This window comes from Polynucleobacter sp. JS-Safj-400b-B2 (assembly GCF_018881975.1).
Classification (GTDB): Bacteria; Pseudomonadota; Gammaproteobacteria; order Burkholderiales; family Burkholderiaceae; genus Polynucleobacter.
The window spans coordinates 170,605-227,455 of the sequence record NZ_JACVPJ010000001.1; the positions used below are offsets into that span (position 1 = coordinate 170,605).

The following is a 56,851-nucleotide window of genomic DNA, read 5'->3' on the forward strand; positions in this document are numbered from 1 at the left end:
TTGTTTACTTACCATGCTAAAAATAAAACCGAATGGGTCTTAGCATCGATTCCTTTGGGTGGCTATGTTAAGTTGCTCGACGGTCGAGACCCTCAGCAAGTGATTGCTCCGGCCGAGGAGTCCCAAGCCTTTGATCGGAAACCACTATGGCAGCGTTCTTTGATTGTGGCTGCCGGCCCCTTCGCTAATTTTTTTCTAGCAATTATCTTTTTTGCCTTGATTTATGTATCCGGCGCCCCCCAATTGCCGGCGGTTTTGCAGAGCCCTCCTGAGCATTCTGTTGCTGCCAAGCTTGGATTGACTGGAGGAGATCGGGTGATTGGCTGGCAGGATTTAGGTTCTGAACAGGATGGCGTGCCCCTTTTTGGTGATTTTTCTCCTGTTCCAAGTTGGAATGCCTTGCGCTGGAGTTTGATGGACGCGCTTACTGGAGAGAATGGATTCGCACTAAAGTTAGAAACTCCTAGTGGCGGCAGCTTAGTAAAGTCCTTTTATGCCAAGGATTTACCCAAAATCACCCCCGACAAGGATCCAATGCTGGCGCTTGGTATCTTGCCAGCACTAACGCCCTTGGCAGAGTGGCAAGACCTCAAATTAGGCCCAATAGATGCACTTCTATTTGCATCCAAAAGGGTCTGGGTAATTTCCAAGGTTTCTGCAAGACTAATGGCTGGATTATTTACCGGAAACACCTCCCTAAAACAGTTGGGAGGTCCCATCAGCATTGCTGACATGGCGGGCAAATCCGCCCAGGTAGGCTGGCAGCCATTTTTGGCTTTTTTAGCACTTATGAGTATTAGCATTGGTTTGCTCAATTTGCTTCCTTTTCCGATGCTAGATGGGGGTCAGCTACTGTATGATGCATGGGAGTTGGTAGCCGGTAAGCGGATTTCGACATCGATGCAGGGGCAACTCCAAAAAGTGGGCTTCTTTCTGCTGATTTCTATGTCATTGCTGGCCTTGTTTAACGATTTACAACGCTATATTTCGCCTTGAATTCTCTGACACTTTCTTTACGTTTTTTTGCCCGCTGCATTACCCAAATCTTGGTAGTTTTTGTGCTTGGGTTTAGTCTGAACGCATCTGCAGCAGACTCATTTGTGGTGAAAGACATTCGTGTTGAAGGTTTGCAGCGTGTAGAGCCTGGAACAGTATTTAGCTATCTGCCTGTTCAGGTGGGCGAAACCTTTACTGACGAAAAGGGTGCCGAGGCAATTAAGGCCCTCTATAGCACTGGCTTTTTTAGAGACGTTCAGATTCAAGCGCAGGGTAGTGTGCTTATTGTGATCGTTGAAGAGCGTCCAACCATCTCTCGTATTGAATTTACGGGAATGAAAGAGTTTGATCCCGAGATTATTCGTAAATCATTAAAAACAGTCGGCGTAGCTGAAGCGCGTTTCTACGACAAAGCCTTAATTGATAAAGCAGAGCAAGAACTCAAGCGTCAATACGTTGGTAAAGGCATGTATGCAGCTGAAGTAGTTGCAACAGTAACCCCTGTTGAGCGTAACCAAGTAGCCGTTTATTTCAACGTTGACGAAGGTCCTATAGCCAAAATTCAAGAGATTAATTTCATTGGAACGGAGGCTTTTAGTGAGAGTACTTTAAAGAGCGAGATGCAGCTCAAAACGGGCGGCTGGCTTTCTTGGTACAGCAAAGACAATCTTTACTCCAAGCAAAAATTAACTGCCGACTTAGAGTCGATTCGTTCGTACTACCTTAATCGTGGTTATCTAGAATTTGTAATTGAATCTACACAAGTTTCGATTACTCCCGATAAAAAGGGCGTCTACCTCACAATCAGTATTAGCGAAGGTAAAAAATTCACCGTGAAGGATGTGCGTTTAGCCGGTGAAACTCTTGGTAAAGAGGCGGAGTTGATGCAGTTGGTTGTTTTGAAGCCGGGAGATACTTTCTCATCAGCCCAACTAACAGAGAGCACCAAAGCAATTGCCGAGATCTTGGGGAGCTATGGTTATGCATTTGCAACCATTAACCCGCAACCTGATATTCGCCGCGATCTAGCTGAAGTAGATCTTACCTTGGTGATCGATCCTGGGCGCCGTATCTATGTTCGTCAAGTGGCCATTTCTGGCAACGCTAAAACTCGTGACATGGTGATTCGTCGCGAGATGCGTCAGTTTGAAAGTTCATGGTTTGATAGTGACAAGATTGAATTATCTAAAAAGCGTTTAGGCCGCTTAGGCTATTTCACGGAAACCGATATCACCACCGAAGATGTTCCTGGATCTCCTGATCAGGTTGACGTCAATGTCAAGGTTACTGAGAAGCCGACGGGCGCGATTACTGTTGGTGCCGGATTCTCCTCAACCGAGAAATTGATTTTATCTGCCGGTATCAATCAAGATAATGCGTTCGGCACTGGTACTGCGATTGGCTTAAATGCATCGCTAGGTAAGATCAATCAGAATTTAACCCTATCTAATTACGATCCATACTTTACGGAAGATGGTATTAGTCGATACACCGATCTGTACTATCGATCATCCAAGCCTTTGTACTACGTTGGCGACACTGAATACCAAATTAAATCTGTGGGCTCCAATATTAAATTCGGCGTTCCTTATACCGAGGTTGATAGAGTCTTTTTTGGAACTGGAGTTGAAGCATTTCAAATTCAGACTTCTAGTAATACCCCGCAGCCTTACTTAAATTATGCCCAAAGCTATGGGGTTGCTGCGCCTGGTTATCCCGCTACCCTGACTACCTATAACGTGCCATTGACTGTTGGGTGGTCGCGCGATGGTCGAGACAGTACGCTCATTCCATCCTCTGGTTCCTTACAGCAATTGTCAGCGGAGGTGGGAACGCCTGTCGGTAATATGACTTTTTATCGCTTATATGGCCAGTACCAGAAATACCACTCGTTCTCAAAGGGTAATATCCTGTCCTTTAATGGCGAGGTTGGTTACGGTCAGGCTTATGGTAATAATCCATTCCCGATTACCAAAAACTACTATGTAGGTGGTATTGGTTCTGTTCGCGGCTATGCGCCTGGTTCCTTGGGGCCCCAGTACTACAACACCGTGATTGGTCAATATCAGCCAACAGGCGGGCAGTCTAAGATCGTTACAAACGTGGAATATACCTTCCCTGTTCCTGGCTCTGGCGTCGATAAAACCCTGCGCCTATTTACCTTCGTAGACGGCGGTAATGCTTTTGGGGAAAACATGAATTTAGTTCTGAGATACTCTTATGGATTGGGTTTATCATGGATATCACCGTTAGGACCTTTAAAATTCAGCTATGGTATGCCGTATAAGCCCTATCCAAATGCCAATGTTCAGCGTTTACAGTTCCAAGTGGGTACAGCGTTTTAATTGTTTAAGGAAAGTTTTATGAAGCTTTATCAATCTTCTAAATGGATTCAAATTAGCTTAATTGCTGCTGTGACAACAATTGCCGCCACGCCATCATTCGCTCAAGATGCGGGAACGCGCGTTGCCGTTGTGAATTCGGAGAAAGTGTTTAACGAATCCAATCTGGCAAAAGCAATGCAAACTCGTTTGCAAAATGAATTTACCAAGCGTCAGAACGATTTGCGCGATAGTGCCCAAAAAATTAAATCTGCAGCTGAAAAACTCGATCGTGACGCCGCGGTGATGAATGAAGCCGAGCGCTTACGTCGTCAACGTGAATTGGCTGATCAAGATCGTGAATTGCAACGCAAACAACGTGAATTTACTGAAGATCTCAATCAGCGCACGTTTGAAGAGCGCGCTAAGATTGCAGAAAAAGCAAATGCAGTGTTAAAGCAAATTGCAGAGCAAAGAAAAATTGACATCATTGTTCAAGAAGCGGCTTATGTAAGCCCTAAGGCAGACGTAACCGATGATGTTATCAAGGCTTTAAATAGCCAGAAGTAAGCTTTATGCCTACCGCCATTGAGCTGGCCGAACAGTTTCAAGCAAGCTTAGTGGGGGAGGCTTCCCACAGTTTTACAGGCCTCGCTCCATTAGAGCGGGGGCAACCTGATCAGATATCCTTTCTCTCCAATCCATTGTATAGACAGCAGGCTAGTGATAGCGCTGCAGGCGCATTGATTGTTAGTCAGTCTGATTTAGAGTTTCTGCAGGCTAACCCCAGTGTCAATTCAGCCAAGCGGGTGTACTTTGTCTCAAAAAACCCGTATGCCACTTTTGCCAGAATGGCTCAGCACTTTGCAAAAGTAAGTACTCCAACTTATCCAGCCGGAATTCATCCAAGTGCAGTAATTGATTCCACTGCGATTGTTCCAGTCTCATGCCATATTGGTCCGTTTGTGCAAATTGGAGCTGGGGTAAAGTTGGGTGAGCGTGTTGTGATTTTAGGCAATTCAAGTATTGCAAGAGATTGTGTGATTGCAAGCGATAGCTTGATCTACCCGTCAACCTCTATTTACTACAGTACGCAAATTGGCGAGCGTTGCATTATTCATAGTGGCGCAGTGATTGGTGCAGATGGTTTTGGTTTTGCCTCCGACTTTTCTGGTGCCGGTGGTGAGTGGGTGAAGATTCCTCAGACCGGTCGCGTAGTCATTGGAAATGATGTGGAAGTTGGCGCTTCCACTACGATTGATCGTGGAGCAATGAGTGACACCGTCATCGGTGCGGGAACCAAGATAGATAATCAAGTCCAAATTGCGCACAATGTTGTTATTGGTAGTTGTTGCGTTGTGGCTGGATGTGCTGCAATTTCTGGTAGCACCAAGATTGGTAATTTCTGCATCATTGGTGGAGCATCAAATTTTGCGGGCCATCTCACAATTGCTGACAGGACAACGGTTTCTGGTAACACCTCTATTATTCGCTCTATCACTGAGCCAGGTCAGCATTTCACAGGGGTTTATCCATCCATGCCCCACAGTGCATGGGAGAAAAATGCCGCTATTTTGCGTGGCCTAGATAAAATACGTCAGCGCTTGCGTTTACTGGATAAAAACAAAACTACAGAGTCATAAGATTCTGTAATCTAAATCAAATACTTACTTTTAGCAGGTCATTTATGAGCACACCAATCGCAATCGATATCAATAAGATTCTGAAATTGCTACCGCATCGTTACCCATTCCTCTTGGTGGATCGTGTTCTAGAAATCACACCACGTGAGAGTATTACTGCGTTAAAAAATGTCACTATGAATGAGCCGTTCTTTCAGGGTCATTTCCCAGATTTTCCTGTAATGCCTGGTGTGTTAATTATTGAGGCATTGGCACAAACGGCAGCCTTGCTTACTTTCTCTGAAGAGCGTGCGGAAGACGCGATTTATTACTTTGCTGGTATTGATGGGGCGCGCTTTAAAAAGCCGGTGTTGCCTGGCGACCAGCTCATCATGACTGCCATACTAGAGCGTGGTCGTGCTGGGATTTATAAGTTTGCTGTTAAGGCAACTGTGGATGGTGAGATTGCGGCAGAGGCGAATATTACTTGTGCGGTTCGTACGAAAGGCGCGTAATGACTCGGATTCATGCATCTGCTGTAGTAGACAGTAAGGCTGAACTGGCCAGTGATGTTGAAGTTGGCCCATATTCTGTTATTGGCCCTAACGTCAAAATTGGCGCTGGCACCAAAGTAGGCTCTCATACCGTTATTGAAGGCTACACCACCATTGGCAAAGAAAATACCTTTGCCCATTTTGCTGCTATTGGCGGCCCTCCACAGGATATGAAATACCGTGGAGAGCCAACTCAATTAATCATTGGTGACCGTAACACTATTCGCGAGTTCACGACGATTCATACTGGTACCTCGCAAGACGAAGGTATCACTCGCATTGGTAATGACAACTGGATCATGGCTTATGTTCATATTGCTCATGACTGTCAGGTTGGCAATCACACTATCTTCTCAAGTAATGCGCAAATTGCTGGGCATGTACAAGTGGAAGACTGGGCAATCATGGGTGGTATGTCTGGAGTGCATCAATTTGTTCGTATCGGACAGCACGCTATGCTAGGTGGCGCCTCTGCCTTAGTACAAGATATCCCGCCGTTTGTGATTGCTGCTGGAGATAAGGCGTCTCCGCACGGTATTAATGTTGAGGGATTAAAGCGTCGCGGTTTCTCAAGCGAAACAATTTCTGCTTTACGTCAAGCTTACAAAGTACTTTATAAAGATGGCCTGAGTTTTGAAGAAGCTAAAGTAGAAATTCAAAAGATGGTGCTTGCATCATCCGCTGATGCCGCTACTACTGAAAAGCTAGCGCAGTTCCATGATTTCATTGCCGCTTCTACCCGCGGCATTATTCGGTAACGGAATTACTTTGCCAAAGTTAGCTTGTGTAGCTGGCGAACCTTCTGGTGATCTATTGGCGGCGCCAGTTCTTAGTGCGCTGAACCAAATACCAGACATGTCTGGCCTTGACGTCTATGGCATTGGCGGTCCCCGCATGCAGGCCGAGGGCATGCGCTCTGATTGGCCTATGGAAACCTTGAGTGTGCGAGGTTACGTTGAGGCTATCAAGCAACTTCCAGCGATTCTGAAGCTTCGTAAAGAACTCATTCAAAACCTCCTCAATGAAGACAGGCCCGACGTCTATCTTGGAATTGATGCGCCTGACTTTAACTTAGGCGTTGAGTTGGAGTTGCGTAAGGCAGGTATTCCAACTTTACATTTCGTATCCCCCTCAATCTGGGCTTGGCGGGCAGGGCGCATTAAGAAGATATCCCAAGCGGTAGAGCGCATGCTCTGCATCTTCCCCTTTGAAACAGAAATCTATGACAAAGCTGGCGTTACGTCTACATATGTGGGGCACCCATTGGCCAGCGAGATTCCACTTGAGCCAAATATTGAGCAAGCGCGAGAAAAATTAACTCAACACCTCCAAATTCCCGCCGCCTCACTTGAGGGTTTGGTAATTGCTGTCTTACCTGGAAGTCGTGGTTCTGAGATTGAATTGATTGCCCCAGTCTTTTTTGAAACTATGCTGTTATTGAGTAATAGACTAAAAGGCCAAAAGCTTAATTTCTTAATTCCTGTAGCTACTCCAAGACTGCGTGAGCCCCTTGTGCAGCTTTTGCTTAAAGCAAAAAATAGCAATCCAGATATTCAGATTCATCTACTGGATGGGATGGCTGATGAAGTGCTGGAAGCTTCCGACGTAGTATTAATCGCAAGCGGCACAGCTACCTTACAAGCCGCTTTGTGGAAAAAACCGATGGTGATTTCTTATAAGGTGCCTTGGTTGACGGCTCAGATTATGAAGCGCCAAGGTTATCTTCCATATGTAGGTTTGCCAAATATTCTTTGCGGCGAGTTTGTTGTACCAGAGCTTTTACAGCATGATGCTACGCCTGAAAAATTAGCCAATGCCGTACAAGAGTGGATAGAGCATCCAACTAAAGTTACCAAACTCAAAGAACGTTTCGCACAAATGCACGAAACTTTGCGTCGTCCTACGGGTTTGTTGGTTGCGCAAGCGATAGCTCAGACGATCGCCAATAATCGCAAAAAGCAAGTAAGCGCATGAGCCTCATTTGGGTTTGCGGTGTAGATGAAGCCGGGCGTGGACCATTGGTTGGTGCAGTAGTTGCTGGTGCCGTAGTGCTTGATCCCAATAATCCAATTGAAGGTTTAAAAGATTCTAAGAAGTTAACTGCTGCTCGCCGTGAATATCTCTATGAACAAATCATGGAAAAGGCAAAAGCTTGGGGTGTTGGTGAAGCCAGCCCAGTTGAAATCGATGAGATTAATATTTTGCAGGCTACGATGCTGGCAATGCGTAGGGCAATCGAAGATCTCACCACTCGCTTAGGCACTTGGCCTGATAAAGCATTGATTGATGGCAATCGCTGTCCAGAATTGCCGATTGCTGCAGAAGCGATTGTGAAGGGTGACTCTAAAGAGCCTGCAATTTCAGCTGCTTCGATCGTAGCTAAAGTAACGCGTGACCGACAGATGCAAATATTGCATGAGCGCCACCCAGAATATGGATTTGCACAACATATGGGTTATCCAACGGAAGCCCATTTTGCAGCCCTGAAACAATTTGGCGCATGTGATCAACATAGAAGAAGTTTTTCGCCGGTGCGAAAAGTTCTAGAAAACCAAAGCCACTAAGCCATGGACTTTGATCTCATTACCTCCAAAGAGAATCCTCTGTTTAAAGAGATTCGTAATCTACAGGCTACTGGCTCTAAAGGGCAGAAGGCTAGGCTAGCGAGTGGCCAAGCTTTGTTGGAAGGTATTCATCTGGTTCAGACTTGGGTGGGTGATCCAGCTTTAAGAATCCTTCTAACCTCTGAAGTGGGTTTGAAGAACATGGAAATCTCTCAAGCGGTTTATGAGCACCTAGAAATTTGTCCTGAGACTAAAGTATTTCAGTTGGATAGTGATCTGTGGGATTTACTGAGTGACTTAGTAAATGCGCCGCATATTGCTGGGCTCTTAGATCTTCCTAAATCAACGATTACTCCACCACAATCGATTTCGACACTTGCTGGTGATGTGGTGATATTAGATCGAGTACAAGATGCCGGTAACGTAGGTTCAATTCTGCGAACCGCAGCTGCCGCTGGCTTTACTCAAGTGATTGCTTTATCTGGTTGTGCGCATTTATGGTCCACCAAGGTATTGCGCGCAGGTATGGGCGCCCACAAACTGCTAGATTTATATGAGGGTTGGTCTAACCAACAAGTATTGAGTGCAGTCACTGCACCCTTATTGGCAACTACCGCAGATGCAGAACAAGACCTTTATTCCCTAAAAAAAGAGCTGCTGCATCCAGTTGCTTGGGTAATGGGTAGTGAGGGGCAGGGCGTATCAGAGGATTTACTTGCGCAAGCCAAAGGTATCTCTATCCCAATTGATCCAAGAGTGGAATCGCTTAATGTCTCAACGGCAGCGGCAGTATGTCTATTTGAGACTGTGCGTGTTAGGCGTACTTAATCCACAGACCTAAAACTTAGCCTAGTATCGTTTTATCTGACTTAATAGCCTGCAGTACGGTGGTGGCAATTTCTTCAATGGACTTGCTAGTGGTGAGCACCCAAGGAATAGATTGTTTTTTCATCATCGCTGTTGCTTCATTAATTTCATAACGGCAATTTTCTAGCTTGGCGTAATTACTGCCTGGTCTGCGTTCATTCCGTATTTCTGAGAGTCGCTCAGCATCAATCATCAGACCAAAGATCTTCTGGCGATAGGGCATCAAATCTTTAGGTAGCTGCCCGCGTTCAAAGTCTTCGGGAATCAGGGGGTAGTTTGCCGCTTTTAATCCGTACTGCATTGCAAGGTAAAGGCTGGTTGGCGTTTTACCTACTCGGGAGATGCCAAGCAGAATGACGTCGGCTTCAGCCAGGTTTTGGTTGGATTGACCATCGTCATGGGCTAAGGAATAGTTAATCGCCTCAATACGGTTCTTATAGGCCTCGGTATCTGCATTGTGGTGGAGGCGGTTCATGGCGTGGGTAGATTTCATGCCCAAAGCGGCTTCTAATGGGGCCACAAAAGTCTGGAACATGTCCAGGATCAGGCCATTTGCCTTGCCAACAATGGCATTGAGCTCAGAGTTCACCAAAGTGGTGAAAACAATCGGCTGGATACCATATTTGTTGGCCGCCTGGTTAATGCTGCTAACGGCGTCATGGGCCTTATCGGTACTATCCACAAAAGGCACCCTAATGTGCTTAAAAGTGGCCTCAAATTGAGCCAAAATCGACTGGCTGAAGTTATCGGCGGTAATGCCGGTGCCGTCAGAGACAATAAAAACAATGCGGGTTTCGTTAGACATGGATTTGGCTTAAAAGTCAGGGTCAGCACTACAATAGAATCATATTAAAGCATGCCCCGTTTAGGGTGGCCGCTATACCAGTTTCCTTATCTTTTGAGAGTATTTTATGTCCAACCAACAGCAACAAAATAGCAGTATGACTGATGCCTATGTTTTGCCTTTTGAGCAACTTCGCATGACTGATGTTGAATCAGTCGGCGGTAAGAATGCTTCCTTAGGAGAGATGATTTCTCAATTAGCGTCTAATGGGGTTCGTGTTCCAACAGGTTTTGCAACTACTGCATTAGCATTCCGTGATTTTCTAAGTCACAACAATTTGACTGAGCGTATTCAACAGCGTTTAGAAGGTTTAAATATTGATGATGTGCGTGCCTTAGCGCAAGCTGGTGCAGAAATTCGTAACTGGATAGAGACAGCGCCCTTTCAGCCAAAGTTAGACGAAGAGATTCGTAAAGCATTCGCAGTTCTAGATGATTCTGGCAAAGGTTCATTTGCCGTTCGATCTTCAGCAACCGCAGAGGACTTACCAGATGCTTCATTTGCAGGGCAACAAGAAACTTTCTTGAACGTCGAAGGTATTGATGATGTTCTGAAGAAGATTCGTGAAGTATTTGCTTCTCTGTATAACGATCGCGCTATCTCCTACCGTGTTCACAAGGGCTTTGCCCACGCTGAAGTGGCTTTATCCGCTGGTATTCAGCGCATGGTGCGTTCAGACTTAGGTGCTGCTGGAGTGATGTTCACGCTGGATACCGAGTCTGGATTTGAGGATGTGGTTTTCATTACCTCTAGCTATGGCTTGGGTGAGACTGTGGTACAGGGTGCAGTAAACCCAGACGAGTTTTATGTATTTAAAACTACCTTAGCGCAGGATAAGAAAGCAATCATTCGCCGCTCCTTAGGTTCTAAGTTAATTCAGATGCAGTTCGCTCCTAAGGGCTCTGCAGAAAAAGTGCAAACTGTTGATGTCACTCCAGAAAAGCGCAATCGTTTTTCTTTAGAAGATGCAGATATCACTGAGTTAGCTAAATATGCTGTGATTATTGAGAAACACTACGGTCGTCCAATGGACATCGAGTGGGGTAAAGATGGTCAAGACGGTCGCATCTATATTCTCCAAGCTCGCCCTGAGACTGTAAAGAGTCAGGCTGCTGGCCAAGTAGAGATGCGCTATAAATTAAAAGGCAGCTCAAAGGTATTGGCAAAAGGTCGCGCAATCGGTCAAAAGATCGGTGCAGGCCCTGTGCGTATTATTCGTGACCCAAGTGAGATGGATCGCGTTCAGCCAGGTGACGTATTGGTTGCTGATATGACTGATCCTAATTGGGAGCCAGTAATGAAGCGTGCTTCTGCGATTGTGACCAATCGTGGTGGACGTACTTGCCATGCAGCGATTATTGCCCGTGAATTAGGCGTACCTGCGGTTGTTGGTTGCGGTGATGCAACCGAGCATTTACAAGATGGCATGATGGTAACGGTTTCTTGCGCCGAAGGTGATGAAGGTCATATTTATGATGGCTTGATTGAAACCGAAGTCACTGAAGTATCTCGCGGTGTATTGCCTGAGATTCCAGTGAAGATCACCATGAATATTGGTAATCCTCAATTAGCATTTGATTTCTGCCAAATTCCAAATGCAGGTGTTGGCTTAGCCCGTCTTGAGTTCATCATCAATAACTACATCGGTGTACATCCACGCGCAGTATTAGAATATCCAAATATTGATCCTGATCTGAAGCGTGCAGTTGAGAGCGTGGCCCGAGGTTACGCTAGTCCACGTCAGTTCTACGAAGATAAATTGGTCGAAGGTGTTGCAACGATTGCCGCAGCATTCTATCCAAAGCCAGTGATCGTTCGTTTGTCAGATTTCAAATCCAATGAATATAAGAAGCTCATTGGTGGATCACGTTACGAGCCAGATGAAGAGAATCCAATGTTAGGATTCCGCGGTGCATCACGTTACGTTTCTGAAGACTTTGGTGAAGCCTTTGCTCTCGAGTGCGCAGCTATGAAGCGCGTGCGTGAAGACATGGGCTTAGACAATGTAGAAATCATGGTTCCGTTTGTACGCACTATCAATCAGGCAAAGCGTGTGATCGATATGATGGAGAAGTTTGGTCTCAAGCGTGGTGTTAATGGTTTGCGCCTCATCATGATGTGTGAGATTCCATCTAATGCTATTTTGGCTGATCAGTTCCTTGAATACTTTGATGGTTTCTCAATCGGTTCAAACGACATGACTCAATTAACCCTGGGCCTAGATCGTGACTCCGGTATGGAATTGTTAGCTATCGACTTTGATGAACGTGATCCAGCGGTAGAGTTCATGATTGCTCGTTCAATTGATGCCTGCCGTAAACAAAATAAATATGTTGGTATTTGCGGTCAAGGCCCTTCAGATCACCCAGACTTTGCTCGTTGGTTAGTTGAGAAAGGCATTACCTCAATCTCATTAAATCCTGATAGCGTAGTGGCTACTTGGGAGATGTTAGGTAAGAATTTAAAAGCCTAAACCAAAACGGATAGCGTCAAAGCAAAAGGCCTAGATTTTTTCTAGGCCTTTTTGTTTATAAATGCAGCTAGCGCTTCATCATTATTGGAGACTTACTTTTTCTTTACAGCTACCTTCCTCGGCACCACTTTCTTTACTGCCTTCTTTACGGGAGTGGCCTTAGTTGTTCTTGTAGCCTTTTGAGCTCTCGCCTTAGATGGCGGATGATTTATTGGAACAATCCCCATTTTTTTAGCGGGAGTAGAGATGTCACTCGACTTATTGGCGCCGCTCCAACTTGGTTCCGCTATGGAGTTAAAAGCCTCGCGTAGCTTATCGCCCCATGCTTGATGAATCATTGCGAAATAAGGGTTTGCATCATCTAGAGTAACGAGCTTAGTGGCTTTTAGAGAATTTTTTTCGTAAACCAGCATATCCAAAGGCAGCCCAACTGAAATATTACTTTTCAGAGTCGAATCCATGGAGATTAGGGCGCACTTGGTTGCTAGGTTAAGTGGTGTATTGAAATTGAGTACTCGGTCTAAGATGGGCTTTCCATATTTGGATTCGCCAATCTGGAAATAGCAAGTCTCGGGTGTAGCTTCAATAAAGTTTCCTGCTGAGTAAATATTAAATAAGCGCGGTTTCTCTCCTTTCACTTGGCCACCAAAAATCATATTGCAATTAAATTCGAGTCCTGCTTTTTCAAGGGCTATATGATCTCGTTCATAAACTTGTTTGATGGCATCACCCACAACAACTGCAGCTTCATATGAGTTTTTGGCTGTCCATAGGTTCTTGCCCTTAAAAAGCTGTCCTTGAAGCAGAATTTCCTTAACAGACTGGGTAATAGCAAGGTTGCCAGCACTCAATAGGGTAAAGAAGCGATCCTTGTTTTGAAACAAAGACATCTTTCTAAAGGAGCCAATTTGGTCTACGCCAGCATTTGTCCTGGTGTCGGATAAGAAAACAAGACCATCTTTTAGGCAAAGCCCAACGCAATACGTCATACACAGACCCTCTTCATTATTTCTTGGAATTATCTCTTAAATAACCCAGAGGGTTGCTATGGCAACTGTTGAATAGAAATGTTGGCGCTGAGTTCTTCTCCCCCGCCGCCAGAGCGCACCCCTTTAACAGGAGCGGCAGAATAATAGTCTCTACCAATGGCAAGGCGAATATGACGTGAGTCAACTAGGCAGGCATGGGTGATATCTACGCCAGTCCAGATGCCTTTATCTATATCGCTGCAAAAGTCGATCCAAGCATGGCTAGCAAGATTTGGAGACTCCTCTGCAAAGAAATAACCGCTGACATATCGCGCCGGAATTCCAGAGGCGCGGCATAGACTCAACATAATGTGCGCATGATCTTGGCAAACACCAGATTTCATGGCAAAGGATTGGGCTGCAGTCGTGGCAAAGTTCGTTTGGCCAGGAGAGTACACAATCAAGCCTTGAACTGCCTCAGCAAGTTTTAGCACTTGATCAACAGAATTTTTCTTTGGAATGCCATACGAGAAATATTCCAACATTTCATCTGTAGATTCAGTAAGATTTGTTTGCTGCAAAAGATAGTAAGGCGAAACTGCTTTAGCATCATCGACAAACTCAAATGCATCTTGTGTATGCACTTCACCTTCAGCCTCAATCATCATTGAGGTATAAGGACTTTCCTGCACAAATACACTGCAAAGATTGCCAAAAGTATCTATAGAGCTGGATGCTTTAATTGGCGTGCTAACTCTCCATTTATCTACCTGTTGACCCGCTAGAGTGGGAGGCGTCAAGCGCAATTCTTGTATTGAATAACGCACCGGTGTTTCATAGCGATATTCTGTGCGATGGCGAATTTTAAGATGCATATAGTCTTTGTAATTTCTTAGGCAACAGCAAGTGGAATGAGATAAGCATTGCTAAACTCATCGGCTATGTAGTTAATGCGCTCTAAGAAAGCCTCAATAAATTCTTCCAGGCCTTGCTCAAATACCTCATCAATATCAGAGTAATCCAAGCTTGCCTTGAGCTTTCCAAGCAAACGCTCAATTTCTTTGGATTGCTGATTCTTGACTTCGGAAATGAGGGGGATTAACTCATTGACGCAGGATACCAAGGAGCGAGGCATCTGTTTATTGAAGATGAGTAGTTGTGCAACTTGTTTTGGTGTGACTTGATCAGAATAAATTTGACGATAGATCTCAAATGCGGAGACAGAGCGCAGTAAAGCTGCCCAGTGATAGAAGTCAAAGAAGTTGACCCCTGATCCTTCATTACTGCCTTTATTTGGGTTTAATACTTTGAGCGCTGCCTGATCTTCATATTTAGTTTGAAGGATACGAGCGGTATTATCGGCACGCTCTAATAGGGTTCCGACGCTTATAAAGTAAAAGGCTTCGTTCTTTAGCATCGTTCCATAAAGCACGCCTCTAAATAAATGGCAGCGGTGTTTCACCCACTCTAGTAGACGGCTAGGATCGGCTTGATGTCTTGCTTCTAAGATGCGCTGCAGCTCAAGCCAAGTAGTATTTTGGGTTTCCCAAACTTCGGAAGTAATCTTGCCGCGAATAACGCGAGCATTTTCTCGTGCCGCATATAAACAGGAGACGATGCTGGAGGGATTGCTGGTTTCATAAATCATGAAATCCAGAGCATTCTCACGATTAACGACATCGTATTTGCTGAGGAAGGCTTCTTCCAACTTAGAGATCGTGAGTAGTTTTTTCCAGCTCTGTTCTAAAAACTCTGCAGGCTGCGGCAGTAGGGAGGTTTGATGGTTTACATCGAGCATGCGGGCAGTATTCTCTGCGCGCTCTGTGTAACGGGCCATCCAATAAAGACAATCAGCGGTACGACTCAACATATTTTCTTATTCCCCATACTCTTCACTCACTCTTCCAATACCCAGGTATCTTTAGTTCCGCCACCTTGGGAGGAATTCACTACTAAAGAACCTTCTTTGAGTGCAACCCTAGTCAATCCACCAGGAACCATCTTGATAGTCTTACCTGAGAGAACAAAGGGTCTTAAGTCGATATGCCTTGGTGCAACGCCTGACTCAACAAAGGTAGGGCAGGTGGATAGCGCCAATGTAGGTTGCGCAATATATTTATCTGGATTGGCGATAAGGTGAGTTCTGAATTCTTCAATCTCTGCTTTGGTTGATGCTGGACCAACTAACATGCCATATCCACCGGCACCATGAGTCAATTTCACTACCAACTGATCCAGATTGGCTAATGTATAAGCTAAGTCATCTGCCTTACGACACTGGAATGTCGGAACATTATTGAGGATTGGTTTCTCACCAAGATAAAACTCGATCATCTTTGGAACGTATGGGTAGATGGATTTATCATCAGCGATGCCGGTACCAATTGCATTGGCTAATGTCACATTGCCGGCACGATGTGCAGATAAAAGCCCTGCAACGCCTAAAGTGGAATCAGAGCGGAATGCTAATGGATCTAAGAAATCATCATCAACACGACGGTAGATGACATCTACGCGCTCAGGTCCCTGAGTGGTACGCATAAAGACTTGTTCATTCTTCACAAATAAGTCCTTACCTTCCACTAACTCAACGCCCATCTGTTGCGCGAGGTAGCTGTGCTCAAAGTAAGCAGAGTTATACATGCCTGGAGTTAGCACAACGACGTTTGGTTTTTTAACGTCATCCGGTTTAACTGACTTGAGACATTCCAATAAAAGATCAGGGTAATGCTCTACAGGAGCAATGCGATATTTTTGAAAGAGGTCAGGGAAGAGCCGCATCATCATCTTACGGTCTTCAACCATGTACGACACGCCAGAAGGAACGCGCAAGTTATCTTCTAAAACATAGAACTCACCTTCACCGGCGCGAACGATATCAATCCCAGCAATTTGTGCGTAGATGTCGCGCGGTATGCTGACGTTGCGCATCTCAGGGCGATATTGCGCATTGTTATAAATCTGTTCAGCTGGAACAATGCCCGCCTTAATAATGTCTTCATCGTGATACACGTCGTAGATAAAGCGATTGAGTGCTTTTACACGTTGACGTAATCCCGCTTCAAGTTGCTCCCATTCTTTGGCAGTAAAGATGCGCGGTACTTGATCGAAAGGGATGGTTCTTTCTGAACCAAGGTCATCACCATAGACAGCGAAAGTAATGCCCACTCGTCTAAAGATTAAGTCGGCTTCAGCGCGTTTGAGACCCATGAGGGAGTCGCTTTGCTGCTTCAGCCAATTGTGAAAAATTTCGTAGTGGGGACGCGCTTTGCCTGCGGCGTCGAGCATTTCATCAAAAGGCAATTTCATAACTACTAAAATAAAGCCTTTACAAGAGCTAGAAGAGATGATTTGAAGCGGCTTGGTGCTAAATTGCACCATCAAAGTGCATAAATGCTCAAATCTTTGGGCTGAGCTAGTCTAACTCAGTTTTTAAGGGCTTAGACGAGAAATTAGGCGTTTAAATCACCTCTAGCAATTCGGCCTTTTTGGACCTCCCACTCCCGTTCTTTGGTGGCTGCGCGTTTGTCATGCTGCTTTTTACCTCTACCAAGGCCGATTTCGCATTTGACATTGCCCTTAGAGAAATGCAGGTTCAATGGCACAAGGGTATAGCCCTTTTGCTCCACCTTACCAATAAGCTTGCGGATCTCAACAGCATTCAGCAGAAGCTTTCTGGTGCGAGTGTTTTCTGGAAGGATGTGGGTAGAGGCTGATAGCAAGGGGGTGATATGGCAGCCAATCAAAAATAGCTCCGCCTTGCGAATGACGACATACGCTTCTTTGATGTGCACGCGACCTGCGCGGATAGCTTTTACTTCCCAGCCTTCCAGCACAAGCCCTGCTTCAAAGCGTTCCTCGATAAAATAATCAAAGAAGGCTTTTTTGTTATCGACGATACTCATATTTATTTAGCTCTCAAGAACGATTATGGCAGACGTCTACAAGACCGTTTTAATTGGTCAATCAGCCGACCGCATGTACGGCTTAGTGACCGACGTCGCCCGTTATCCCGAGTTCCTGCCTTGGTGTGGTGGGGTAGAAATTTTTGAGCAGACCGAAACAGTGCTCGATGCCAAAATCAATATCAATTTCAAGGGCATTACCCAGTATTTCCATACGCGTAATGTCAATCACCGCCCAGAAACGATTGATATGGCCTTTGTAGATGGCCCGTTTAAGCATTTTTCTGGGCAATGGAACTTTATCCCTTTGCGGGAAGATGCTTGCAAAGTCGAGTTCAAGCTTCATTGGGAGTTCAAGAGCGTGATTCTAGATAAGATCATTGGCCCAGTATTTGGTCATATCGTCGGCACCTTTGTTGACTGCTTTGTAAAGCGTGCCGAGGACCTCTATGGCTGAGCAATCGCTTGAGCTGATTCTGTGTGATGCCAGATTGGGCGAGCCAGAGCTGAAGGCATTCAAGCTTGTTCTGGGTGCTGGAGAGTCAGCTACCGTAGGTTTGGCCCTAGTCAAGGCAGGCTTCGCTATTGGTCCAGACGACCCTGTTTTGAATAGGAAGGGCTGCTTTGGAGTCTTTGGTAAACGCAAGGACTGGGATAGTCCTATTTATGCCGGAGACCGCTTAGAGCTCTATTCCCCGCTATTAATCGACCCTAAGACGGTCCGGCGTAAGAAGGCTAATCAGAACCAGGATGCCAAATTCCAGGCTGCCGCAGCTAAAAGAAAGGCTAGGAGGCTATAATCTGTTTTTGCGACTAGGGGTTTTGCATGCGACTCATTCAAAAAGCACTCACTTTTGACGATGTGCTCCTCGTACCGGCTTATTCATCGGTACTCCCTCGAGATGCCAGCTTGGCAAGTAAGTTAACTCGAGATATTTCACTTAATACACCGTTGGTGTCCGCAGCTATGGACACGGTTACTGAAGGTCGATTGGCAATTGCCATGGCTAGTGAGGGTGGCATTGGCATTGTTCATAAAAACTTAAAGCCTGCTGAGCAAGCGCGTGAAGTAGCTAAAGTAAAGCGATATGAATCTGGTGTACTGCGTGATCCGATTACCATCAGTCCAGATGTGACATTGCGTCAGGTCATCCAGCTTTCTCGTGAACATGGTTTCTCAGGATTCCCAGTTCTAGTTGACAAAGAGGTTGTCGGAATTATTACGAATCGCGATTTGCGTTTCGAAGAAGATTTAGATGCGCCAGTAAAAACCAAAATGACTCCACGTGAGCGTTTGATTACCGTGAAAGAAGGCTGCTCATTAGATGAAGCAAAGCGCTTAATGAGTCATCATCGTTTAGAGCGCGTATTGGTTGTCAACGACAAGTTTGAACTGCGTGGCCTCATTACCGTTAAAGATATTCTCAAGGCAACTGAACACCCGAATGCTTGTAAAGACAGCGAAGGTAAGTTGCGTGTTGGCGCAGCCGTTGGCGTAGGTCCTGATAACGACGAGCGCATTGAGTTATTGGTACGCGCTGGTGTTGATGTGATCGTAGTTGACACAGCTCACGGCCATAGCCAAGGTGTATTGGATCGCGTGAAGTGGGTTAAGAAAAACTATCCGCATGTGCAAGTGATTGGCGGCAATATTGCTACTGGCGATGCTGCTAAGGCATTAGCTGATCATGGCGCAGATGGTGTCAAGGTGGGCATTGGCCCTGGTTCGATTTGTACTACTCGTATTGTTGCGGGTGTCGGCGTTCCACAAATCACTGCAATTGTGAATGTGGCTACTGCACTTAAGGGCACCGGTATTCCATTGATTGCCGATGGTGGCATACGTTACTCAGGTGACGTTGCTAAAGCATTAGCAGCTGGCGCTAGTTCAGTCATGATGGGTGGTATGTTTGCTGGTACTGAAGAGGCTCCCGGTGAAGTGTTCTTGTATCAAGGACGTTCTTACAAGAGCTATCGCGGCATGGGTTCATTGGGCGCGATGGCGGACGGTTCTGCCGATCGTTATTTCCAAAGCGACATTGTTGCGAATGCAGAAAAGCTCGTGCCAGAGGGTATTGAAGGACAAGTGCCTTACAAAGGTAGCGTATTGGCAATCTTGCATCAGCTTACCGGCGGCATTCGTTCTTCCATGGGTTACCTCGGATGCAAAACGATTGATGAGCTTCATGAAAAAGCCAACTTCGTTGAAATCACTTCAGCTGGCGTGCGTGAGTCGCACGTTCATGACGTGAAGATCACTAAAGAAGCGCCAAATTACCATATTGATTAACAACTAAAAAAGCTGACATTAAGGCTGAATTAAAGACTGACTTTTTCGTGCACGACAAAATACTGATTCTCGACTTTGGTTCGCAAGTAACTCAACTCATTGCTCGGCGTGTACGTGATGGACGCGTGTATTCAGAGATTCATCCCTACGATTGCGATCCAGAATTTATTCGCAAGTTCATTCAAGAGCAGGGCGGTAAGGGCATCATCCTGTCCGGTGGCCCCAGCTCGGTAACTGAAGACGGTAGCCCGCGTGCCCCGCAAATTGTTTTTGAACTTGGTGTGCCTGTTTTAGGTATTTGCTACGGCATGCAAACCATGGCTACTCAATTGGGTGGTGCGGTAGCCTCTGCAGAGTCATTGGGCAAGGCCCGTGAGTTTGGCTATTCAGAAGTACGTGCACATGGTCATACCAATTTGCTTAAAGGTATTCAGGACTTCTCAACTAGCGAAGGTCATGGCATTTTGAAGGTTTGGATGAGTCATGGTGACTCAGTCACCTCAATGCCGCCTTCATTCAAATTGATGGCATCCACTGAATCCTGCCCGATTGCAGGTATGGCTGATGAAGAACGTCGCTTTTATGCATTTCAGTTTCACCCAGAAGTAACCCATACCATTCAAGGCGCTGCAATCATTGAGCGCTTTGTCCATGAGATTTGCCAGTGCAAGCCAGACTGGGTGATGGGTGATTACATTGCAGAAGCGGTTGAGAATATTCGCAAACAGGTCGGCGATGAAGAAGTCATTCTTGGCTTATCTGGCGGTGTCGACTCCAGTGTTGCTGCAGCCTTAATTCATCGTGCGATTGGTGATCAACTCACCTGCGTATTTGTTGACCATGGTCTACTGCGCTTGAATGAGGGCGACATGGTGATGGAAATGTTCGCACGCAATTTAGGTGTGAAGGTCATCCGCGTGGATGCTAAAGAGAAATTCATGGGTGAGTTGGCTGGCGTGGCTGATCCAGAGGCAAAGCGAAAGATCATTGGTAAAGAATTCGTGGAAATTTTCCAGACTGAATCTGGAAAAATTCAAAATGCCAAATGGCTTGCTCAAGGAACGATCTACCCAGACGTCATTGAATCTGCTGGCAAAGGTAAAAAGGGTGCACATACCATTAAGAGTCACCATAATGTCGGCGGCTTACCTGATGATATGCATCTCAAATTGCTTGAGCCATTGCGTGAACTTTTTAAAGATGAAGTACGTGAACTTGGTGTTGCCTTAGGTCTTCCGCGTGAAATGGTGTATCGCCATCCATTCCCAGGCCCAGGCCTTGGTGTACGTATTTTGGGCGAAGTGAAGGCAGAATTTGCTAGCTTGCTACAACGTGCTGACGCTATCTTTATCGAAGAATTACGCAATACGATTGATGAATCAACCCAGAAATCTTGGTATGACCTCACGAGCCAAGCCTTTGCCGTTTTCTTGCCGGTAAAGTCTGTTGGTGTAATGGGCGATGGTAGAACTTATGAATATGTTGTCGCTCTCAGAGCAGTGCAAACCCAAGACTTTATGACAGCGCATTGGGCCCATTTGCCACATGAACTTCTTGGTAAGGTATCTAACCGCATCATCAATGAAGTGCGTGGCATCAATCGAGTTGTATACGACATCAGCGGTAAACCGCCAGCAACGATCGAGTGGGAATAAACAATTTATTGCTCAAAATGGGTAGTGTTGCAACCCATCATTTTGGCTGCTTCTGCTTAATGATATTGAATAGCAAGAAGGGTAATATCGTCTGACTGGGTTGTTGATTGGCAATGAAGATCAATATCTGTCAGCAACTTATTAACAATTTCTTTGCTGGTCATTTGAGAGTTCGATAGCAATCGACTTACTCGATTGATTGAATAAAGTTGACCTTCGATACTTTCAGCCTCAGTGACGCCGTCTGTGTACAGCAGAAGTGTATCTCCAGTGTTTAAAGTTGTGCTTCCTATGTTATAGCTATTTACCTCATGAATACCTAAGATCATATTTCTAGGGCCGGGTAGAGGCGTGAACTCTTGATTGTTATTTGCAGTTAACGGGGCATCATGACCAGCATTGATATATTGGAGTTCACCAGTGTGTACGTTCAGGATGCCGATAAACAAAGTGACAAACATATTGCTGTCATTATTTTGGCAGAGCGCATTATTAACAATCCTTAAAGACTCCATCAGCTCAGTAGCCTTGGTGATATTGGAGCGAAGGAGCGTCATGATTTTCATCATAAATAATGCTGCTGGTACTCCCTTGCCAGAGACGTCACCAATTGCTAATGCAATGTGATCTGAATCAATTGAGAAGGCATCAAAAAAGTCTCCCCCCATTTCTTTTGCGGGCCTGGTAAATCCATGGGCTTGAATACGCGTGTGCTCAGGGTATAGATTTTCTCCTTTGGGGATCATATTCATCTGAATGGCGCCTGCGATCGTCACCTCATTTTTTAGACTCTCGTGAATCTTCTTTTCGACCTGTCGTAGGCGTTCAATCTCTTCCTCAGCTTTTTTGCTGTCAGAGGTATCGCGAACCATACCTAAAAACATTAATTGACCGCCGATGATCATGCTGCTGGAGATTAAATCCATTGGAAACTTCTCTCCATTGGCTCTCACTCCAACCACCTCGCTTTTACTATTGTTAAAAGCAGGTGAATCATGACCATTGGCAAAGTTTTGTATTCTGTCCAGAAACTCATTTGCGTAGGATTTATCTAGTAGAACTTTGAAGTGTTTGCCAACGGCATTCATGGATGATTGTTGAAATATCTTCTCTGCCGCTGGATTAAATTTAACAATCACACCTTCTTTGTCAATCATAATCACGCCATCAAGCATGTTATCAATGACATCAGCAGCTTGGCTATGGGCTTCTTGTAATTCTTGATTTAAGGAATTTGTTCTTGCCCGAATGAAATGGGCTGTAATAGTTGCAAAGGTAGCTGTGACGATTACCGTAATAGTGTGTGATTCCCAAAGAGTGAGTTGCCCCTTGAATATGGTTTCTTTTGCCAGTTCATACAAAGCCATCAATATCGCAACACACAAATATGTTCCAACCAATTGCTTGATTGAGTAGGTGGATCTGTGGAGGAGCGTTTTGGGTGTCTTAGTCATTGATTCATATGGTAAATGACATTGCTTCTAAGGCTGGAATGCTAGCAAGAAGAACGTATTGTCATTAAAGTGTCATTATTTGATAAGATACTTGTAAAATTTGGTGTTTATTTTAGATAAGCATAGCTTAAATTAGACACTTCACTTAATTTCACTAAATTCACACCATGCCTATAGACTTCGCAGATAAAGATAATCTCAGACTCATTATGATTGACGGCCGACTTGATAGCGCCGGGTCTGATGAGATTGCCATGAAATTTGCAGCTATGTCATCAGGCGCAAAGCCAGCAGTAGTTGTAGATCTATCAAAAGTTTCTTTCCTTTCGTCCATTGGAATTCGGTTGATTATTCAAAATGCAAAATCCCTCCAAAACAAGGGTGGAAAAATGATTTTGTTTGTTGGAGACAACGAGCAAGTAAGTACGACCTTAGACTCGACCGGCATTAGTACTTTAGTACCAATGTTTTCTGAACTCACACAGGCCGAACAAGCCGCTGTAGCTTAATTATCTGATTTATTATTAATTTAAAAATGGGGGCGCCCTTGTCTCAATTTGCTATTAATGCAGATCGTTCCGAAATCAGATCGGCTTCCAGTTGGCTTGAAAAGACCTCCTTGGAGTACGGGGTGCCAACAAAAAAAGCATTAGTTTTGGATCAATGTTTGGATGAGGTTTTGATGAATATTGTGATGCATGCTGGCTCAACTGCCACCCAAACCCCGGTAGAGCTAGAATTTACTATTAATGGCGCTGAGGCTGGCAAAGAGATTGCCATCACTGTGAGTGACTCTGGAAAGCCTTTCAATTCAGCAGAGGCATCACCAAAACCCAAAGCAATCAGCCTTGAGGAGGCTGAGCCAGGTGGATTAGGTTTAGCCATCATTAAAGGACTTTCAAGCCGTTTGGCCTATGAGTTTAGGAATGGCCGTAATTTCTTAACATTTGCCATTTTGGTTTAAATGGATCAAATTGGTGCTATCCGCTCCTCATAAGCCGTCAAAATTCTGTCATAGTTTTGTCATAAATTCTCAATAGACTGCAGAATGTTCGCATTGAGAAGATCAGCCGAAAAACCTAATCTAAGGTTTTCATGCCTGCTCTTTAATAGAGGCGGTATGTAAAAAAATTCTATTATTGGTGATATGAAAAAATATAAGGTTCTCTTTTTGTGTCATCACAACAGCGCTCGCTCAATCATCGCTCAGGCTCTTGCGACGACTCATTTAAGCGGTAAATTTGAAGGATTTTCGGCTGGACCTGCTCCTGCTGAATCTTTGAGTCCTTATGCCATTGAATTGATCCAAGAGATGCATTACCAAGGTGAAGCTTTAGGACCAAAAAGTTGGGATGTATATTCATCTCCAAGCGCTCCCAAAATGGACTTTATTATTTCCTTATCTGATAGAGCGATTGGCGAAGGTGTGCCTGTGTGGCCCGGAAGTCCGGCTACCGCCCATTGGGATTTTTCTGACCCAGCGCATACCAATGGTACAAACATGGAAATTAAAAGAGCTTATGTATCTTTATTAAATGGCTTACAAGCACGCATAGATATTATGGCTGCGCTCTCTTTTGAGAGATTGGACAAATATAGACTTCAAGATGAATTAAAAGCGATTCATCAAAATTTGCAGTGATATTATTTTCCAGGTCTAAAACTGGTTTTCTAGATGTTCTCCCACTTCTTGCGCGTTTTATTTTTCTGGATTGGTCTTAAACAATGCCATCTGTGAAAAAAATTGCCAATCAACTCTCTGTAAATTTAGATCAGATTAGGCTGAAATCAAAAAAATGGAAGGCTATTGTAGTTTCCATCATCGCTGTCTTTTTGTTGGCAATAACTTTCGGCCTCACTGCTTATTTTGATTTGCCTCCGGGTTCATTGGTTTTGCATTATTTACAATCTGAGTCTGACAATCAGGCTAATTTGCTCGATGTCGTTGCCATTGCTGATTTCTCTGGCCCTACCCGGATGATTGGTCAAGATCTTGCCCAGGGATTTAAGGACGCAGCAAGCGCAGGCAATATCTCGAATGATGTACGCCTCATCATCAGGGATGACCGCGGCAATGCAAATGCAGTGGCAGCCCTTGCTGATAGTGCTGCTGCAGGGTTTAGTACGCTAGCGGTAATCGGTCCAACCCAAGCACTGGGTTACCAAGATATGACTGCATCTTTGGAAGAGGGAATGGTCCCGGGCTTGGTTCCCATTAGCCCTCCAATCATTCATCAAAATGAAAAATGGATTTTTGCTTTGCAGCCTAGCCAAGAACGACAAGGCGAGTTTGTAAGTAATCTGCTTTTGAAGGTGCAAAAATCAAATTCAACTGTATTCATTACTCTTGAGGGTGATTCAAAGAATGGTTACGCCAATGGCTTTCAAAAAGTATTTTCTAAAATTGGAAAAAATAACTTTGTATTAAAGGTATGGCCGAAGAGTGGTGATAAAGAAGCCATTGCACAACTCCTCAAGTCAATCTCTACTTTTGATTTCGTTGCGTTTTCATTGCCAACAGATGAGGCTGTTCAGTTGGTAAAGGGGTTGAAGGATGAAAATTATGCGGGGCAAATAGTAGGCTTTGGTGGTGCAAGTCTCCCTACATTCCCCGATCAGTTTCGTGAATTTCCAAAAGAACGTTTAGCCCCTGGTTTTTATACGAATGGTTTGATGAGTGTGACGCCATTCCTCCCAAGCATGGCGGATGAGCGTGCACGTGAGTTTATTAACGTTTACCAAAAACGGCGCCAAGAAAATCCTTCTTGGGCATATGCCTATGGATATGATTCTGCTTACCTATTAAGCGCCTTCATTGAAAAATTAAAGCGCGATACCCCCGACTGGAAAAAACTTCCTCCTGAAGAGATTCGTAAAAGTTTCCAAAGCTATCTATCTTCCTTGAATAGCAGTCAAGGAAAAGAGGGTGCTTTCACTGGCCGTATGCGTTTAGATCAGAATCAAGAGCGCGATATTCCGCCAACATTAGTATCCTTTCGGAACGGCAAGCAATTGCCTTATTTAACGCAGTATGGAACCGATGCTGCGCGCTTCAACTTTGCTGAGAAGGTTTCTGACAATAAAATTCAAGTTGATAGCCGAGTATATGATTTGGTCCCGGTTATATTTACTGGCCTCATCCCACGAGAAATCAGCTTTATTAACTTAGAGAAAAGAAACTTTACTGGGGAAGTTGATATCTGGTTCCGCGGTAGCTTGGCAATTGATGCTGACGATATCGTTTTCCCAGCCCTATTTACTGATAATCCCTCATTTACGGTTTTAGAGTCTTCTGACGGTAAGTATGAAAAGTATCGACTGTATCGTTACCGTGGGGTCTTCAAATTTGAGGCATTATCAAAAGACTTAGCCTTAGGTCAGTTACCTTTGTCGATTGCTTATCGACACAAAACACTGGACTCTTCGCAATTGCGTTTCGTGATTGATGAAGCAAATATTGGTAATACTGCTTCCATTATCAAAGGTATGGAGAAGTCTGAGGTCTTGGCGCCGGAAATGGATTACCGAGCAGAAACTACCAGTCTCGCAATTGAAACGGATATTGTGAATTCCCTAGGAAATCCTGCTTCAGCCACAGGCGAAAGAAGCTTTTCAGAATTTAAGGCTACTTATGGATTACGTAATAAGAATGCCATGCTTGGATCCTACTTAGGTAGTAGGTTGGATTGGAAAATCTCAAGTGGAATAGCTCTTTTGTTTGCCCTGATCGCTTGCATTCCTTGGTTAATGAGAACTTACTTTAGAAATCGCAGGAAGTTTGGGCGTCTCATCACAATTGAATCTAGCCTATTGACAGTCTTTTTTATAGAGATCTGTTTATTTTTTAGCCCTGCACTCGATAAAGTAAATGCAATCTGGCTGGTGACTATTCAAAATGCATTTACTGCCTTTTACTATTTTGCAATTGCCGCCACTTTGAATTTAGGTGTGGATTGGATGATCGAAAGACAGAAGTCAAAGAAGACGGCGCTTCAGGGCTCCTTGAGGGTACTTCTGTCTACCATCATTTATTCAACTTTTTTTGGCTTCTATTACACGGATGTATTAAACCGTGACATTCTTCCTGTCTTAGCTGCATCCTCAGTCATTCTTACTGTGGTTGGATTAGCCTTGCGTGAATTAATTTTGGATGCTTTGGGCGGAATAACGATTGGACTCGAAGGTGCAATTAAGCCTGGTGACTGGGTATTGATAAATGCCAAGGATCATAATATTGACGGCATGGTTGAAGAGCTGGGCTGGAGAAACGTTCGAATTCATTCTAGAGATGGCTTGGTACACTTCATCCCAAATTCAGTGCTTATTCAACAAACAGTCACCAATGCTTCAAGTGACGGCGGATACTCTAGAGTTGAAATTCCATTTGAAGTAAGTGCATCAGCAAATCTAGAGAGCCTAATTCAAGCAATTAGATTGGCTGCCATTGATTTCCTTAAGGACAACGAATTTGTTGATCATTCAAAATCAATCCGGATCGTATGTGAAGAGATTGAGTCCGATGGCGCGCAATTAGAGGCTCACATCTTCTATCGCGCCGATCAATCAAGAGATCAGTTATCTACATCTGTTCTTGAGCTAGTAAATCGTATACTTCGAGAGCAAAATGCCCTACCGTTCATGTCTATTTCTGTTCGAGGACGGTCAACCTAAATTACATTACATTCGTATCCAAGTATTTGGTCTCTAAACAGGGTCTGAAATATGGTGAGATTATTGCTTATACTCAAAAAAGTACGAATTTGATAGCTATTTAAGATCAAGCCAAGTGGGTAGTTCAGTTAGCAGAGGGTGGCATAAGCATTCATTAAACTATCTTTGTGCTAATTTAATGGTTGCACATCTTGTAACCAAATCCTGCGTACAATGTCGGTAAATGGAAGATCAATTTATCCTCAAAATGCCACATAACAATGCTAGTTACACAAAAGTTACACAAACAAAAACAGTAGGCGTAACCCACTGTTTTGTATGTGGTTTTAACAACGTAACTATTGAGTGGGAATAAGGGGCGGGCTACACCAGCCTACTATTTCCTATGCTTGAGTTACGAGAAGCTTCACTCGCAATCCTAGCAAGTACGGATGCACAAACTAAAGTAAGTCAGTTGCTAAAGCTGTTTACTGAATATCAAGAGCAACGAGTAACCCTGGATGTTTCTCGTAAGCTTGAATCTCAAACTCTCATTCTTCCTGGTCGCCCAGTAAAACCAGAGCTCGTACTTCCAAAGCTCGTTCCCAAAAGAAGAATGGATACGCTTGAGGGTAGAGCGGGCTTATTGCACTCTCTGGCGCATATTGAATTTAATGCCATGAATCTTGCCTTGGATGCAATTTGGCGCTTTCCAAATATGCCCAAGGAATATTATGAAGATTGGCTCAAAGTCGCTAAAGAAGAGGCTTATCACTTCAGCCTCGTAAATGAGCATTTGCACTCACTAGGTTTTTCTTATGGGGACTTTCCTGCGCACAATAGCTTGTGGGAGATGGTTGAGAGAACAACAGATTCAGTCATTGCCCGTATGGCGCTGGTACCCAGAACAATGGAAGCTCGAGGATTGGATGCTGTGCCTTCGATTCGAGATCGCTTTAAGCAAATAAAAGAAGCTCGTGCGGTTGAGATTCTGGAGATTATTCTTAATGATGAAATCGGTCATGTACTGATTGGTAATCGCTGGTTTAATTTCTTATGCACAAAAGATAATCTTTCTCCAATTTCTGCTTATCGAGAATTAGCTGCTCAATATCTTGCACCTGTTCTAAAAGGGCCATTTAATATGGAGGCACGCAAGCTAGCGGGTTTTTCAACGGAAGAGTTAGATCTTCTTGGAGCATAGTGAATGAGCATGAAGGTATTAAGCCTCATCCCACCTATGACTCAGCTGAATACGCCGTATCCTTCTACGGCTTATATTACTGGGTTTCTGAGATCGCGCGGAATTAATGCCGTTCAAGAAGATCTCGCACTAGCTCTCGTACTGAGTTTTTTTACTCCAGAAGGCATGGCCGAGATTCGAGTCGAAGCGCTTCGTGTTCCTGAAGAGAATCGCAGTGCTAGCGTGAATTTTTTCTTGGATCACTTCGATTCTTATCAAACCACCGTCTCACCAGTTATTCATTTCTTGCAGGGCCGTGACAGCACCTTAAGTCATCGTATTAATACCCGTGATTTTTTGCCTGAGGGCCCGCGGTTTACTGCGCTCGATGTATTTGAAGATGAGGAGTCTACCGATTCATTGGCTTGGGCTTTCGGTGCTCTTGGCTCACAGGATAGGGCCCGTCATTTAGCAACCTTATATCTCAATGATTTGTCTGATGTGCTGCGTGATGCAGTGGATGATCGCTTTGAATTTGTGCGTTATGCAGAATCGCTTGCAAGTAGTCAGCCCACCTTTACACCTTTAGCCGAGGCACTCAAAGCTAGTCCGACACTCATGGATTTGCATTTACAGGAGCTTACTACCAAGGCTATTGAGCGCCATCAACCAAGCCTAGTGCTTTTGTCTATACCTTTTCCTGGTGCAATGTACGCTGCTTTACGAATAGCCCAAGCGATTAAAGATGCCCATCCAGAAATCAAAATTGCCTTAGGCGGTGGGTATGTCAATACGGAGTTGAGGGAGTTATCCGATGTTCGTATTTTTGATTACGTTGATTTCATCACGCTAGACTCTGGCGAGAGACCGCTACTTGCTTTACTTGATCATCTTCAAGGTAAGCGCTCGGCAGAGCGTTTAGTTCGTACCTTTATAAGAAATTCAAAAAATCAAGTGCAATACCTGAATTGGCAAGAGCCAGATGTGCCTTTTGAGGAGGTCGGTACTGCTACTTGGGATGGCTTACCTCTCGATTCTTATCTATCGCTTCTAGATATGTTAAACCCGATGCACCGCTTGTGGAGCGATGGTCGCTGGAATAAGTTAACTGTTGCGCATGGATGCTATTGGAAAAAATGTAGCTTCTGCGATGTGTCGCTTGACTATATCTCTCGTTATGAAACTGCATCAGCCAGCTTATTGGTGGACCGTATTGAGCAAATTGTTGCTGAGACCGGACAGACAGGTTTTCATTTTGTAGATGAGGCTGCACCTCCGAAAATATTAAAAGCTTTGGCTGAGGAGCTTATTCGTCGTAAGGTACTCATCTCCTGGTGGGGCAATATTCGTTTTGAGAAAACCTTTACCCCTGAATTAGCTGACCTTTTAGCGCGTAGTGGTTGTATTGCCATGTCTGGCGGCCTTGAGGTGGCCTCTGATCGCCTTCTAAATCTAATGAAGAAGGGTGTATCCGTGGAGCAGGTAGCTCAAGTTACCAAAGGATTCTCCAATGCTGGCATCTTGGTGCACGCCTATCTGATGTATGGCTTTCCAACTCAAACCGTACAAGAGACGGTAGATGCTTTGGAGTATGTAAGGCAGCTTTTTGAGCATGGCTGCATACAAAGCGGTTTCTTTCACCGCTTTACGTGTACCGTGCACTCTCCAGTAGGCATGAATCCTCAAGAGTACGGAATTGAGTTAATTCCATTGCCTGAAATCACTTTCGCTAAAAATGATGTGCTCTTTATTGATCCTACCGGGGTTGATCATGATGCGCTGGGGCGGGGCCTAAAGAAGGCTATCTACAACTATATGCATGGCGTAGGATTTGATATTAAAGTCCAGTCCTGGTTTGATGCATTAGATATTGCCATCCCCAAGACAAAAGTGCCAAAGAATTTTATTGAAAACGCTTTATATCGATAGCGTTCAGGAATAAGTCAGATATACAATTATTTTGCATGGTTCTAAATTAATGTAGGAGCAACAAATGAATTTATCGCGACGCACATTCATAGCATCAGCTGCTTTAGCTCCAGTCGCATGTGGTGTGCCGTTGGCATATCAACGAGGAACCCCTGTTGCTCAGCCAAACACCACTCCATCTATTAGAGCCCCTCAAGTAGGGCAGGAGTGGACCTACATTAAGCGTGACGTTTTTGATGGAAAGATTCGCGGCGTCATTACCGAGCGTGTTTCTAGTGTTGGCTCAACTATTGTGATTGAGCGCTCTGACGAAAATGGTAGTCAATTGGCTAGTGAGATACAGGGTCCTTGGGGTATGGTGCAGCTTGATACTTCTTGGCCACGCTTACTGAGTTTTAAGCCACCTATTCCCTTGTGGCCACTAGAACTATCCTCCAGCTGGAGCAAGCAGGTCACCACCAAATATAGCTTGGGTGGGTATTCTGAAAACTCCTATAACTGGCAGGAATACATGACAGCGCATGGTTGGGAGCAAATTACGGTGCCTGCAGGAACCTTTTTAACGTTACGTTATCAAAACCTCATTAACTATGATAGTGAGGATGACAATAAGGTGAACTGCATACGTAAAGAGACTCTTTGGTTTGCTCCCAGCATCGGTCGCTGGGTGGCTCGTGAGTCTTCTGGCTCCTACATGATTCAGGGTCAACTAGGTATGCCAAATTTAGAGGATAGCTTGCAATGGCAGCTGAGCTCCTACAAGTGATGCGCACCTATAGATTTGCATGTTTCTTAGCACCATTTTTTTTGGTAGGGTGCATAGCTACCCAGCCCTATCCCAGGGGCGTAGCAACCACTCAACCAGTACCAACTCCTAACGTTAGAGCGCCTAATGTAGGGCAAGAGTGGGTATATCAAGTTCGTAATGTATTTAATCAAGAGATAGTCGATACGATCACTGAAAAAGTAGTATCCGTGGGCAGTGAAGTACGTATAGCGCGCTCCGGAGCGAAAGCGGGACCGCTCCCTGATGAAATTCAATCGCCGTGGGGTTTTGTGCTGCAAGATCCCCATTGGAACCCAGCTCAGAGATTTTCCAAACCCATTCCCATTTGGCCACAACAAATGCAAGTTGGTTGGAATGGATTTTTCACTGCCCAATATCAAGTACCCACTTATCCGGATGGAAGTTACTACTGGGGTCTTGGGATGACTGCGACTCAATGGGAGCGCATAAAGACGCCTGCCGGAGAGTTCTTGGTATTGCAATTTCATAATGAGATACCCAATTTTGTAAGTAATGATCTATTTAGAGTCGGTAATGTTCGGCAAGAAGATCTCTGGTTTTCGCCGGAGATAGGCCGATGGGTTATTCGGAGAAGTTTTGGGCGGTACATTACCTCAGGCGTATATTGGGTAAATGCCTTTTGGGAGGATTACCTGGAGTGGGAGTTAATCTCCTGGAAGTAGGCATTGCGCTTAAAATAGGCGCATTGCTATGTATACCGTAAAAGAACTATTCCCCACGCTCCAGGGCGAAGGCGCCCACGCTGGTAGGGCGGCAGTATTTTGCCGTTTTGCTGGATGCAATCTTTGGAGTGGGCGTGAAGAGGATCGAGCCACAGCCATTTGTCAGTTTTGCGATACCGATTTTGTTGGCAGCGATGGCTCGGGCGGCGGTAAGTTCGAAACTGCGACTTCACTTGCAGATGCTATCGAGACTTCATGGCGAAGTACTTCTGCCGGACCTCAGCAGCGATATGTGGTTTTCACTGGAGGGGAGCCGCTCTTGCAACTGGATGATGAGTTAATTGCAGCACTTCATCAGAAAGGTTTTGAAGTAGCAATTGAAACGAATGGCACTATTAAAGTTCCCAAAGGGGTGGATTGGATTTGTGTAAGCCCTAAAGCTGGCGCTGAGTTGATTGTTCTTCAAGCAGATGAGTTAAAGCTCGTGATTCCACAAACCAAGCACCAGCCATTAGAAAAGTTGATGGCGCGTTTTGAGGGAATGGATTATCGCAATCGTTTTTTACAGCCGATGGATGGCCCAAACCTTAAAAGCAATACTGAATTAGCTGTCAGCTTGTGCCAAAGGCGTCCCCTATGGAGATTAAGTCTGCAATCCCATAAACTGATTGGGATTCGGTAAATTAGGCAAGCCTTAGCTAAGCGCAAATTGATTAAATAAGCACCTCATGACAAATAAACAACCAGCCATCTCCATTACTCGACGTCTTGAGTTTGACTCGGGACATCGCATTCCCAATCATGATGGTCAATGTCGTCATCTGCACGGACATCGTTATGCAATTGAAGTTACGCTTACTGGAGAAGTGGCGGATCATCCTGGTAAAGCGGACGACGGTATGGTGCTTGACTTTGGCGATATCAAACGATTAACTAATCAATATATTGTGGATCTTTGGGACCACGCATTTTTGGTGGCTAAAGAAGATGAAGGTTTAGTAGCTTTCTTAGGGACTTTACCGAACCATAAGACAGTCATCATGGAGCATGTGCCTACTGTAGAAAATTTGGCAAATGCTGCCTTTACTATTTTGCAACCAGTCTTTAGTAAGGCATTTAACGGTCGCTTGGAACTCTCTTCCATTCGTCTTTATGAGACGCCCAATTGCTGGGCAGATGTTCATTCTGCTTAAATGACCCAAGTAGAGCTTGACCAGCAATTTATGCGCATGGCAATTGAGCAGGCTCAGTTAGCGGCGCAATCAGGCGAGGTTCCTGTGGGTGCGGTGTTAGTGCGGGATGGCCGAGTTATTTCCAAGGCATTTAATAAGCCGATTGCTAATCATGATCCTAGTGCTCATGCTGAGATGTTGGCTATCCGTGAGGCTTCTCTAGTTGAAGAAAATTACCGCATCCCTGGAAGTACTCTATACGTCACCCTTGAGCCTTGTGCAATGTGCTCGGGTGCAATGCTTCATGCCAGGATTGATCGAGTCGTATATGGCGCCTCAGACCCTAAAACAGGGGCTGCTGGCAGCGTATTAGACCTATTTTCTTCTAAGCAAATTAATCACCAGACGAGTGTCGAAGGTGGCATCATGAGTGAAGAGTGCGGTCAATTGCTACGTGATTTTTTTAAGGGGCGACGTTGAAATCCATTCACCTCATAGCTCCATCAGGGGCAAGCTTGGATAATAAAAGTCCTTTAGCCGGTATCAACTGGCTGGAGGGGCAATCTATAGCCGTCCAGAATCAGGATTGCGTTCAGCGAGTGTATGAACGATTTGCGGGTGGTGACGAAGAGCGTCTTGCTGAGCTAAACCATCTTTCTAAATTAGAGCCTCAGTCCTTGGCGATGGCTATGCGAGGTGGTTATGGTCTTCATCGCCTACTTCCTGGTATTGAGTGGGATGCCATTGCAAATGCTATTCAGAAGGGCTTGCAAGTATGTGGCCATAGCGACTTTACGGTCTTTCAATTGGGGCTATTAGCAAAAACAGGTGCTATTACATTGGCCGGTCCGATGCTCAACTATGACTTTGGGCGACTGGGTGATGATGGGGCAGCGGTAGTTCCTGATGAATTCATGTGGAAACATTTTCAGGCTGCTGCACAAGACCGAAAACTTGATTGTCAAGTAACGGCTCCACAATCTTTTTTAGGTAAAGAAAGCTCACATTCTTTGACGGGTCTGTTGTGGGGCGGCAATTTAACGATATTGGCTGGTTTAGTTGGTACGCCATATCTTCCTTCTGCTAAGCAAACGCAGGGCGGACTCTTATTTCTGGAAGATGTGAATGAGCACCCATATCGAATTGAAAGAATGTTGATGCAACTGTTGGATGCAGGCATTCTCTCCAATCAGGGTGCAATATTGCTGGGCGGGTTTTCTGCTTATCGTCTTTACGACAACGATAAAGGCTATTCACTCGAACGGGCTATTGAGGCTATCCGCAAACGTCTACCGCAAGAAATTCCGATCTTAACTGGCTTACCCTTTGGTCATCAGGCAAATAAATTAACCTTACCTGTTGGCGCTCAAGCCGACTTAAATTTCAATTCAAGTGGATTTCAAATTAAAGCGCAGTGGTAATGTTTAGCGACCATCGTTTAAGTCATTCTTTCTTGAAGGGCGCTTTCATATTTATTGCGCTCATATCTGCAGGAGCATCCATGGCAACTGAAGAACCAAAGTATTCTGTACTCGAAAAAGAGTCTCCTTTTGAAGTCCGCGCTTATGCTCCCATGATTGTGGCCGAGGTACAAGTCGATGGCGATTTAGACGAGGCCTCTAGTCAGGGATTTCGCTTGATTGCAGCGTATATTTTTGGTCAGAATCAAGTGAGCGAAAAAATTGCCATGACGGCCCCTGTGATGGTGGAAGATCAAAAACAAAAGAGTGCCAAGATCGCCATGACTGCCCCTGTTGGGATTGAATCTAACGCCGGCAAATGGACTGTGTCATTCGTAATGCCTGCGGAGTACACCATGGAAACAATTCCTAAGCCAATCAATCCACAGGTGCAATTACGTCAAATTCCTGGAGTAAAAAAGGCGGTAGTCAGCTTCTCGGGTTTTTATAATCAGCAGAAAGTTGCTGAGAAAACGTTAGAGCTTGAACAGTGGATGAAGGCCCGCAATCTTCTGGGTGCAGGAGCCCCGAATTTTTCACGTTACAACCCGCCTTGGACTTTGCCCTTCATGCGGCGTAATGAGGTCATGATTAACCTGCGTGACTAGTTTTTCGCTTCAAAGCTTTTTAAAACAAATTGGCCGCCACCATTTATGCCTAGGGCCTTAGTCAGAATCGGCAAAGCCTGCGCGAGGTGTTTCTCTAGAGTCCATGGCGGATTAATGATGAACATACCGCTTGCCTGCAAACGACGCTCACCTGGTGCATTTTCAACACGCAATTCGGTATGTAGCCAAGAACGCTTATGAGCCGCTGCAATCTTTTTGAGGCGATCAGGTAGTGCTGCTGATTCTCTTCTCGAGAGTACGGGGTACCAAACGGCATAACAGCCAGTGGCAAAGCGTTGTAGGGCTTGTTCCATGGCAACTTCAAGGAAACGATAGTCTTGCTTATCTTCGTAAGAGGGATCAATCAGCACCAAGCCACGTCTACTAGGGGGTGGGACTAAACCCTTTAGCCGGGCAAAACTATCTTCAGCATAAATATCGATCCGTTTAGACTGTTTCAGTTCGCCAATTTTGTGGCGCAAAATATCAATCTCTTTAGGGTGTAGCTCAAATAGTTTGAGGCGGTCTTGCGGACGTAATAAGCGAGCCAGAATAAACGGAGAGCCTGGATAAGTAGAGAGTTGTCCCTCAATATTCTCAGCTTCAATACAGCCTACATACTCTTGAATGCTCTCTGGAATTGGCGTGTTAGTGCGCTTGCAGGTATCAATATATTGCATCAAGCGAAAAATACCGCCGTCAGCCTCTTTACTTACTGTGGAGAATCCATCTTGTAGATTGTAGATACCAGCACCGGCGTGGGTATCCACCATCGTGAGTGCACCAGGCTTCTCTTGTAGATAGTTCACCAAATGAATTAAGGTGAGATGCTTAAGGATGTCTGCGTGACTTCCAGCATGAAAAGCGTGTCGATAGCTAAACATCTTTTATTATTTTGCCTTGCTGGGTATCTGGGTAAATTGCGCCTTAATATAAAAGACGAGGGTAGTAGCCACAATGGCAATAGATAAATATTGCAAAGGAAGATTGAGCTCTAAGTCCATAACTTGAGTAAGGTGGGCATACATAGCCACAACACCACCAAGCGCAATGAGGTGTGCCCAAATCTTTTTTGGGTCTAGCTGGGTCTCTGGCAATTGGTTTGCTATTAAAGCTCCAAGCATTCCGCACCAGATGCCAAAGCCTGCACCTCCTACAACATCTGTTAGCCAGTGGGCCCCTACAGCGCTACGTGATAGGCCTACTAATAGCGCAAGTAAGAATAGCGGTAACAGAGCTATACGTTTGTTCTTTTCAGTAGAAAAATAAAAGGCACTAGCAATTGCAAATGCAGTCAGCGTATGACCTGAGGGAAAGGCTTTATAGAGAAGTGCTTCGCCAATACGATAAAAACTTCCATCGGTTAAAACACCAGCAGGCCTAGGTAGATCAAAAATCTTCTTTAAGAGGGTGCTTGTCAGCGCCGCTATAGCCCCAGCAAAAATACCTGCTGAAAGTAGGCGTGGAGCAATGAGTAATAGCGGGAAAGAGAGAGCAAATAAGCCCCAGCCAATACCAAAAAAAGTTAGCCAAGCCCAAACAGTGTCAGGGAGTAGTTGTGTAAAGCTATTAATAAATAAAAAACTACTACTTTGAAATTCGCCAAAGTAGATTAGAGCAGCGAGCGCAAGAGGGGCTAGTGGAATGAACCAAGCAAATGCAGGAATTGCTTTGTTATTCATCCAGCTTAGCGAGCCTTCTCTTTATCAGCACCTTCTAATTGCTGAATTACTTTATCCAACACTTGTGTGACAGTAATAGCTTGCATACACACATTGTCATGACAAGGTGTTTTGCGATGATTGGCAGCGCTCACGCAGGGTGAGCAGGCAAGGTTTGCCGTAATAGCGATGGAGTTGCCAACTGACCCATAAAGGGCTGGAGTCTCAGGCCCAAACAGCACAACAGTTCTCAAAGGTGTAACTGCAGAGAAGTGGCCAGGACCGGAATCATTTGTCACCATCACATCTGAAAGGGTGTAGAGCGGTGGCAATTCGCTAAAGCTGACCTGACCAGCAAAGTTCAATGCATTTTTAATATTAGCCACAGCGCGAACTTTTTCTACATACACAAATTCAGCGGGTGAGCCAGTGATTAAGATGAGATCGCTTGGATATTGCTGGTGAATTGCTTGGATCAACTCAGAAAAACGTTGTTGTGCCCAACGGCGCTGAGGAAGTAAATCGCTTGCATTCGGGTTAATTAGAATCAAACGATCTTTACCGGGGGTGTAATCGATACGAGCTTCCTGGGCCATCTTCTCAATACGCTCACGAACCTTTTGTAGGGCCTTTGGATTAATGATGGCCTGCTCTAAACGTACCTCTGAATCCTTAATCTCAATCTTGCTAAAAGGCACTTCAATCTTTTGGGCAAAGGCTGCATGAATTAAAGACAGGAAATTCTTAGTAATGTGAATGTGTGGATTGTAATGCACCTTACGGGTCAGCATGAAGCCACGCCATAGTCCTTCGCCGTGATAGATGTGATATCCCACGCGACGACGTGCACCGCACATCCCGGTCAGTAAGGCGGTAAAGCGAGAGAATAGCTCTAAGTCAATAACGGTATCAATACGGTGCTTGCGAGCAATAATCAAAAAGCGCAGCGTATCCTTAATTAAACCACCCAAGCTTGATGAATCAATGGTGAAAATATTTTCTGGCTTGACGGTATTGAGCAACGTCAGGCTGGCGCGATTACTTTTGAATATTAGGAAAAATAATTCTGCTCCGCGTGCTTTTGCATTTCGCATTGCTGGGTCAACCAAAATGGCACTTCCCATTTCGGAAAGTTCAATAAAGAGTAATTTCTTTGGAGTCTCTGGACCACGACCAAAGATATTTTTTACGCCATCAATGAGGGCAATAAACGGGCTGACGATGGCACAAAGAGGCACACCAACCCAGTGGTCGATGGCGCGCATAGTGTTGACGCTAATAGTCATAGTTTTACTCTACAGAATTATTTTCGTTTTAATAAAAAATAGGCACCAGGCAGCACTGATAGAACAGTAATTGCTCCATAGCTAATAGAAGCTAGCACTGTTAATGATGGGTTGACACCCCATAGGGCCAAGACTGAAGATAGAGTGGCTTCGCGCAATCCCCATCCTGAAATACTAATGGGAAGCATCAGCAGTAAGCTGAGTGCAGGTAGGCCAATCATTAAACCTTCAATCGGTGCGTCTACCCCATAAGCTTTCAGGCAAAACAGCAGGGTCAGAATAGTAAGAAAGTGAATGCCAATCGCTAAGCATGCTTGGGCAATATTGTTTGGCCACGCAAATGCAAGGGTGATGCCTGGCATTGCGCTATGCATATTGAAACGATCTAAGAATTTTTGCAGAAGTTGCTTACTAGGCTCCCAGGCTAAGATGAGAGCAATTGCTACGCCTGCTAACAACATTATTGCCATGACCGCATAGCCAAGGTCTTGGCCCCAAGTGGCTAATGTCGCGCCGCCTAATATCAAGCCAATTCCGCCAAGTAAGTTATTGCCTGCCAAACCGAGAAGGCGATCGACAAGTACCATCGAAAAACTTAAACGTAATTTAGGGGTAGTTTGCTCAAGATTTACTGAGTGATGCAGTTCATCATCTAACTCTTTTGTTTCTGACAAATTACCCGTGCTGGTTAAATGCGTGGCAGTGATAGCGCGATAACTATCTCCACCTAAAGTACTTGGCAAACCTTGATTGATTAGGCCACCAGCAAAATAAAGACCAATGTAGGAGCGTATGCGGCGTGGAAATCCTACCGCTTGCATAAATAATCCCCAGCGATAGCCACCGCAAATAAATGCACACATCATGCTTGCCAAAGCCGCCAAGAACCAAAGGGGCTGCATCTGAATATGGCTATCAAATAACGAGTGCCAATCAATTCCACTCGTAGCTTTCCAAAGTAGAGCGATGGATAGCAGAACACGAATTGTGGGCCAAGCTCTTTTGAGAATGGATTTCCACCCCGATTGGGTTTTGGGGGTGGGTTGGACTTGTGAACTCATAAGCGTAAGGATAATGCCTTGGGCGCCTAAGGTCTTGAATTTGGGGGAATTACTCCGTTCCGCTGGAGCCTTGCCAGTTACTACATAGGCTAAAGTCAAATTTTGATAAAACTCGGCCAAAACGCTCAATCTCTAGGGTATCTAAGGGCTCGCAAGCCGCAAAAGCCGATTGATTACCTACCGGCATAGGGTGAGGCATGCCCGACCAGTTAATGAGCAGTACATTTGCGCCTTTTGGTAGATCTCCAAACCAAAGATCGAACTGATCTTTCCGTTGATCTAAAACAAATACCGGGGTGGGGGATGCATACCAAGCAGCACGACTACCTAGTGTCCAGTTTTGAACAGCAATACCATCAGCTTTGGTGGCCTTACTGAGTGTCGCAGCTTTTTGACCTGCTACTTTCCAGCCATACAAATCCGCTATAGGATTTGCTTTCATTGAGGCTGAACTAATGCCGCCAGACAATACATAGCCAAAGCCGATGCAACACAGAGCAATTTGGATAAAAAATAAAATACGAATCCAACGACGATGTTGAGTTGCCCAGACTTTTGCTAAACCAATTCCGGCAAATGGCGCAAGGCAAAACCAGGCAGGTGAAGTCCAGTGAGGAAGTCCTCCGCCGCCGGATAAGCTGACAAAGATTGCGAATGGAATCACAAAGAATCCGAAGAGTGCAAGCATTGATATTTTTGTTGCGTGCATGCAGTTTTTTAGGAATATAAAAGACCCCAAGATAAAGAGAGGCCCAAAGACTAGTATTTGAATCCCAATATAGGCACCGAGTCTGCGCCAGAGCCATTGGCCACCACCACCGTGGGCCAGTTGGTACTTAAAGGAGATCCAGTCATTTGCCCAATTCCAATACAAGACCGGGGTGATTAACACTAGGGCAATCATTACGGCCAACCAAAAACCAACTTTAGTTACCCATGATTTTCTGGGTGCGCTCAGGAAAACAAATAACAATGCAAGCGCAGTAAAAAACGCAGTGTATTTGCTGAGGCCTGCTAATCCTAATAGGATGCCGGTAATAATCCAGTCGCTCAGGCTAAATTGATCTTTACTTAACCAGCGTAAAGCCATCAACATCAAACCTAAACTCAAAGGTGCTAATAGAGTATCTGGCAGTAAACCAATTGCCAAAATATGCAACATGGGTGCGGCAACCACAACCAAGACTGCTAATAGACCACATAAATTGGCGGAGGGGAGTGCGCTCGTTAGATAGCCTGCGTTTCGTCCACGAATAAAGTGATGTATTTGAACTGTCACCTCATAAACCAAATAACAAGACAGTACCCACAGTAACTCTGGAATAAAACGAATAACGCCTTCTGACGAGCTGAGGGCTACCAGGGGCCACTGAATCCAGCCGACCAAAGGTGGATGATCAAAATAGCTCCAGGCTAAATGTTGGGCATACAGAGCGTAGTGAGCCTCATCAACCGAAAACTCTATTGAAAACCCCAAAACCAAATGCACTAATGCGGCAATAAAGACGCAGATCGCAGCCCAGCTAGAAGGTGATTGTTGGCGCATCAGGTGATTTTAGACTCACGCAGAGCATTCTTTGGGACAATTGACTGATGTTGAAGCTGCGCTCTCTGCTTTTCGTTGTTGGCACGACCCTATTTTTGGGTGGATGTGCTGGCTTGAGCAGTGAATCTGTACAAAACGAAGCTGGCCAGCCATTTAATGCAGATCAATTGCCAGCCCAAGATGAGCTGCCTAAATTCTCGGCCGAGACCCCGCGTGATGGTATGCCCAACGGCTGGAATTTCTATCGCATCGCCCCATTTAAAAAGAATACGGTCTATCGCCTCGAAAACTATCAAGGCAAAACAGTGCTTAGCGCGAACTCCAAAACATCTGCTTCTGGGTTAGCTGTCAAGTTACGCCCGCGCCAGGCTGAAAATGTATTTCTGCAATGGGAGTGGAAGGCGCTAAGCCCAATTGTTAATGCTGATAACGCAGATGGTTATACAGACGATGCACCACTTCGCATCTTGGTTGCGTTTGATGGCAATAAATCCAAGCTGCCCTTAAAGGAAAAAATGACTTTTGAGATGGCCAATCTCATTAGTGGACAAGAAATGCCTTATGCCACTTTGATGTATATCTGGTCAGGAAAATCTCCTATCGATTCCATCATTACCAATGCCCATACTGCTCGAATCAAAATGATTGTGGTGGATTCTGGTTGGGATAATTTAGGTGAGTGGCACAAGCATCAACGCGATTTAGCTGCTGACTATAAGCGCGCTTATGGCGAAGCTCCGGGGGAGATTATTGGTATTGCCTTGCTTACGGATACGGACAATACCAAGTCAGAAACGCGTGCCTTTTACGGCGATATTGAATTGATTCGCAAGAATCAAAAATAATCCTTACCTATCGATGGATAGGGCGCCAACGTTTCAGCAGTAGTGCATTGCTTAGAACGCAAAAGCTTGATAGCGCCATGGCGCTTCCAGCCAGCATAGGCGAAAGATAGCCCAATGCAGCCAGTGGGATACCAGTGGCATTAAAGATAAATGCCCAGAATAAATTTTGCTGAATCTTTTTCCAGGTCCGCCTAGAAATATCAATCGCATTTGCGACTAAATTGGGATCACCTCTCATTAAAGTGATGCCGGCAGCTTGCATAGCTACATCAGTGCCAGTCGACATCGCCATACCAACATCTGCAGTAGCCAGAGCAGGCGCATCGTTAACGCCATCACCCACCATTGCCACAAATTGGCGTTCACCATTTTTGGATTGAAGTTTGCGAATAATGTCAGCCTTATCGCCCGGCATCACTTGTGCAAATACCTCTTCAATGCCAATCGTTTTTGCAACACGATTGGCGGCTGCAGTATTGTCACCAGAGAGCATCACTGCACGAATATGTAGTTGATGTAAAGAGCCTATTGCTTCTTTGGAATTGTCCTTAAGCTCATCCCCAAATGCAATGATGGCAATGGGGGATGAGGGTGCTGAGGGTAATGCGTTATTCATGAATACGCTAACGGTTTGCCCAGCATCAAAACATGCTTGCGCTTTTTCTAGTATTTCAGGGTGATGACTGCTGCCCCCCAAGGATGCAATGCTTTGTAGGCTAAGACTTTGATCTGCAAAAATACCCGAGCTTGGTTTACCGCTAATACCAATACCAGGCAACGCTTTGCTATCGGCTGGGGTGATCGGACTCAAACCTTTTTGTTTGGCGGCATCCAACAGTGCTTTTGCAAGAGGATGTTCACTTCCGAGTTGCAGGCCTGCAGCAGTTGCCAAGATGTCATCCTTGGTAACCTCGCTCGAAAGAAGAATGATCTCTAGTAATCGAGGTTTGCCAATCGTGAGTGTGCCCGTTTTATCAAAGGCAACTACGTTTAAGCGATGCGCTAACTCTAGAACCTGAGGATCTTTTATAAGAATGCCAAAGCGTGCTGCCACTCCAGTACCAGCCATGATGGCTGCTGGTGTTGCAAGACCTAAAGCACATGGACAGGCAATTACAAGAACAGAGACTGCTCTCAAAATGGCAATCGATGCTGAGTCTAAATAAAACCAATTTGCTAATCCAGTGATGAGTGCAATCACAATAACGCTCGGTACAAAAATAGCGCTGACTTGATCAACCAATTTTTGTATAGGAGCCTTTTGAGTCTGCGCATCTTCTACCATGGAGATAATTTTGGAGAGCACACTCTCTACCCCTACTGCTTGGGCCTCTATGACCAGTAGCCCTTCGCCATTGAGGGCGCCGCCAATGACCTTTTCGCCAACATGTTTTTTGACGGGATTACTTTCACCGGTGAGGAGGGATTCATCAACATGACTGCTGCCACGCAAGATGATTCCATCCACGGGGATACGCTCACCAGGTAATACCAATATGCGATCTCTTGGAAATACTTGATCCAGAGGAAGGTCGCGAAATTGGTCTAGTGGCGATTCATCGGTAATGCTGACATTTCGATTAATAACCTTGGCGTGCTCGGGCCAAAGTTTTTGCAGTGCGCGAATTGCTTCACTAGTTTGTTGCTTTGCTCTAGCTTCCAACCATTTGCCAAGCATGACCATACAGATGATGACTGCTGATCCTTCAAAATACAGTTCGTGGCTTGCATGGGGTGATGCAATCATTTGATACACACTTAATCCGTATGCTGCGCTCGTACCAAGCGCTACCAATAAATCCATATTGCCAACACCCGACATCAGAGATTTGAAGCCCGCTTTATAAAAGCGCCAACCCAAGAAGAATTGCACTGGGGTCGCAAGCAGGAGTTGCCATTTTGGTGACAGTAACCAATGAATGCCTAAAGGCATCAGGAACATGGGCAAAAAGAGTGGGGCGGAGAGAGCAAAGCCCAGAATGACCCGGCCCAAGCCATCAGCCCCCCAAAACAATTTAGAGGGGGCTATTTCTGGAATGACATGGGGGTTGCTGATTTTGGCTGAATAGCCTGTTTTTTCTATCAAAGCGATGATTTCATCGGGTGTGACCCCAGAATCGGCTTTTAGGCGAATTTTGGCCTGCTCGGTGGCTAAATTCACGGTAGCGGCCTCAACCCCCGGAATCTTGTCTAAAGCCTTCTCAACCCTGCCAACACATGAGGCGCAGGTCATGCCGCCGATATCGAGAGTAAAAAGCTCTGGATTAGTGTCTTTTTGGGGGTTCATATAGAAGATAATCTACTCCATGCAAGCCGTATTCACATCTAAAAGGCCTATATGTTGAGTTTGAAAGTATCTGGTATGACCTGTGGAGGCTGCATTAATGCTGTAACTCGGGCAATTCAGGCTGAGGACCCGCAAGCAAAAGTGCAGGGGGATTTGGCGAGTCAGACTATCACGCTCGAAACGACCTTAACTCCTGCTCAGGCAAGTCAGTTGGTAACAGACGCTGGATTTCCTGTAACAAATGTAGCCTAGAGCGCATTGATATTGGCGCCGATAAGCAATTTTTTGCTGGCGCGGTTAATCTACCCGTTATTCACAATTAAGTAATTCATCATTCTGAGGTCATAGCCTCAGATTTGCACATCATAGGAGAAGGTAGTGTCAGTTACTGTAGAGGCTGTGCAAGGCGCACTCAAAAACTTAGTCGATCCCAACACCAAGGTTGATTTTGTTACTGCAAAGAATATTAAAAATCTTCGCGTAGAGGATGGCAATGTTTCTTTGGATATCGTGCTGGGCTATCCCGCTAAGAGTCAGTTTGATGCAATTCGTAAATCAGTGATCAATGCATTGCGTGAGCTACCAGACGTAAAGAATGTTAGCGCTAATATCTCCAGTCAAATTGTTGCGCATGCAGTGCAGCGTGGCGTCAAGTTATTGCCTGGTGTTAAAAATATTATTGCGGTAGCCAGCGGTAAGGGTGGGGTAGGGAAGTCCACAACAGCTGTGAACCTGGCTTTAGCACTTGCTGCTGAAGGTGCGCAGGTCGGCATTTTAGATGCGGATATCTATGGACCCAGCCAGCCAATGATGTTGGGTATTACTGGTAGACCAGACTCAATTGAAGAAAATACGATTGAACCAATGGAAGCTTATGGTTTACAGGCAAGTTCGATTGGTTTTTTAATTGACGATGATGCGCCAATGGTATGGCGTGGTCCAATGGTGACCTCTGCGCTAGAGCAGTTGCTTCGTCAAACCCGTTGGCGTGATTTGGATTACCTCATTGTGGATATGCCGCCTGGTACAGGTGATATCCAACTGACTTTAGCGCAAAAGGTTCCCGTTACTGGATCCGTCATCGTGACAACGCCTCAGGATATTGCTTTGTTGGATGCGCGTAAGGGCCTGAAGATGTTTGAGAAGGTGGGAGTACCTATCATTGGCATTATTGAAAATATGAGTACTTATGTGTGCACTAAGTGTGGACATGAAGAGCACGTATTTGGCACTGGCGGCGGTGAAAAAATGTGTAAAGAGTATGCAGTAGATTTCTTGGGCTCTTTGCCGTTGAACCTTTCGATTCGTGAGCAAGCTGATGCGGGGCGTCCAACGGTAGTGGCTGATCCAGATGGCGCAATTAGTGCGGTCTATAAAGGCATTGCTAGACAGGTTGCTATTCGTGTTGCTACTCTATCAAAAGACATGAGCAGTAAGTTCCCGAGCATTGTGGTTCAGAACACTTAAGGCCTCGAATATTTATGCGCTTTGCAGTTTTAATGCGTAAACAAAACTTGGATAACCCATGGGTCTCATACCGCTGGGTTCCTCAGGAGGTCTTGCCCGATTTTGGGCAATTTAATAGTAACCAAAGCAATTCCATCTGGGGTCAGTTCCTTGGGCGAGATGATGATGGCGAATCCTGGTTATTCACAGGTTATGAGCTTGACCTTTTTCCGGATGAGGCTGAGGGCTACTATCTCAATGTTTCTGCTAAATCTCCAAGTTGGTTTGTGATGTGGCGTCTAGAAGAAGGCGTTGAGCGTTATATCGATGAACAATCTATTTCCTTGGCCAAAGCCGAAACCACTTTTGCCGTGCCACATCGTATTTGCGTAAGCTATAACGAAGCTGCACGGTTGCTTGATGGCGGTGAGTCGGTTGATACCGTTCCCATGATTGACGAGCATGCCGCTTGGTTGCAAGAGTACGTCAATGACAATTACCGGCCAGAACCTAAAAAACGTCATAAGCCTGCTTCATTTAAGGGTGCCGAGCGCCCTAGGGAGGAATAATGGCTGATGGATTTCTGGGTCGTTGGTCTAAGCGCAAGGCGGGGAAAGAAGTCGGCGAAGTTGAGCTGCCAGAAAAAAAGCTAGAGATCCCTAAGCAATCCACGCAATCATCATCTGTTGAGATAGTTCCAGAGCAAGTTGCGCCACCTGCGAACTTGGACGATGTGGCCAAGATCGATCGTTTGGATCCGGATTTTTCTGCTTTTATGAAACCGGACGTAGACCCAGCAGTTCAACAAGCCGCCCTCAAGAAAATGTTTACTGATCCTCACTTCAACATCATGGATGGATTGGATATCTATATTGATGACTACAGCAAGCCTGATCCACTGCCGCCTGGCATGCTCGAGAGAATGGTTCAGAGCGATATGCTCAATCTGTTTAGCAAGTCGAGCGAAGAGATTGCTCAGGATTCCCAGCTAAGTGTGAGTGAGATGCCAAACCCAAAGATACAAGGCGACGCATTGGCAGCGCAACAGCAAAGTGATTTAACATCCACACAACCAATACCCGCCCCATTGGAAGAAGTGCCGAATGATGCGCTCAATGAGTCATCAATTCTGCCTAAACAGAAAAAAACCTAAGAAGATAGCGCATGAGTCAAAAATTAGTCTGTAACTGCAATGGCACCATGCCCCTAGATGCAAAAGAAATGGGTGTGCCGATTCATCAATCCTTATGCAGGCAAGAAGTCGGATCTTTTTTAAAAGCACTAGACGGTTCTGATTCATTGGTAATAGCATGTACTCAAGAGGGCGCGCTTTTTAGTGAGTTGGCTGATCAAGCTGGAAAGCCTTTGGTTGCACCACTGCGTTTCGTGAACATTCGAGAGGTTGCCGGCTGGACGCAAGAAGCTAAAACATCTGGTCCGAAAATTGCAGCATTGCTGGCTTTGGCGGATATGCCTGAGGCTGAGCCTGTTCCGGCGGTTAATTATGAAAGCCAAGGCAGACTATTGATCGTTGGAGCTGGCCCCCAAGCCATTCCTTGGGCTGAAAAACTGAGCCCATCTTTAGATGTTTCTGTTTTATGTACTGAGCCAGGCGACTTGCCGCTTACTCGCAGCTATCCAATCTTTACTGGTGTTGTGACTAAGTTGGATGGTTATTTAGGAAATTTTTCGGTTAACTGGGATCTGCAAAATCCGATTGACCCAGAGATGTGCACTCGCTGCGGTGCTTGCGTTGAAGTCTGTCCTGAAGGTGCTATTGATCTTTCCTTTCAGATTGATTTAAGTAAATGTAAATCTCATCGTGATTGCGTAACTGCTTGTGCTGGTATAGGCGCGATTTCTTTTGATCGAAAAGAGCGTGAGCGTAATTCAGAATTTGATCTCATCTTAGATTTAAGACTAGATCCCAAAATGCGGATGAGCCAAACACCGAAAGGCTATTTTGCTCCCGGTACAGATCCCCTGGAGCAAGCGCTAGCGGTAAATCAATTGTCAGAGATGGTGGGGGAGTTTGAGAAGCCTAAATATTTTGTATATAACGAAAAAATTTGCGCTCATGGGCGCAATGGCAAAGTAGGCTGTAATGCTTGTATTGACGTTTGCTCAACCGGCGCCATTGGTTCAATCTTTAAAAATGGTCAGGGCACTGTAGAGGTCAATCCAAATCTTTGTATGGGTTGTGGGGCCTGTGCTACTACTTGCCCATCCGGTGCAATGCGCTACAACTACCCAAGTGTTGCTCATCAGGGCAAAGAGCTGAAAACAGTTGCGAGTGTCTTTACCGCCGAAGCTAAAAAGATGAATCAAGCAATGGCCCCAAGCTTGCTTTTACATACCCTCAAAGCTGGCACGCAAATGATTGATGGCCTTGGCAGGTCTTCGCACATCATGCCAAAGCGTTTTGAAGGTCTACCTTCGTTTGTTATACCTTATGGCATTGAGCACATCGCTTCAACAGGCTTGGACTTATGGCTTGGCGCTCTGACATATGGTTTTGCTGAAGTGACCTTGCTATTAAGCGGTGATGAAGATCCTGCATATCGTGCTGTACTTGAAGAACAATTAGATTTAGCAAATAGCATTCTTAAGGCATACGGCTTTGATGAGCGTGTTCACTTGATCTTGGCGAATTCTGTTGAAGATCTGTCGACAGTATCAAAAGCAATGGGCGCACTGCGTCAGCGTGGTTCGCTTGCTCCTATATGCACACCTGCAAGTATTGGTTTATCGAATCAAAAACGCGAAACGCTAGAAGCAGCTCTAGAGCATTTGCAAAAACAGGCTAAGACCCCGTTGCCTGAAGCTGGGTCCGTACTTCCAAAGTCTTCCTTATTGGGTGGTCTGACAATTAATAAAGATGCTTGTACCTTGTGTATGTCTTGTGTCAGCGGTTGCCCTGAGGGCGCGCTTTTAGACAACCCTGATGAGCCCATACTTTCGTTCATTGAAAAGCAGTGCGTTCAATGCGGTATCTGCGTGCAAACTTGTCCTGAGAAGGCTTTAACACTTGCTCCTCGTTTACAAACGGTGGAGCAGCGCAAGCAACGGACCACCCTAAATGAAACACAGGCTTTCCATTGCATTAGCTGTGGCAAGCCATTTGGAACACTCAAGATGGTTGATCTCATGCTTACTAAGCTAGGTGCGCATGGCGCCTTTGCTGGTGCTGCAATGGATCGATTGAAGATGTGTAGTGATTGTCGGGTTGTAGACATGGTGAAAAAAGAAACATGAGCGAAATAGAAAAAGAACAGTTAGCCGCAGAAGTAGGAGATATTGGTTTGCCAGAGGACCTGGCGCGGGCAGATTTGTACGGCTTGATTGCTCGCTTTTTTCAGATGCCACCCGATCAAGAGCTCTTAGACCAAATTGCAGCAACAGCAGATCAATATGATGCTGCCGATGAGGCGCCGTTGGCTAAAGTTTGGATGGACGTGGTCGAGGTTGCTAAAAATAATCCCGCCAAGGCTTGGCATGATGAGTTTGATTTGAATTTCATTAGCGTTGGCAAGCCCAATGTTGTTCTGAATGGCTCTTTTTACATGGCTGGTCATCTAAACGAGAGGCCTTTAGTCAACATTCGGAATGATTTGGCTAAATTTGGGCTTGAGGCTGCTCAAGAAATTACAGAAACCGAGGATCACATATCCGCTCTTTCTGAAGTGATGCGATATCTGATAGCGGGCGATGATGTCGAAATATCAAACCTTACAAATCAAAGGGTTTTTTTTAACCAACATATTCGACCCTGGTACGACGAACTTTGCGATGCAATAGAAGGCATTCCTGAGATGCATCTTTACCACCCAATCGCCTCTCTAACCCGAGAATTCCTAGCAATTGAAGGGCAAGGCTTTGACATGATTTGATGTTGCACCGCAATATGCATATCACCCTAATAACTAATAGTTACACCAATATGTCAAAAATGCGATTTCCTATTACACTTGACACAGATCAAGAATACCCACACAGGAGCATGCCATGACAACCAAATCCAAAGTCGCTTCAAGCGAAGAAAATAAGCCATCGCGCCGTAAGTTCTTTATTGGTGCAGGCGCCGCAGTTGGGGCTGTTGCTGTTGCTAGCCAAACCCCAGTAGGTAAGGCGGTTATCCAAGAAATTGCTGGCACCAAAGCGGTAAAAGATGTTGGTCAAACCATGACCGCTCACATGCGCAAGTATTACGAAACCACTTTGATTTAATGATCTTTATTAACGATCTTTAATTTGCTTTAACTGTTATTCAATAAATAAAAAAACTTTCTCAGGGACAACATATGAGTCTGACTCGTAAATCCAATACCCCACAAAGCAGTCGTTCAACATCACGCCTGATTGGCAGCTTGTCACGTGGCTTAAAAGCTGCCGTGCCAACGATGGATCGCCGCTCATTCCTTAAGCGTTCAGGCGTAGGAGTTGGAGCCGGTATCGCTGCTAGTCAATTGAGCTTCGTGCAAAAAGCTTCTGCTGAGCAAAGTAAGGCAATGCTTGATGGCAAAGGCAAGATTGAAGTCAAGAGATCAATCTGTACCCACTGTTCCGTTGGCTGCGCGGTTGACGCTACAGTTGAAAATGGCGTTTGGGTTCGTCAGGATCCCGTGTTTGATTCCCCAATTAATATGGGCGCTCACTGTGCTAAAGGCGCTGCTTTGCGTGAGCACGGTCATGGCGACTATCGTTTACGTTACCCAATGAAGTTGGTTGATGGAAAATACCAGCGCATTTCTTGGGACCAAGCCTTAACTGAAATTACTGCACAGATGAAGAGCATTCGAGAGAAATATTCTCCGGATGCGATGTTCTTCATCGGATCTTCCAAGCACAACAATGAACAGGCCTATTTACTCCGTAAGTGGGTCTCTTTCTTTGGCACAAACAATACAGACCATCAGGCTCGTATTTGTCACTCCACAACAGTTGCCGGTGTTGCTAACACCTGGGGCTATGGTGCGATGACCAATAGCTATAACGACATGATGAATTCCAAGGCTGCTTTGTACATTGGTTCAAACGCTGCTGAGGCTCACCCAGTTTCGATGTTGATGCTTTTGCACGCGAAAGAAAATGGTTGCAAAGTGATCGTGGTTGATCCGCGCTACACCCGTACTGCTGCTAAGTCAGACCAGTACATTCGTATTCGTTCTGGTACCGACATTCCATTCCTATTCGGCATGCTTTATCACATCTTTAAAAACGGCTGGGAAGATAAGAAGTACATCAACGACCGTGTCTATGGCATGGACGAGATTCGCAAAGAAGTGATGGAAAAGTGGACCCCTGCTGCAGTTGAAGAGGCGTGTGGTGTTCCTGAAGCACAGGTTTACCAAGCTGCTAAAACGATGGCAATGAATCGCCCTAGTACAGTTGTTTGGTGTATGGGTCAAACCCAGCACACCATCGGTAATGCCATTGTGCGCGCTTCCTGTATTTTGCAATTGGCCTTAGGTAACATAGGTAAGTCTGGCGGCGGTACAAATATTTTCCGTGGACACGATAACGTTCAAGGTGCAACTGACGTAGGCCCTAACCCAGATTCATTGCCTGGCTACTATGGTTTGGCTGCTGGTTCATGGAAACATTTCTCAACCGTTTGGGGTGTGGACTACGAATGGATTAAAGGTCGCTATGCACCTGACATGATGGAGAAATCAGGTACTACTGTTTCTCGTTGGGTAGATGCGGTTCTCGAGAAGAACGACATGATTGACCAACAAACAAACGTTAAAGGTTTGTTCTTCTGGGGTCATGCACCTAACTCCCAAACTCGCGGCCTCGACATGAAGCGCGCAATGGATAAATTGGATCTTTTAGTTGTTGTTGATCCTTACCCAAGTGCTACTGCTGCAATGGCTGCGATGCCTGCTGCAGAAGGTCAAGCAGTTAATAAGAATCGCAATGTATATCTATTGCCAGCTGCCACTCAGTTTGAAACCTGCGGCACAGCAACGGCATCAAATCGTTCGTTACAGTGGCGTGAGAAAGTTATCGACCCATTGTTTGAGTCTGTTCCTGACCATGTAATCATGCAAGCTTTTGCTGATCGCTTAGGTTTCGGCGAAGAGCTCTCCAAGAACTACAAGATGCTCAGCACTAAATTTGCTGGTAAGCAATGGAAAGAGCCGCAAATTGAAGATATCTTGCGCGAGATTAATCGTTCATGCTGGACTATTGGCTACACGGGTCAAACTCCAGAGCGTCTCAAAGCACATATGAGAATGGTTGCTACTTTTGATCCGAAGACTTTGAAGTCACGCGGTGGCGTTGATCCTGTAACTGGATACAACACAACAGGCGACTACTATGGATTGCCTTGGCCATGCTACGGTACAGCAGCAATCAAGCATCCTGGCTCACCAAATCTGTATGACACCAGCAAGAGCGTCATGGAGGGTGGTGGTAACTTCCGTGCCAACTTCGGTGTAGAGCGTGAAGGCGTCAGCTTACTTGCTGCCGATGGTTCCTACTCTAAGGGTTCAGCGATTACGACTGGCTACCCAGAATTCGATCACGTGCTTGTTAAGAAATTAGGTTGGTGGGATCAGTTAACCGACGACGAGAAAAAACTTGCTGAAGGTAAAAACTGGAAGACTGACTTGTCTGGCGGTATACAGCGCGTGGTGATGAAGAACGGTTGCCATCCATTTGGTAATGCAAAAGCACGTGCAGTAGTTTGGAATTTCCCTGATGCGATTCCAACTCACCGTGAAGCGCTATACAGTACAAATGCGCCAATGATGCGCAAGTACCCAACTTCTGCTGATAAGAAGAATTTCTGGCGCTTGCCAACTCTCTATAAGACTGTTCAAGATCAAAACTTGAATCAGAAGTTATATGAGAAGTTCCCAATCATTCTGACCTCTGGTCGTTTGGTTGAGTACGAGGGTGGTGGTGATGAGACGCGTTCTAACCCATGGCTGGCAGAACTCCAACAAGAAAACTTTGTGGAGATCAATCCAAAGGCTGCAGCGGATCGTGGCATCAAGAACTGGGATTATGTTTGGGTGAAATCGCCAACAGGCGCCAAGATCAAAGTGCGCGCAATGGTTACAGAGCGTGTTGATCAAGGAACTGCTTTCGTTCCATTCCACTTTGCTGGTTGGTGGCAGGGCGAAGACATTCGCAAATACTATCCAGAGGGTGCGGCTCCTGTAGTTCAGGGTGAAGCGGTCAACACTGCAACAACGTACGGTTACGACCAAGTGACGATGATGCAGGAGACTAAAACCACTATGTGTCAAATCGAAAAATTTGCCTAAGTCAAAAAATAAAGTCAGGAGAACACAATGGCAAGAATGAAATTTATTTGCGACACAGAGCGATGCATTGAATGCAACGGTTGTGTCACAGCCTGTAAAAATGATAATGAAGTGCCTTGGGGCGTTAATCGCCGCCGTGTTGTTACGGTAAACGATGGCATCATCGGTCAAGAAAAGTCAGTTTCAGTTGCATGTATGCACTGTAGTGACGCTCCTTGTATGGCGGTATGTCCAGTAGATTGTTTCTACCGTACAGATGAGGGTGTTGTGCTGCACGATAAGGATATCTGTATCGGTTGCGGCTACTGCTCTTTTGCCTGCCCATTTGGCGCGCCACAGTTCTTAAGCAAGGGCGCCTTTGGTTCCCGTAGCAAAATGGACAAGTGCACATTCTGTAGCGGCGGCCCAGAAGAAAACGGCAGCGTTGCCGAGTTTGAAAAATATGGCCGTAATCGTTTGGCAGAAGGCAAGTTACCACTCTGTGCTGAGATGTGTTCAACCAAAGCGTTGATCGGTGGCGATAGCGATATTATTTCTGGCATCTTTAATAATCGTGTTGCGACACGTGAGAAGAACGGCAAGTACCCAGGATCTAAGGCTTTTGGTTGGAATACTGCGTACGGTGGACCTGATGCACCAGCGCCTACACCAACACCTGCTGCAAAAATTCCAGGAGCTCAATAATGAAAGTGAATTTCAAAACTCTCGGTTTATGTTTTGCAACAGCAACGTTGTTAGCTGCCTGTTCAGAGCCACCAGAAATTGCCGCTAAAGTAGCTAAGCGTCCAGACGTAGCTCCTTACATGGGCGCCAATAATGGGTTCGTGACAAAAGGTTGGACGCCAGGCAATCAGGCAAGCTGGACTGAGTCGGTTGACAAGCGCAATCAAGGTCAAAACGAATACAGTCGCGTTAAGTGATCCACTAAATAACTATAAATAAAACGAAAACGTTTAAGGACATGTGTATGAAACGATCATTTTCTAAAGTTCTACGCACTTTGGTGGTGGCTGCTGGTTTGTCGCTAACTATGGCAAGTGGAATCAGTTTCGCAGAGCGCGCACCGATGCTGCCTTTGCCTTCTGCTAGTGGTGTAGATATTCCGCCCTCGTCAGTACCGGCAAATCCAAATGCTTTGGCTAATGGCACTCAAGCACAATCTCAGCCAGCAAACCCTTCTATCTTTACAGCAGCAAATAGCGATCCATACAACTTTGTCAGCATCCCTGATAAAGAGGCTAGCGTTTTAATTCAGCGCTCTGGTCAACAATGGCGTTTAATTCGTAACGGCGTTATTACTGTTTATGGTGGCTGGCTATTGGCTATTGGCTTTTTCGGTATTGCCGCTCTTTTCATCATCAAAGGTCCAATTAAGCTTCATGCGCCGATGTCTGGCCAAAAAATCAAACGGTTTAATGGCTTTGAGCGCTTTACCCATTGGGTGATGGCGTTTAGTTTTATTGCCCTTGCATTTACTGGTTTGTTAATTTTGTATGGCAAGTATTTTGCAATGCCGCTGATGGGTGGAATTGCCTATGGTTCATTCCTGATGGTTTGTAAAAATATTCACAATTACACTGGACCATTATTTACATTGAGTGTTGTTATTTTCTTCTTGCTCTTTGCAAGCAGAAATATTCCAGGTCAAGGCGACCTTACCTGGATTAAGTCATTTGGTGGGATGTTCGGCGGAAAGCATCCTCCTGCAGGCTTCTTTAACTTCGGTGAGAAAATTTGGTTTTGGTTTGGTATGACTTTCTTGGGTTTAGTAATTTCATCCTCTGGTTTTGTGCTCGATATGATTGTTCCTTTTATGGAAGTTCAATATATTCGCGGAACCATGCAGGTAGCAAATATCATCCACAGCTCAGCTTCTATCTTGATGACTACTATGGCTATGGGACATATTTATATCGGTTCAATAGGTATGCAAGGCTCTCTTGATGGCATGAAGACTGGCTATGTAGATGCTACTTGGGCTAAAGAGCACCATGAGCTCTGGTACAACAAGGTTAATAAATAAGGACAAGGCCATGAAAAAAATCATTGCTTTTACATTCTGCGCATTAGCTGCATCTTCTGTATTCGCAGCGCTGCCGCCACTGACTCCTGAGCAGGCAGAAGCAGCTGCGCTTACTAAAGCTAAAACTGCTTATGGCGATAAAGTTGGCGCCTATCAGTTATGCCAGGCGCAAAATCGTATTGCAGATCGCTTCAGAGTGGCTGGTACTGCTGCACCTGCTGCATGTGTAGCTCCTCCACCATTTGTACCGCCAGTGGTTGCGGCAGCGGCTCCAGCAGCGTCAGCAACACCCGCAGCACCAGCTGCTAAGTAATTAATAGCTGAGCAATTCTTGATGTAAGTAGCGTTTTGCTGCTTGTGTTTGAGGATCAGCAAAGAAGGGGCCTACGGGTCCCTTTTCTTTTATCTCACCTTGATCAATAAAAATGATGTGCTCAGCAATTCTCTGTACTTGAGCAAGTTGGTGAGATGAAAAAATGACATTCGCTCCTTGTTGATCAAATTGACGGATGAGCTCTTCAACTTGTTCGGTAGTTCTAGGGTCCAGGTTGGCGGTAGGTTCATCAAGCAAAACCAAATTGGGTCTTTGAAGAATGGCTCTGCCAAGACAAAGCTTTTGTCTTTCACCTGCAGATAACTTTTGTGCTGGACTATTGGCTAGCGTACTCAAACCAACTTGATTGATTACTCGATCTAAATCGGCCTTACTAATAGAGTTGTCTGCATCTCGCACTATTCCTAGATTAGTTGCAGCCGATGCTTTAATCATTGGGGTGTGATGCAACACTAATGCAGTCTTTGTTTTGAAGGAGTAGCTTATTGTTCCGCTATCTGGCTTGATCAGGCCATCGATAAGCTTTAGGAGGGTAGTTTTGCCAGCACCATTCGGCCCAATGCAGGCAGTAATTCTGTCTGCCGGAATAATGGCATGCGGGATATTGAGAATAGCTCTACCATTGCTCTTAACAATAATGTCTTTGAGTTCAATGAACTTTTCAAAAGTTTCTGCTGAATTAACCATAGCGGCGCTCCGCAATTTGGCGAACTGCAAAAGTAAATAGATTGGCTAACAAAACAATAGTCAGTAGGACTATGCCAAGAGCGAGGGCCAAAGGCAAATCACCCTTGCTGGTCTCCAAGGCGATGGCAGTCGTCATTGTTCTGGTGGAGTGATCAATATTGCCACCAACAATCATCACTGCTCCAACCTCGGATATTGCCCTTGCTAGACCAGCAAGGACCGCAATAGTAAGGGAGAAGCGACAATCCCATATCAACCACTTAAATCGCGATAAGGGTGGCAGTCTGAGGCTTAGGAATGAATCGCGGTGTATTTTCCAGGAGTCTTCCAGTATTTGCCGACTCAGAGCTGCGATTAATGGGGTTGTGAGCAACGTTTGAGCAACGATCATGCCTTTGACTGTAAATAACCAGCCCCACATGCCAAGGGGGCCTGTGCGAGACAGCATGAGATAGACCAAAACCCCAACAATTACTGTGGGGACCCCCATTAGGGTATTGAGAGTCACAATAATGGTCTTTTTGCCTGCAAATCGTTCAGTTGCCAGAAGGGCGCCGATAGGGAGACCTAGGAGTGTGCCCATTAGAAGGGCAGTTAAGCTGACTTGGAGGGAAACCAAGACAATTCCCAACACCCCGCCATCTAGATGGGCGAGCAAGGAAAAGGCGTCTTGAAAAGCGATCAACATGCGCTAGATTCTATCAAGGCAGTGGCAAAATGACTGTAATGAGATTGATTCCCCTATTTTTTACTTATGGCTGAAGTGGTTTGCCTCTGCAACGAGGTCCTCGACGTGGATTTGCGTGAGTATTTAGATACCCACTCGATAGACTCAATTGATGAGCTAAGGGAGCAGGCGTCAATTTGCAATAAATGTATGCAGTGTCAGGATTTGGTTGAAGGTGAAATCTATTTATCACGCGTTCGACGACAGCGCGCAGCGGGACAGTTTTAATGAGTATCAATAAAACGACCCGTTTTACAGTATTGAGCATGAATGTGCATAAAGGCTTATCGCCTTTACATCGCCATTCCACAATTTATCAATTACGCCAAAAAATGCGCAGTCAACATCCGGATCTACTTTTCTTGCAAGAGTTGCAGCAAGAGCACCGAGGTAGGATTCGACGTTTCAGTCAATGGCCACTAACCGAGTTGACACATTTTCTCTCAGAAGATTTTTGGCATGATTGGCATTACGGAAAAAATGTTGAGTATCGCGATGGACATCATGGCAATGCCATTCTCTCTAAGCATCCTCAAGAAAAAGGAAATAACTACGACATATCAGCATATCGCTTTGAGAGTCGTGGGCTGCTACATAGCGTTACAAAACTGGATGGCATGGATCAACCCATTCATTGTTTTTGCGTGCACTTGGCACTCTTTGAGCGGGGCAGAGAGCGCCAG

The 56,851-nt window shown here is 45.3% G+C and carries 57 protein-coding genes (2 of these 57 running past the window's edge); 42 read left to right on the forward strand and 15 right to left on the reverse strand.

Going from position 1 to position 56,851, the window contains the following annotated elements; all coding sequences use genetic code 11:
• The 9 genes in view from ICN48_RS00875 to ICN48_RS00915 are tightly spaced (at most 44 nt apart) and all read left to right on the forward strand, a layout consistent with a single transcriptional unit that may run on beyond the window.
• Positions 1-996, forward strand: partial view of an RIP metalloprotease gene (locus ICN48_RS00875; RefSeq protein ID WP_216151870.1) — the 3' portion only. Its footprint begins 138 nt before the window's first position; the window shows 996 of its 1,134 coding nt (coding positions 139-1,134); the start codon falls outside the window, past its left edge; it ends in the stop codon at positions 994-996.
• Positions 997-1,034: 38 nt separating this feature from the next.
• A complete protein-coding gene (gene bamA, locus ICN48_RS00880) occupies positions 1,035-3,341 on the forward strand; it encodes an outer membrane protein assembly factor BamA (RefSeq protein WP_370624122.1) in 2,307 nt (768 codons plus the stop codon).
• A gap of 18 nt (positions 3,342-3,359) precedes the next feature.
• On the forward strand, positions 3,360-3,887 hold the full coding sequence (locus ICN48_RS00885; RefSeq protein WP_216151871.1) for an OmpH family outer membrane protein: 528 nt from the start codon (positions 3,360-3,362) through the stop codon (positions 3,885-3,887).
• A gap of 5 nt (positions 3,888-3,892) precedes the next feature.
• Positions 3,893-4,960, forward strand: a complete 1,068-nt coding sequence (gene lpxD / locus ICN48_RS00890; RefSeq protein WP_216151872.1) for a UDP-3-O-(3-hydroxymyristoyl)glucosamine N-acyltransferase — start codon at positions 3,893-3,895, stop codon at positions 4,958-4,960.
• 44 nt (positions 4,961-5,004) lie between these two features.
• The gene (fabZ, locus tag ICN48_RS00895) at positions 5,005-5,454 is read left to right on the forward strand and encodes a 3-hydroxyacyl-ACP dehydratase FabZ (protein ID WP_216151873.1); all 450 of its coding nucleotides are present in this window, start codon (positions 5,005-5,007) and stop codon (positions 5,452-5,454) included.
• Positions 5,454-6,251 carry an acyl-ACP--UDP-N-acetylglucosamine O-acyltransferase gene (gene lpxA / locus ICN48_RS00900; protein WP_216151874.1) on the forward strand — a complete coding sequence of 266 codons (798 nt, stop codon included), beginning with the start codon at positions 5,454-5,456 and terminating at the stop codon, positions 6,249-6,251. Before fabZ ends, lpxA begins: the two co-directional genes overlap by 1 nt.
• A complete protein-coding gene (gene lpxB, locus ICN48_RS00905) occupies positions 6,211-7,467 on the forward strand; it encodes a lipid-A-disaccharide synthase (RefSeq protein WP_216151875.1) in 1,257 nt (418 codons plus the stop codon). The genes lpxA and lpxB overlap by 41 nt, the downstream gene beginning before the upstream one ends.
• Positions 7,464-8,057 (forward strand): ribonuclease HII, encoded by a 594-nt coding sequence (gene rnhB / locus ICN48_RS00910; protein ID WP_216151876.1) that lies wholly within the window; start codon positions 7,464-7,466, stop codon positions 8,055-8,057. Before lpxB ends, rnhB begins: the two co-directional genes overlap by 4 nt.
• Positions 8,058-8,060: 3 nt before the next feature.
• Positions 8,061-8,885 carry an RNA methyltransferase gene (locus ICN48_RS00915; RefSeq protein WP_216151877.1) on the forward strand — a complete coding sequence of 275 codons (825 nt, stop codon included), beginning with the start codon at positions 8,061-8,063 and terminating at the stop codon, positions 8,883-8,885.
• Positions 8,886-8,901: 16 nt separating this feature from the next.
• Here ICN48_RS00915 and ICN48_RS00920 read toward each other — a convergent pair whose 3' ends face one another.
• Positions 8,902-9,729, reverse strand: coding sequence for a pyruvate, water dikinase regulatory protein (locus ICN48_RS00920; protein ID WP_216151878.1), 828 nt, complete (start codon positions 9,727-9,729; stop codon positions 8,902-8,904).
• A 106-nt stretch (positions 9,730-9,835) separates the two neighbouring features.
• Here ICN48_RS00920 and ppsA point away from each other — a divergent pair, with 106 nt between their 5' ends.
• Positions 9,836-12,241 (forward strand): phosphoenolpyruvate synthase, encoded by a 2,406-nt coding sequence (ppsA, locus tag ICN48_RS00925; RefSeq protein WP_255539397.1) that lies wholly within the window; start codon positions 9,836-9,838, stop codon positions 12,239-12,241.
• 92 nt (positions 12,242-12,333) lie between these two features.
• Here ppsA and ICN48_RS00930 read toward each other — a convergent pair whose 3' ends face one another.
• From ICN48_RS00930 to smpB, 5 genes are all read right to left on the reverse strand, one after another.
• Positions 12,334-13,230 carry a peptidase gene (locus tag ICN48_RS00930; RefSeq protein ID WP_255539398.1) on the reverse strand — a complete coding sequence of 299 codons (897 nt, stop codon included), beginning with the start codon at positions 13,228-13,230 and terminating at the stop codon, positions 12,334-12,336.
• Between the two features lie 56 nt (positions 13,231-13,286).
• Positions 13,287-14,084 (reverse strand): transglutaminase family protein, encoded by a 798-nt coding sequence (locus tag ICN48_RS00935; RefSeq protein WP_216151879.1) that lies wholly within the window; start codon positions 14,082-14,084, stop codon positions 13,287-13,289.
• A gap of 17 nt (positions 14,085-14,101) precedes the next feature.
• The gene (locus tag ICN48_RS00940; RefSeq protein ID WP_216151880.1) at positions 14,102-15,079 is read right to left on the reverse strand and encodes an alpha-E domain-containing protein; all 978 of its coding nucleotides are present in this window, start codon (positions 15,077-15,079) and stop codon (positions 14,102-14,104) included.
• Positions 15,080-15,105: 26 nt separating this feature from the next.
• The gene (locus tag ICN48_RS00945; RefSeq protein ID WP_216151881.1) at positions 15,106-16,518 is read right to left on the reverse strand and encodes a circularly permuted type 2 ATP-grasp protein; all 1,413 of its coding nucleotides are present in this window, start codon (positions 16,516-16,518) and stop codon (positions 15,106-15,108) included.
• Positions 16,519-16,661: 143 nt separating this feature from the next.
• Complete coding sequence (gene smpB / locus ICN48_RS00950; RefSeq protein ID WP_216151882.1) at positions 16,662-17,114, reverse strand: SsrA-binding protein SmpB; 453 nt, start codon at positions 17,112-17,114, stop codon at positions 16,662-16,664.
• 25 nt (positions 17,115-17,139) lie between these two features.
• Between smpB and ICN48_RS00955 the strand changes: the two genes are divergently transcribed.
• The 4 genes from ICN48_RS00955 to guaA are packed head-to-tail and all read left to right on the forward strand — an operon-like array spanning position 17,140 to position 21,059.
• Complete coding sequence (locus tag ICN48_RS00955) at positions 17,140-17,571, forward strand: type II toxin-antitoxin system RatA family toxin (RefSeq protein ID WP_216151883.1); 432 nt, start codon at positions 17,140-17,142, stop codon at positions 17,569-17,571.
• The gene (locus ICN48_RS00960; RefSeq protein ID WP_216151884.1) at positions 17,564-17,914 is read left to right on the forward strand and encodes an RnfH family protein; all 351 of its coding nucleotides are present in this window, start codon (positions 17,564-17,566) and stop codon (positions 17,912-17,914) included. Before ICN48_RS00955 ends, ICN48_RS00960 begins: the two co-directional genes overlap by 8 nt.
• Before the next feature lie 26 nt (positions 17,915-17,940).
• The gene (gene guaB, locus ICN48_RS00965) at positions 17,941-19,404 is read left to right on the forward strand and encodes an IMP dehydrogenase (RefSeq protein WP_216151885.1); all 1,464 of its coding nucleotides are present in this window, start codon (positions 17,941-17,943) and stop codon (positions 19,402-19,404) included.
• Positions 19,405-19,451: 47 nt separating this feature from the next.
• Positions 19,452-21,059 carry a glutamine-hydrolyzing GMP synthase gene (guaA, locus tag ICN48_RS00970; protein WP_216151886.1) on the forward strand — a complete coding sequence of 536 codons (1,608 nt, stop codon included), beginning with the start codon at positions 19,452-19,454 and terminating at the stop codon, positions 21,057-21,059.
• 56 nt (positions 21,060-21,115) lie between these two features.
• Here the strand turns inward: guaA and ICN48_RS00975 are convergent, their stop codons facing one another.
• The gene (locus ICN48_RS00975; RefSeq protein WP_216151887.1) at positions 21,116-22,513 is read right to left on the reverse strand and encodes a PP2C family protein-serine/threonine phosphatase; all 1,398 of its coding nucleotides are present in this window, start codon (positions 22,511-22,513) and stop codon (positions 21,116-21,118) included.
• Between the two features lie 167 nt (positions 22,514-22,680).
• Between ICN48_RS00975 and ICN48_RS00980 the strand changes: the two genes are divergently transcribed.
• The 13 genes from ICN48_RS00980 (at position 22,681) to ICN48_RS01040 (ending at position 34,985) form a co-directional block, all read left to right on the forward strand.
• Positions 22,681-23,022, forward strand: coding sequence for an STAS domain-containing protein (locus ICN48_RS00980; RefSeq protein ID WP_216151888.1), 342 nt, complete (start codon positions 22,681-22,683; stop codon positions 23,020-23,022).
• Between the two features lie 38 nt (positions 23,023-23,060).
• Positions 23,061-23,477 (forward strand): ATP-binding protein, encoded by a 417-nt coding sequence (locus ICN48_RS00985; protein ID WP_216151889.1) that lies wholly within the window; start codon positions 23,061-23,063, stop codon positions 23,475-23,477.
• Between the two features lie 183 nt (positions 23,478-23,660).
• On the forward strand, positions 23,661-24,155 hold the full coding sequence (locus ICN48_RS00990) for an arsenate reductase ArsC (RefSeq protein ID WP_216151890.1): 495 nt from the start codon (positions 23,661-23,663) through the stop codon (positions 24,153-24,155).
• Positions 24,156-24,238: 83 nt separating this feature from the next.
• Positions 24,239-27,184: an ABC transporter substrate-binding protein gene (locus tag ICN48_RS00995; protein ID WP_216151891.1), complete on the forward strand. Its 2,946-nt coding sequence runs from the start codon at positions 24,239-24,241 to the stop codon at positions 27,182-27,184.
• A gap of 385 nt (positions 27,185-27,569) precedes the next feature.
• The gene (locus ICN48_RS01000; RefSeq protein WP_216151892.1) at positions 27,570-28,367 is read left to right on the forward strand and encodes a ferritin-like domain-containing protein; all 798 of its coding nucleotides are present in this window, start codon (positions 27,570-27,572) and stop codon (positions 28,365-28,367) included.
• A 36-nt stretch (positions 28,368-28,403) separates the two neighbouring features.
• A complete protein-coding gene (locus ICN48_RS01005) occupies positions 28,404-30,275 on the forward strand; it encodes a radical SAM protein (RefSeq protein ID WP_255539399.1) in 1,872 nt (623 codons plus the stop codon).
• Between the two features lie 64 nt (positions 30,276-30,339).
• Positions 30,340-31,041, forward strand: coding sequence for a hypothetical protein (locus ICN48_RS01010; RefSeq protein ID WP_216151893.1), 702 nt, complete (start codon positions 30,340-30,342; stop codon positions 31,039-31,041).
• A complete protein-coding gene (locus ICN48_RS01015) occupies positions 31,017-31,745 on the forward strand; it encodes a hypothetical protein (RefSeq protein WP_216151894.1) in 729 nt (242 codons plus the stop codon). The genes ICN48_RS01010 and ICN48_RS01015 overlap by 25 nt, the downstream gene beginning before the upstream one ends.
• Before the next feature lie 28 nt (positions 31,746-31,773).
• Positions 31,774-32,427 (forward strand): 7-carboxy-7-deazaguanine synthase, encoded by a 654-nt coding sequence (gene queE, locus ICN48_RS01020; protein ID WP_216151895.1) that lies wholly within the window; start codon positions 31,774-31,776, stop codon positions 32,425-32,427.
• Positions 32,428-32,473: 46 nt separating this feature from the next.
• A complete protein-coding gene (queD, locus tag ICN48_RS01025) occupies positions 32,474-32,938 on the forward strand; it encodes a 6-carboxytetrahydropterin synthase QueD (protein ID WP_216151896.1) in 465 nt (154 codons plus the stop codon).
• On the forward strand, positions 32,939-33,397 hold the full coding sequence (tadA, locus tag ICN48_RS01030; RefSeq protein WP_216151897.1) for a tRNA adenosine(34) deaminase TadA: 459 nt from the start codon (positions 32,939-32,941) through the stop codon (positions 33,395-33,397).
• Positions 33,394-34,338 carry an LD-carboxypeptidase gene (locus ICN48_RS01035; protein WP_216151898.1) on the forward strand — a complete coding sequence of 315 codons (945 nt, stop codon included), beginning with the start codon at positions 33,394-33,396 and terminating at the stop codon, positions 34,336-34,338. The genes tadA and ICN48_RS01035 overlap by 4 nt, the downstream gene beginning before the upstream one ends.
• 80 nt (positions 34,339-34,418) lie before the next feature.
• Positions 34,419-34,985 carry a heme-binding protein gene (locus ICN48_RS01040; RefSeq protein ID WP_216151899.1) on the forward strand — a complete coding sequence of 189 codons (567 nt, stop codon included), beginning with the start codon at positions 34,419-34,421 and terminating at the stop codon, positions 34,983-34,985.
• Here the strand turns inward: ICN48_RS01040 and ICN48_RS01045 are convergent.
• Genes ICN48_RS01045 through ICN48_RS01065 form a run of 5 tightly spaced genes read right to left on the reverse strand, consistent with a single transcriptional unit; the run spans position 34,982 to position 40,539 of the window.
• On the reverse strand, positions 34,982-35,869 hold the full coding sequence (locus ICN48_RS01045; RefSeq protein WP_216151900.1) for a 23S rRNA (adenine(2030)-N(6))-methyltransferase RlmJ: 888 nt from the start codon (positions 35,867-35,869) through the stop codon (positions 34,982-34,984). The two genes, ICN48_RS01040 and ICN48_RS01045, sit on opposite strands and share 4 nt — an antisense overlap.
• Before the next feature lie 6 nt (positions 35,870-35,875).
• Positions 35,876-36,667, reverse strand: a complete 792-nt coding sequence (locus tag ICN48_RS01050) for a phosphatase PAP2 family protein (protein WP_216151901.1) — start codon at positions 36,665-36,667, stop codon at positions 35,876-35,878.
• A 5-nt stretch (positions 36,668-36,672) separates the two neighbouring features.
• On the reverse strand, positions 36,673-37,932 hold the full coding sequence (locus ICN48_RS01055) for a glycosyltransferase family 9 protein (protein ID WP_216151902.1): 1,260 nt from the start codon (positions 37,930-37,932) through the stop codon (positions 36,673-36,675).
• A 17-nt stretch (positions 37,933-37,949) separates the two neighbouring features.
• A complete protein-coding gene (locus tag ICN48_RS01060) occupies positions 37,950-38,993 on the reverse strand; it encodes a lysylphosphatidylglycerol synthase transmembrane domain-containing protein (RefSeq protein ID WP_216151903.1) in 1,044 nt (347 codons plus the stop codon).
• A gap of 49 nt (positions 38,994-39,042) precedes the next feature.
• Positions 39,043-40,539 (reverse strand): glycosyltransferase family 39 protein, encoded by a 1,497-nt coding sequence (locus tag ICN48_RS01065; protein ID WP_216151904.1) that lies wholly within the window; start codon positions 40,537-40,539, stop codon positions 39,043-39,045.
• A gap of 47 nt (positions 40,540-40,586) precedes the next feature.
• Between ICN48_RS01065 and ICN48_RS01070 the strand changes: the two genes are divergently transcribed.
• Positions 40,587-41,384, forward strand: a complete 798-nt coding sequence (locus ICN48_RS01070) for a DUF3047 domain-containing protein (RefSeq protein ID WP_216151905.1) — start codon at positions 40,587-40,589, stop codon at positions 41,382-41,384.
• A gap of 7 nt (positions 41,385-41,391) precedes the next feature.
• On the opposite strand, the gene ICN48_RS01075 is transcribed toward ICN48_RS01070, so the two are convergent.
• Positions 41,392-43,671, reverse strand: a complete 2,280-nt coding sequence (locus ICN48_RS01075; protein ID WP_216151906.1) for a cation-translocating P-type ATPase — start codon at positions 43,669-43,671, stop codon at positions 41,392-41,394.
• A 51-nt stretch (positions 43,672-43,722) separates the two neighbouring features.
• On the opposite strand from ICN48_RS01075, the gene ICN48_RS01080 reads away from it, so the two are divergent.
• From ICN48_RS01080 to ICN48_RS01135, 12 genes are all read left to right on the forward strand, one after another.
• Positions 43,723-43,923, forward strand: coding sequence for a heavy-metal-associated domain-containing protein (locus tag ICN48_RS01080; protein WP_255539400.1), 201 nt, complete (start codon positions 43,723-43,725; stop codon positions 43,921-43,923).
• Positions 43,924-44,049: 126 nt separating this feature from the next.
• On the forward strand, positions 44,050-45,138 hold the full coding sequence (apbC, locus tag ICN48_RS01085) for an iron-sulfur cluster carrier protein ApbC (protein WP_216151907.1): 1,089 nt from the start codon (positions 44,050-44,052) through the stop codon (positions 45,136-45,138).
• A gap of 32 nt (positions 45,139-45,170) precedes the next feature.
• Positions 45,171-45,686: a DUF3305 domain-containing protein gene (locus tag ICN48_RS01090; protein WP_370624116.1), complete on the forward strand. Its 516-nt coding sequence runs from the start codon at positions 45,171-45,173 to the stop codon at positions 45,684-45,686.
• Entirely contained in the window at positions 45,686-46,270 is a 585-nt protein-coding gene (locus tag ICN48_RS01095) for a DUF3306 domain-containing protein (protein WP_216151909.1), read from the forward strand. The genes ICN48_RS01090 and ICN48_RS01095 overlap by 1 nt, the downstream gene beginning before the upstream one ends.
• 11 nt (positions 46,271-46,281) lie before the next feature.
• A complete protein-coding gene (locus ICN48_RS01100; RefSeq protein ID WP_216151910.1) occupies positions 46,282-48,372 on the forward strand; it encodes a 4Fe-4S dicluster domain-containing protein in 2,091 nt (696 codons plus the stop codon).
• Positions 48,369-49,007 (forward strand): molecular chaperone, encoded by a 639-nt coding sequence (locus tag ICN48_RS01105; RefSeq protein WP_216151911.1) that lies wholly within the window; start codon positions 48,369-48,371, stop codon positions 49,005-49,007. Before ICN48_RS01100 ends, ICN48_RS01105 begins: the two co-directional genes overlap by 4 nt.
• Before the next feature lie 115 nt (positions 49,008-49,122).
• The gene (locus tag ICN48_RS01110) at positions 49,123-49,344 is read left to right on the forward strand and encodes a formate dehydrogenase (RefSeq protein ID WP_216151912.1); all 222 of its coding nucleotides are present in this window, start codon (positions 49,123-49,125) and stop codon (positions 49,342-49,344) included.
• A 74-nt stretch (positions 49,345-49,418) separates the two neighbouring features.
• Entirely contained in the window at positions 49,419-52,397 is a 2,979-nt protein-coding gene (locus ICN48_RS01115; RefSeq protein ID WP_216151913.1) for a formate dehydrogenase subunit alpha, read from the forward strand.
• Positions 52,398-52,424: 27 nt separating this feature from the next.
• Positions 52,425-53,081 carry a formate dehydrogenase FDH3 subunit beta gene (gene fdh3B, locus ICN48_RS01120; protein ID WP_216151914.1) on the forward strand — a complete coding sequence of 219 codons (657 nt, stop codon included), beginning with the start codon at positions 52,425-52,427 and terminating at the stop codon, positions 53,079-53,081.
• On the forward strand, positions 53,081-53,317 hold the full coding sequence (locus ICN48_RS01125; RefSeq protein WP_216151915.1) for a hypothetical protein: 237 nt from the start codon (positions 53,081-53,083) through the stop codon (positions 53,315-53,317). Before fdh3B ends, ICN48_RS01125 begins: the two co-directional genes overlap by 1 nt.
• Positions 53,318-53,364: 47 nt before the next feature.
• Complete coding sequence (locus ICN48_RS01130) at positions 53,365-54,420, forward strand: formate dehydrogenase subunit gamma (RefSeq protein WP_216151916.1); 1,056 nt, start codon at positions 53,365-53,367, stop codon at positions 54,418-54,420.
• Positions 54,421-54,430: 10 nt separating this feature from the next.
• A complete protein-coding gene (locus ICN48_RS01135) occupies positions 54,431-54,733 on the forward strand; it encodes a hypothetical protein (RefSeq protein ID WP_216151917.1) in 303 nt (100 codons plus the stop codon).
• Here ICN48_RS01135 and ICN48_RS01140 read toward each other — a convergent pair whose 3' ends face one another.
• Positions 54,734-55,441: an ATP-binding cassette domain-containing protein gene (locus tag ICN48_RS01140; protein ID WP_216151918.1), complete on the reverse strand. Its 708-nt coding sequence runs from the start codon at positions 55,439-55,441 to the stop codon at positions 54,734-54,736.
• Positions 55,434-56,129, reverse strand: a complete 696-nt coding sequence (locus tag ICN48_RS01145) for an ABC transporter permease (RefSeq protein ID WP_216151919.1) — start codon at positions 56,127-56,129, stop codon at positions 55,434-55,436. The genes ICN48_RS01140 and ICN48_RS01145 overlap by 8 nt, the downstream gene beginning before the upstream one ends.
• A gap of 66 nt (positions 56,130-56,195) precedes the next feature.
• Here ICN48_RS01145 and ICN48_RS01150 point away from each other — a divergent pair, with 66 nt between their 5' ends.
• Positions 56,196-56,396, forward strand: a complete 201-nt coding sequence (locus ICN48_RS01150) for a hypothetical protein (RefSeq protein ID WP_216151920.1) — start codon at positions 56,196-56,198, stop codon at positions 56,394-56,396.
• Positions 56,396-56,851, forward strand: partial view of an endonuclease/exonuclease/phosphatase family protein gene (locus tag ICN48_RS01155; protein WP_216151921.1) — the 5' portion only. It continues 297 nt past the right edge of the window; the window shows 456 of its 753 coding nt (coding positions 1-456); its start codon is at positions 56,396-56,398; its stop codon lies beyond the right edge, outside the window. The genes ICN48_RS01150 and ICN48_RS01155 overlap by 1 nt, the downstream gene beginning before the upstream one ends.

What these genes read in the sequence shown, in the direction of transcription:
- ICN48_RS00885 (WP_216151871.1), top strand. Translation starts at nt 3,360, where the DNA reads ATGAAGCTTTATCAATCTTCTAAATGGATTCAAATTAGCTTAATTGCT.
- lpxD (WP_216151872.1), top strand. Translation starts at nt 3,893, where the DNA reads ATGCCTACCGCCATTGAGCTGGCCGAACAGTTTCAAGCAAGCTTAGTG.
- fabZ (WP_216151873.1), top strand. Translation starts at nt 5,005, where the DNA reads ATGAGCACACCAATCGCAATCGATATCAATAAGATTCTGAAATTGCTA.
- lpxA (WP_216151874.1), top strand. Translation starts at nt 5,454, where the DNA reads ATGACTCGGATTCATGCATCTGCTGTAGTAGACAGTAAGGCTGAACTG.
- lpxB (WP_216151875.1), top strand. Translation starts at nt 6,211, where the DNA reads ATGATTTCATTGCCGCTTCTACCCGCGGCATTATTCGGTAACGGAATT.
- rnhB (WP_216151876.1), top strand. Translation starts at nt 7,464, where the DNA reads ATGAGCCTCATTTGGGTTTGCGGTGTAGATGAAGCCGGGCGTGGACCA.
- ICN48_RS00915 (WP_216151877.1), top strand. Translation starts at nt 8,061, where the DNA reads ATGGACTTTGATCTCATTACCTCCAAAGAGAATCCTCTGTTTAAAGAG.
- ICN48_RS00920 (WP_216151878.1), bottom strand. Translation starts at nt 9,729, where the DNA reads ATGTCTAACGAAACCCGCATTGTTTTTATTGTCTCTGACGGCACCGGC.
- ppsA (WP_255539397.1), top strand. Translation starts at nt 9,836, where the DNA reads ATGTCCAACCAACAGCAACAAAATAGCAGTATGACTGATGCCTATGTT.
- ICN48_RS00930 (WP_255539398.1), bottom strand. Translation starts at nt 13,230, where the DNA reads ATGACGTATTGCGTTGGGCTTTGCCTAAAAGATGGTCTTGTTTTCTTA.
- ICN48_RS00935 (WP_216151879.1), bottom strand. Translation starts at nt 14,084, where the DNA reads ATGCATCTTAAAATTCGCCATCGCACAGAATATCGCTATGAAACACCG.
- ICN48_RS00940 (WP_216151880.1), bottom strand. Translation starts at nt 15,079, where the DNA reads ATGTTGAGTCGTACCGCTGATTGTCTTTATTGGATGGCCCGTTACACA.
- ICN48_RS00945 (WP_216151881.1), bottom strand. Translation starts at nt 16,518, where the DNA reads ATGAAATTGCCTTTTGATGAAATGCTCGACGCCGCAGGCAAAGCGCGT.
- smpB (WP_216151882.1), bottom strand. Translation starts at nt 17,114, where the DNA reads ATGAGTATCGTCGATAACAAAAAAGCCTTCTTTGATTATTTTATCGAG.
- ICN48_RS00955 (WP_216151883.1), top strand. Translation starts at nt 17,140, where the DNA reads ATGGCAGACGTCTACAAGACCGTTTTAATTGGTCAATCAGCCGACCGC.
- ICN48_RS00960 (WP_216151884.1), top strand. Translation starts at nt 17,564, where the DNA reads ATGGCTGAGCAATCGCTTGAGCTGATTCTGTGTGATGCCAGATTGGGC.
- guaB (WP_216151885.1), top strand. Translation starts at nt 17,941, where the DNA reads ATGCGACTCATTCAAAAAGCACTCACTTTTGACGATGTGCTCCTCGTA.
- ICN48_RS00975 (WP_216151887.1), bottom strand. Translation starts at nt 22,513, where the DNA reads ATGACTAAGACACCCAAAACGCTCCTCCACAGATCCACCTACTCAATC.
- ICN48_RS00980 (WP_216151888.1), top strand. Translation starts at nt 22,681, where the DNA reads ATGCCTATAGACTTCGCAGATAAAGATAATCTCAGACTCATTATGATT.
- ICN48_RS00990 (WP_216151890.1), top strand. Translation starts at nt 23,661, where the DNA reads ATGAAAAAATATAAGGTTCTCTTTTTGTGTCATCACAACAGCGCTCGC.
- ICN48_RS00995 (WP_216151891.1), top strand. Translation starts at nt 24,239, where the DNA reads ATGCCATCTGTGAAAAAAATTGCCAATCAACTCTCTGTAAATTTAGAT.
- ICN48_RS01000 (WP_216151892.1), top strand. Translation starts at nt 27,570, where the DNA reads ATGCTTGAGTTACGAGAAGCTTCACTCGCAATCCTAGCAAGTACGGAT.
- ICN48_RS01005 (WP_255539399.1), top strand. Translation starts at nt 28,404, where the DNA reads ATGACTCAGCTGAATACGCCGTATCCTTCTACGGCTTATATTACTGGG.
- ICN48_RS01010 (WP_216151893.1), top strand. Translation starts at nt 30,340, where the DNA reads ATGAATTTATCGCGACGCACATTCATAGCATCAGCTGCTTTAGCTCCA.
- ICN48_RS01015 (WP_216151894.1), top strand. Translation starts at nt 31,017, where the DNA reads ATGGCAGCTGAGCTCCTACAAGTGATGCGCACCTATAGATTTGCATGT.
- queE (WP_216151895.1), top strand. Translation starts at nt 31,774, where the DNA reads ATGTATACCGTAAAAGAACTATTCCCCACGCTCCAGGGCGAAGGCGCC.
- queD (WP_216151896.1), top strand. Translation starts at nt 32,474, where the DNA reads ATGACAAATAAACAACCAGCCATCTCCATTACTCGACGTCTTGAGTTT.
- tadA (WP_216151897.1), top strand. Translation starts at nt 32,939, where the DNA reads ATGACCCAAGTAGAGCTTGACCAGCAATTTATGCGCATGGCAATTGAG.
- ICN48_RS01040 (WP_216151899.1), top strand. Translation starts at nt 34,419, where the DNA reads ATGGCAACTGAAGAACCAAAGTATTCTGTACTCGAAAAAGAGTCTCCT.
- ICN48_RS01045 (WP_216151900.1), bottom strand. Translation starts at nt 35,869, where the DNA reads ATGTTTAGCTATCGACACGCTTTTCATGCTGGAAGTCACGCAGACATC.
- ICN48_RS01050 (WP_216151901.1), bottom strand. Translation starts at nt 36,667, where the DNA reads ATGAATAACAAAGCAATTCCTGCATTTGCTTGGTTCATTCCACTAGCC.
- ICN48_RS01055 (WP_216151902.1), bottom strand. Translation starts at nt 37,932, where the DNA reads ATGACTATTAGCGTCAACACTATGCGCGCCATCGACCACTGGGTTGGT.
- ICN48_RS01060 (WP_216151903.1), bottom strand. Translation starts at nt 38,993, where the DNA reads ATGAGTTCACAAGTCCAACCCACCCCCAAAACCCAATCGGGGTGGAAA.
- ICN48_RS01065 (WP_216151904.1), bottom strand. Translation starts at nt 40,539, where the DNA reads ATGCGCCAACAATCACCTTCTAGCTGGGCTGCGATCTGCGTCTTTATT.
- ICN48_RS01070 (WP_216151905.1), top strand. Translation starts at nt 40,587, where the DNA reads ATGTTGAAGCTGCGCTCTCTGCTTTTCGTTGTTGGCACGACCCTATTT.
- ICN48_RS01075 (WP_216151906.1), bottom strand. Translation starts at nt 43,671, where the DNA reads ATGAACCCCCAAAAAGACACTAATCCAGAGCTTTTTACTCTCGATATC.
- ICN48_RS01080 (WP_255539400.1), top strand. Translation starts at nt 43,723, where the DNA reads ATGTTGAGTTTGAAAGTATCTGGTATGACCTGTGGAGGCTGCATTAAT.
- ICN48_RS01090 (WP_370624116.1), top strand. Translation starts at nt 45,171, where the DNA reads ATGCGTAAACAAAACTTGGATAACCCATGGGTCTCATACCGCTGGGTT.
- ICN48_RS01095 (WP_216151909.1), top strand. Translation starts at nt 45,686, where the DNA reads ATGGCTGATGGATTTCTGGGTCGTTGGTCTAAGCGCAAGGCGGGGAAA.
- ICN48_RS01100 (WP_216151910.1), top strand. Translation starts at nt 46,282, where the DNA reads ATGAGTCAAAAATTAGTCTGTAACTGCAATGGCACCATGCCCCTAGAT.
- ICN48_RS01105 (WP_216151911.1), top strand. Translation starts at nt 48,369, where the DNA reads ATGAGCGAAATAGAAAAAGAACAGTTAGCCGCAGAAGTAGGAGATATT.
- ICN48_RS01110 (WP_216151912.1), top strand. Translation starts at nt 49,123, where the DNA reads ATGACAACCAAATCCAAAGTCGCTTCAAGCGAAGAAAATAAGCCATCG.
- ICN48_RS01115 (WP_216151913.1), top strand. Translation starts at nt 49,419, where the DNA reads ATGAGTCTGACTCGTAAATCCAATACCCCACAAAGCAGTCGTTCAACA.
- fdh3B (WP_216151914.1), top strand. Translation starts at nt 52,425, where the DNA reads ATGGCAAGAATGAAATTTATTTGCGACACAGAGCGATGCATTGAATGC.
- ICN48_RS01125 (WP_216151915.1), top strand. Translation starts at nt 53,081, where the DNA reads ATGAAAGTGAATTTCAAAACTCTCGGTTTATGTTTTGCAACAGCAACG.
- ICN48_RS01130 (WP_216151916.1), top strand. Translation starts at nt 53,365, where the DNA reads ATGAAACGATCATTTTCTAAAGTTCTACGCACTTTGGTGGTGGCTGCT.
- ICN48_RS01135 (WP_216151917.1), top strand. Translation starts at nt 54,431, where the DNA reads ATGAAAAAAATCATTGCTTTTACATTCTGCGCATTAGCTGCATCTTCT.
- ICN48_RS01140 (WP_216151918.1), bottom strand. Translation starts at nt 55,441, where the DNA reads ATGGTTAATTCAGCAGAAACTTTTGAAAAGTTCATTGAACTCAAAGAC.
- ICN48_RS01145 (WP_216151919.1), bottom strand. Translation starts at nt 56,129, where the DNA reads ATGTTGATCGCTTTTCAAGACGCCTTTTCCTTGCTCGCCCATCTAGAT.
- ICN48_RS01150 (WP_216151920.1), top strand. Translation starts at nt 56,196, where the DNA reads ATGGCTGAAGTGGTTTGCCTCTGCAACGAGGTCCTCGACGTGGATTTG.